The sequence below is a fragment of the Gluconobacter oxydans genome (assembly GCF_006539685.1).
In the GTDB taxonomy this organism is placed as follows: domain Bacteria; phylum Pseudomonadota; class Alphaproteobacteria; order Acetobacterales; family Acetobacteraceae; genus Gluconobacter; species Gluconobacter oxydans.
Window position 1 is genome coordinate 1 of the sequence record NZ_BJNM01000015.1, and the last position, 57196, is coordinate 57196.

Consider the following 57196-nt stretch of genomic DNA (forward strand, 5'->3'; position numbering starts at 1 on the left):
CGCGTCATCCGTGGAAAGGGCGCCAGGAGCCAGATCTTCGTCCGTCGGACAGACATTGAAGTCCCCGATGAACGCAAAGGGCTTTTCCGCATCCAGCAGAACCCGCGCCCGGGCGGCCAGCGCATCGAAGAAGGCGAGCTTGGTCGCGTAACCGTCTTCGCCGCCGGAATTGCCATTGGGCAGATAGAGATTGCCGATCGTGATGCCGTCGAGTTCCGCCTCGATATAGCGGGCAGACGGGTGATCGAAAGCGGGCAAGGTGTGATGCGTGACGGCAAAAGGTCGCCGCCCGATCAGGGCCACGCCGTTATAGGCCTTCTGCCCCGAGATCGCGACATCCAGCCCGGCTTCCGCGAACACGGCCGGGAACTGGCTGTCCTCGCATTTGATTTCCTGAAGGCACAGCAGGTCACATTCCGGATGACGCTCCAGCCAGTCCTGAACGTGATGGGCGCGGGCGCGGATGGAATTGATGTTCCAGCTTGCGAAAGTGAAGGGCGTAGGACTCATCGGATCAGGCCAGCGAGAAGCTGGTGCCGCAGCCACAGGATGAGGCCGCATTGGGGTTCGTGACCGTGAAATGCGCGCCCATCAGCTTGTCCACGAATTCCAGTTCGGCATTTTCCAGCAGGTCGAGGCTGGTCGTATCAACGAATACTTTTGCCCCATCGCGCTCGATGACGACATCATCCGCAGCCTGATCCCGCTCCAGCCGGAACTGGTACTGAAACCCGTTGCAACCACCCGCCAGAACCGCAATGCGCAGCGCAAGGCCTTCCGGCTCGGGTTGGGCTGCGATGATCTCGTTGATACGGGCGGCGGCGCTGGCGGAGATGCTGAAAGGCACGGTGTCGGACATGGGCGTGTGTTCCCGAAATCTGGAAAGGCGGCTGGACCCTGCTGGACCCAGCAAGACGGCTGCGGTCCTGATTATATGGTCAGAGCGGTGTTAAGGGCAAAGGCCGTGTGGTTGCACGCACGCAGGGCTGGCGTAGAATGAAACTGTGACCCGGCCGGAAACGGCGCTCTACCGGCCAATGAGGCTTCGGGGCAGGGTTCACAGCCAGACGGCTCACACACAGGACATGTCTTGATGGTAGCGATCTACGCGGTACAGGACTCCGGCTCCCGGGGACGGCTCTATCCCGAAGTGGAAAGCCCCGTCCGCTCCCCCTGGCAGCGGGACCGCGACCGCGTGCTCCATTCCGCCGGGTTCCGCACCCTGCAATACAAGACGCAGGTCTTCATCAACCATGAAGGCGATTTTTTCCGCACGCGCCTGACGCATTCGCTCGAAGTCGCGCAGATCGCGCGCTCTATTGCTCGCAGTCTGGATCTGAACGAGGACCTGACGGAAACCGTCTCGCTCGCCCATGATCTCGGCCATACGCCGTTCGGCCATGCCGGTGAGGACGCACTCGCGCTGGCCATGAAGGACTGGGGCGGCTTCGATCACAACACCCAGTCCCTGCGTCTCGTGACCGCGCTTGAAGCCCGCTACCACGCGTTCGACGGGCTGAACCTGACCTGGGAAGCGCTTGAAGGGCTGGCCAAACATAACGGCCCGGTCAAACGCCCCACACCCTATTTTGTGGAATACGACGCAAAGCACCATCTGGACCTGCAAAGCCATGCCTCGGCCGAAGCGCAGGTTGCGGCCATGTCGGACGATATCGCCTATCACGGCCACGATCTCGATGATGGTCTGCGCGCCGGGCTGCTGTCTTTCGAGGACATCGAAGACCTGCCACTGGTCGGCGAAGCCCTGCGCCGCTCCCGCGACATGGAGCGTCAGATCGGGCGTGAGGCGTCCGATCAGGCCCAGCGCGTGCGTCACGAAACCATCCGCGTCGTCATCAACCAGCTCGCCACCGACCTGACGGAGCAGACGCGCCGGAACCTTGAAGCGCTCAACCCGCAATCGGCTGACGACATCCGCAATGCAGGCTATCCCGTGGTGGCGTTCAGCCCGGAAATGCGCGAGGCCAACAAGGCCATCCGCAAGTTCCTCTATGCCCGCATGTACCGGCACTGGCGCGTCAACCGCATGGCGCGGAAGGCCAAGATCGCGGTCCGGGAAATCTTCGACATTCTCTCCGCAGATCCCGGCCTTCTGCCCGATCCGCTGGGCGGGCGTGCCAAAGCCGCCGATGACGTGCAGCGCAGGCGTCTGGTAGCCGATTATATTGCCGGAATGACCGATCGTTTCGCGATGGAAGAACATCGACGGTTGACGGACCTCTCCGTGCTGGGCTGATAGAGCCTCTGATCTGAAGACGCGTTACAGGAATCGAGCTGAAATGGCCGCTGACACCACGACCCTTACGACTGACTGTCTCTTTGCCCGCACCCGGGTCCAGGTGTGCGACGCTCTGCGATCGGTCGTCCCCGGCCTGCCGGAAGAGGTGGTGCAGCGCGTCGATCTGACCCCCACGCGGGACCCGTCCCACGGTGACATGGCGACGAATGCTGCGATGCTCGCCGCCAAGCCTGCGCGCCGTAAACCCGCTGAAATCGCCGCCGAACTGGTCGATAAGCTCTTCGCTCTGCCGGAAGTCGCCAAGGCCGAAGCGGCAGGCCCGGGCTTCGTGAACCTGACGCTCAAGCCTGAAGTCCTGCAGGGCGTGGCTGTCTCGATCCTCAAGGCTGGCGATCAGTACGGTCGTTCCACGATGGGGCAGGGGACGCGCGTGAACGTGGAATACGTCTCCGCCAACCCGACCGGCCCGATGCATGTCGGTCACTGCCGTGGCGCGGTAGTCGGCGATGCGCTGGCCAACCTGCTCGAAGCAGCCGGCAACACCGTCACGCGCGAATACTACATCAACGATGCCGGAACGCAGGTCGTCGCCCTGACCTGGGCCACATACTGGCGCTATCTTCAGGTCATCGGCACGGAGATTTCCGCAGACGATTTCAGCCCGCTGACCCCGAACGGCCTGCAATATCAGGGTGAGTACCTGATCCCCGTCGCCCAGAGCATCGCTGACAAGCACGGTCGCGCGCTCGCCAACGCTGACGGTGGCCCGGCTGATCCGTCCGTCTGGTTCGAGACGGTCCGTCGTGAAGCCCTGACGCAGATGATGGCGGCCATCCGCGAAGATCTGGAAGCGCTCGGCATTTCGCATGAAGTCTTCGCCAGCGAAGCTGAAACGCTGGCTAGCGGCCGCGTGGATGCCGCGATCGCAAAGCTCGACAGCAAGGGCCTGCTTTATGAAGGCGTGCTCGAGCCGCCCAAGGGCAAGATGCCGGAAGACTGGGAAGCCCGCCCGCAGACGCTCTTCCGCTCGACCGAGTTCGGCGACGATCAGGACCGTGCGCTCCGCAAGTCTGACGGCACCAACACCTATTTCGCCAATGACATCGGTTATCACGCCCAGAAGGCCGAAAATGCCGATGTTCTGATCGACGTCCTCGGCGCCGATCATGGCGGCTACGTCTCCCGTATGCGGGCTGCGATTTCTGCCCTGACGGATGGCAAGACCGGTTTTGAAGTCGTGATGTGCCAGATCGGGCGCGTCGTGAAGAACGGCGAGCCCGTCCGCATGTCCAAGCGTGCCGGCACGTTCGTCACCCTGCGCGACCTGCTGGACGAAGTCGGCCGTGACGCTGTGCGCTTCACGATGCTGACCCGCAAGGCCGATGCGCAGATGGAGTTTGATCTGGACGCTGTCGTGGCCCAGACACGCGACAACCCGGTGTTCTATGTCCAGTACGCCCATGCCCGCTGCCGCTCGGTCCTGCGTTCGGCCGAGACGATGTTCGGCGCGGACACCGTAACGCCGGAAGCCCTGTGCAGCGCCGATCTGTCCAACCTGTCCTCGGACGTCGAACTGGCCGTCCTGCGCCGTCTGGCCGCGTTCCCGCGCAGTGTCGAAGCCGCCGCTACGGCCCGTGAGCCGCACCGGATCGCGACCTATTGCATTGATCTGGCGTCCGACTTCCATGCCCTGTGGAACCGGGGCCGCGAAGACACTACCCTGCGTTTTCTGCACGAAAACGACCGCGCAACCAGCCTCGCCAAGCTGGCGCTGGTTTCGGCCATTGCAGGAACGCTGCGCTGTGCCCTCACCATTCTCGGCGTCGTGCCGGTAGAGGAAATGCGATGACCCCGGAAAACGATCAGGACCGCAACCGCCCCGATCCCGGCGATTACGCCCGTACCCCGAAACAGCCTGCGGGTCCGGCTCCGGGAGCGCGTCCGCAGGCGCGTTTCGATCGCGAGCGCCTGAGTAACGATTATGACGACGAACCCCCGCCGCGCCGTCGTCCGGCTGCCGCCGGCGGTGCGTCCGGGGCAGGACGTCTGACGTCCGTGCTGGGCAACGATCCTGCAACGCGCAAGCTGGTTGGTGGTGCAGTTGGTATCGGTGTCGTGCTTCTGCTGGCGGTCGGCGGCTGGTCGCTCATGGGCAGCCATCATGGTGGCATTCCCATCATTGGTCCGCCGCCGGGCCCCGTGAAGGACCGTCCGGCCGATCCGGGCGGGATGCAGATTATGGGCGGCGATGACGGCGATACCGACATGACCGGCAACGGCGAGGCACATCTCGCCCCGGGGCCGGAGCAGCCCGACACGAAGGCACTGGCCCGTCAGTATGGCGTCCCGCCGGGAACGCCTGCGCCGGAAGCGCCAAAGGCCGATGTTCCCAAGGCAGATGGTGCGGCACCGGATAATGCTCCGGCAGCCCAGACGCCTGCCATCCCGCCTGAAGCCGCCGCGCCAGCCGACACGGGACAGATGTCTCCGGGCACCGCGCTTCCTGCCACGGTTCCGGAGAAGCCGCAGGATCAGGCCGCCGCACCTGCCGAGGCACCGAAGGCTGCACCGCCCAAGGAAGCGCCGAAGAAGGAAGAAGTGCCCGTCCATCATGCAGCGCGACCGGTCGAGAAGCCGCTTCCCGCGCCGGTTCCGGACCCTGAGAATGTCGGACCGCCGAAAGCCGCCGCTCCGGCTGCGGATAAGGCGGAAACATCGGGCGGAACGCATGAAGTCCAGCTCGGCGCGCTTGACAGCGAGGCCGCAGCTCGCAAGGAATGGGACAGCCTGCGCCATCAGGCTCCGGCCCTGTTCGCAGGCCATACGCCGCTGTTCGAAAAGACCACGCGTGGCGACCATACCTTCGTGCGTTTGCGGATCGGTGGCTTTGCGGATCTCAAATCTGCGCGCGCCTATTGCGTGAAGCTGCACGCGCAGTCCGTCGCCTGTACGCCGGCCCAGTTCTGAGAGCTGGCGTTTGAGCGAGACACTTCATCTGACGCTTGACGGGTTCGAGGGGCCGCTGGACCTGCTCCTCGATCTGGCCCGCAAGCAGAAGGTGGATCTGGCGAAAATCTCCATCCTGCAACTGGTGGAGCAGTATCTGGCCGTCGTGGAAAAGGCCCGTGCGGAAGCGCGGAGCCTGCGGCTGGAACTGGCGGCGGACTGGCTGGTCATGGCCGCCTGGCTCGCCTGGCTGAAATCCAAGCTGCTCCTGCCTGCAGAGAACGAAGACCCGGACGCCGAAGACGCGATCGAACTGCTTCAGGAACGCCTGATCGAACTGGAACGCATGCGTGCCGCCGCTCAATGGTTGTCAGAACAGCCCCGTCTGGGGCTGGACGTGTTCCGGCGCGGACAGGGGGAAGATCATACCGAAATCGACCGCTCCGGTTTGCGCGTGGACATGCCCGCGCTGATCACGGCCTATCTTTCCGCCCGACGCAGGACCGGGCGCAGGCGTGTCTATGCGCCTCGTGCCCGCCGTTACTGGAGCGTGCAGGATGCGCTGTCCCGCCTCAAGCGCCTGCTGGGGACTGATACTGTGATCGGCTGGCAGACCCTGACTTCCCTTCTGCCGGATCCGAATGAACTGGACGGCGAAGAGGGACCTTACGGGCGCAATGCCGCTCTCGCAGGCACGCTTCTGGCGGGGCTGGAACTGGCCAAGGGCGGGGCGCTTGAACTGCGTCAGCCCGAGGCGTTCGGGGAAATCGAATGGCGGGCGGCCACGCCCTCATGACGGATCCCGCAATGCTCGACCGGGCCTGCCTTCTTGTGGAGGCACTCGTTTTCGCCAGCCCTGAGCCCGTAAAGCCCGCGGCCATTGCCGAGCTTCTGACTACACAATCCATCCCCGTGCCCGTCGAAGAGGCTCTTGAGGCTGTGCGGAGCCGCTACGCCGATCATGCGGTGGAAATGGTGCTGGTCGCAGGAGGATGGCAGTTCCGCACCCGGCCGGAATTTGCGTCCGCCCTGACCAAAGTCGTGGAAAAGCCCCGTCGCCTGAGTCGCGGCGCGATGGAAACGCTGGCCATCATCGCCTACCACCAGCCCTGCACCCGCGCAGAAATCGAGGCCATCCGGGGCGTCTCGCTCGGGCAGGCGGTTCTCGACGCCCTTCTGGAAGACAGTCTGATTGCCCCCAAAGGCCGTAAGGAAGTTCCAGGACGTCCGGTTCTGTGGGGCACCACGGCCAGTTTTCTGGAAAGTTTCGGTCTGCCGGATCTGCGGGGGCTGCCCCGCCGGGAAGACTTCCTGCTGGACCGCGCGCCCACGGAAGCAGAAGACGATGCTTCTGCCGTAGGCGGAACGGAGCAGACAGGCTAGGAAGGATGCATGTTTGACTTCAGTTTCTCGGAAATCGCGCTGTTCGTGATGGTGGCGATGGTCTTCATCCGCCCGAAGGACCTGCCGGTTGCCATCCGCACCCTGTCGAACGGGCTAAAGGCGATGCGGCGCATGGCGGCTGAATTCCAATCCCATGTGGACGAGATGGTCCGTGAAGCCGATCTCTCCGAAGCGCGCGACCAGTTCCGGGACCTGAAAAACTTCAACCTGCGCGACCGTGTCACGAAGGCCATCGACGGCGACAATTCCATCCGCCGCAGTCTGGAACTCGACACGCCTGTAAAGGCGTCCGCTGCTGATCTTCCGAAAATTCCGCCGGCACCACCGCTTCCCCCGCCGCCCCTGACCGATCTGGAAACGGTGCCCTATAATGCCCGTCCGCAGTTCCAGCCGGCCGCAGACATCCCCGTCGAACCGGAACCCGAGCCCAACGACGATGTCGTGGACGCTCCGTCCATTCTGCCACCCAGCACGGCAAGACGGCTCCTGCATGAGCGCTCCCGCTGGCGGGCGCCTGACATCCTGCCGCCCGTCCGTGCCATCCATGCCGGCCGGCGCGTGACCATTGCGAGCGGAAAGGACGGCGAATGACCGACACCGACAGCATCAATGACACGCCGATGCCGCTCCTCGAGCACCTCGTGGAACTGCGCAAGCGGCTGATCTGGTCCATCGTGACCTTCGTGATCGCATTCGCCATCTGTTACCATTATTCGGGTGAGATCTACCGGTTCCTTGCGGCCCCGCTGGGCAACATCATGCGCAAGAACGGGGAGCAGCCGCACCTGATCTATACCGCGCTCTATGAGGCCTTCTTCACCTATATCCGCGTGGCCGTTTTCGGGGCGACCTGCCTGTCGTTTCCCATGATCGCCATTCAGGCCTGGATATTCATCGCCCCCGGTCTGTATCGCAGCGAGAAACGTGCCTTTGCCCCGTTCCTGATCGCCACCCCGATCATGTTCCTGATCGGCGCGGCGCTCGCCTATTACGTAGTCTTTCCCTACGCGTGGCAGTTCTTCCTGTCGTTCCAGACACCGCAGAGCACCAATGGCGGCATGCAGATCGAACTTCAGGCCAAGGTCTCGGAATATCTGACGCTGGTGACGAAAATGATCCTGGCGTTCGGAGTCTGTTTTGAGCTGCCCGTCGTGCTGACCCTGCTGGTGCGTGTCGGCCTGCTGAGCGTGGCTCAGCTCAAGCGTTTCCGCCGTTATGCCGTCGTTGCGTCCTTCGCTGTGGCCGCCGTGATCGCCCCTCCCGATGCGATTACGATGCTGAGCCTCGCCATTCCTCTCGTCGCCCTGTACGAGGTATCCATCCTCACGGCCCGGTTCGTCGAACCGAAACCCATGGCCGCTGATGAAGACTGATGACCAGACCTGCCGGAGCCCTGAACCATGCATGACCTGAAAGCCCTGCGCGCCGACCCGGCCGCTTTTGACGCTGCTCTCGCACGTCGGGGCCTGTCACCCGTGGGACAGCAGCTTGTCAGTGACGATGAAGGACGCCGCGCCGCACTCGCTGCGCTTCAGGAAGCGCAGGGCGCACGCAAGGCACTGGCCAAGGAAATCGGCCTGCTCAAGCGCCAGAAGCTCGACACCGCCGAGATCGAAGCAAAGGCCGTGGCCCTGCGTGATCAGATCGCCGGTCTGGAAGAGCGCGCCAACACGATCCAGACCCGCATCGACGATGTGCTGAAATCCCTGCCGAACTGCCTTGATGCGTCTGTGCCGGATGGAAAGGGCGAAGACGAGAACGTCGTCGTCCATGTCCGTGGCGAGAAACGCGAATTTGCCTTCGAGGCAAAGCAGCATTTTGAACTCGGTGAAGCGCTGGGTCTGATGGATTTCCCGACCGCCGCCAAGCTGTCGGGCACGCGCTTCGTCGTCCTGCGCGGCGCACTTGCCCGTCTGGAGCGCGCCCTGGGCCAGTTCATGCTCGACACCCACACGACCGAGTTCGGCTACAGCGAAACCAGCGTGCCGCTGCTGGTCAATGACGACGCCATGTATGGCACGGACAAGCTGCCCAAGTTTGCCGAGGATTCGTTCCGCACCGAAGACGGCCGCTGGCTGATCCCGACCGCCGAAGTCCCGCTGACGGCCTCTGTCATGGGCGAAATCCTTCCGGCCGATGCCCTGCCGATCCGCATGACCGCGCTGTCCCAGTGCTTCCGGTCTGAGGCCGGTTCGGCCGGACGTGACGTCCGCGGTATGCTGCGTCAGCACCAGTTCACGAAATGCGAGCTGGTCTCCGTCGTGAAGCCCGAAGACAGCGACGCCGAGCATGAGCGCATGACGCAGGCCGCCGAGACGGTTCTGGAGCGTCTGGGCATCACCTTTCGCCGGATGCTGCTCTGCGCAGGCGATACAGGCTTTGGTGCGGCCAAGACGTTCGATCTGGAAGCCTGGCTTCCGGGGCAGAAGGCCTGGCGCGAAATTTCTTCGTGCTCGAATACGCGCGATTTTCAGGCACGCCGCATGAATGCGCGCTATCGTGCCGAGAATGGACCGGCCTTCGTCAACACGCTTAACGGGTCCGGTCTTGCTGTCGGTCGGACGATGATCGCTGTTATGGAGACATATCAGAACGAAGATGGCAGCATCGATATTCCAGAGGTTCTGCGTCCTTACATGGGCGGGCTGAACCGCATCGGCTGAGGACTTTCAGGCATGATCACGATCCGTCGTTTCGCGTTGGCTCTTCTGGCCGCAGGCTCCGTTCTCGCCTCATGCCCCGCCGAGGCGGACAGCATGCGCACCCTGCACGGTGAGGCGCTGTACCGTGAGCGCATGGCCCTGCCGCCGGGTGCTGTTCTGAGCGTCTGGATCGAGGATACAGGGGCCACGCATGGCGCCCCCCTGGTCATGGCCGAGCAGCGCGAAGAGATCCATCGTGGCGTGCCCATCCCCTATACACTGACCTACCCGGCTCTGCCTTCGGGCGGACATTACATGCTGAATGCCGAAATCACGGTCGAGGGACGCAGGCTCTTTGCCACGCCGGACGGTGGTACGCCTCTGGATCATCCCCGGCTCCTGCTGCGGCATGTGGCGGGCACGGCCATCCGCGCACCTTACGGGGCATGGCGGATCCAGAGCGTCGGCAGTCTTCATTTCGACAATACCGCCGAAGCGCCTGGCCTGACCCTGCAACAGGACGGCACGGTTTACGGCACGGATGGCTGCAACCGTCTGATGGGGCATTTTACCCTCTCGGGACAGGCGCTTCATTTCCTGCCGCTCGCCATGACCCGCAAGGCCTGCCTGCCGGCCCTGATGGCGCAGGAGCAGCAGATCGGGGCTTTCCTGCCGAGCGTGACTTCATGGTCGCGTGACAGTGACAGTCATCTTGTGTTGCATGGAAGCGGTTCCGTTGGCACGATGGTCCTTGTCCCGCAGGATGCCCAGTAGGTCTCCCTAACAGCCAGTCCAGGCCTGATTTCAAAAAAACTTTTGATCCTTCACGATTTTTTGGAAGGGCAGGGGGGTATCGCGCCTCTTCCTCTGAAAACGGAAACGGGACTAATGTCACCCGGCTTTCTCCATACTTCAGATGGGGAGAGCAGAAAGATCTGCTCCCGTGTCATTGCGGGAGTCCTCTGACCGGCAGAGGTTTTTTGTCGCATGGCGTGACGCGCTATTGCTATCAGGCCGGAGGCTTGGGAATGAAAACAACGATCCAGCTTGGGCTGGGACAGAAATGGACGGCATCGGCCACTGCAGAGCAGGGTGCAGGTGAGGTCAGGGAGATCATGACTCTGGGGGCCGGCCGGGTGGGTTTCCGGGTGGAAAACCAGTCGCTGGCTCTGACGCAGGTTTCCGAGGCGGCGTACAGGGCATGGATCAGAGAGACGGAGGCCGTATTGACCAGAGACGCCATCCCAGCGGCGCAGCTTTCTCCGGGGCTGGAACTCGGGCGTCGTATCCGGCTTCTTCGGGAGATGGCGGGACTGAGCCAGCAGCAGCTAGCAGACAAAGTCGGGATCTCGCGCTCGGCCGTGGCATTCTGGGAAACGGGCCGCTCGGGGCATGTCGGCAAGCATCTGGGCAGTCTCGCGCAGGTGCTGGGAGTCGAACCTGAAGTGCTGCTGACAGGAATGGCCTATAAGGCCATCCAGGCGACTCTCACCCCTGACGAAAACACGATGCTCACGCTCTACCGGCAGCTTGATCCCCTCATCAAGCTTCAGGCCCAGAAATGGATCGAGCGTCGCGTGCGCAACAAAACAGGCGAAGAACAGGACGCAAAGCCTGTCACTCAGCCTAAAAGAGCCTGATCTCCCGGCCTGACAGATGTCAGGCCGGTCTGCGTTTTAGGACGGCCGCTTGCGCGGTCCCCCCGGCCGTCGGTTTCCTTTCGCGGGGAAACTGCGGCCACCCGGCTTTTTGGGGCCGGAAAAACCCGCCCTGTTGCCGGGTCTGTCATTATGGCCGCCGCGGCCGGGACGACCCCCGATGCGCTGCTGCTTCTGGCTCTCGCGCATCCGGCTCTGCGTCCGCAGGACCTGTTCAATCCAGTCATTGAGAATGGACGTGTTGATTTCCGCGTCCTGACGTGCCGGATAGGCGTCCGGGAACCGCAGGGCCAGCCAGCGCCAGGCCACCAGCCGCTTGTGCCGTTTCTCGGCCCGTTCCAGCTCCTCGCGCCCCGCCTGTTCCGGATGCGGCAGACGCCCCGTACCCGGCGGCGGCACAGAGCGTCCGGCCGCATGATCGGCCGCCCACTGGATAAGCCGCTGAATACCATTGTCCCGCTCGTCAATCGGGCACATGGCGTAGGTCCATCGCGTCGACAGATCGAGATTTTCCACGCCTTCGAGAGCCGCCGCGATTTCCAGCGCCTGCTCCATATCGGCCAGACGGTAATTTGGATCATCCGCCCGCAGAACGGCGTGTTTGATGCGCGTCAGGACACCATAGAGACTGTCGCTGTCGATCTCTTCGGCCACAGCCCGGACAATGTCCGAATCCGGCTGTACGAGAGGGCGGAGTTCCTTGATCTCTTCGGGCGGAGCGCTCAGCATTTTCCTGACAAAGGTCGGGCTGCCAGCGCCGGCCAGCACGCAGACCAGTCCGCTTTCATGCTTGCCGTAACGTCCGGCACGACCGCCGATCTGCTTGACTTCCTGTGAGACCAGATCGCGCGTCTGGCGGCCGTCGAACTTGCGTAGCGCACTGAACACGACCCGGCGGATGGAGAGGTTCAGCCCCATGCCGATCGCGTCCGTTGCGATCAGGATATCGGCCTCGCCACTATTGAAGCGGGCGGCTTCGGCACGGCGGACTTCCGGGCTCAGGGCTCCGTAAACCACGGCCACACGACGCCCACGCGCCATAAGCTCGGCGCGTAAATCCAGCACTTCGCGGCGCGAGAAGGCGATGACGGCATCGCTGGGCTTGAGCTCATCGAGATGCAATGTCTCGCCAGCTTTGAGCGGGCTTTTGCGTTCGAGATGGATCTCGTCCACCGGATCATCGCAGAGCTCGGCAATGCGTTTAACCAGCGGAATGCAGTCCGGTGCGCCAAGGATGAACACATGTCGGGCCGGGACACCCATGATCGCGGCCGTCCAGGCGGCACCACGATCCGGATCGGCCAGCATCTGCGCTTCGTCGATGATCGCGACATCCACCGGATTGTGGAACGGGCACATCTCGACCGTCGCCGCCAGATGGCGTGCGCCCGGCATTTCAATCCGCTCTTCACCCGTAGACAACGATGCCGGAACGCCGCGTGAGAGCAGGGACTCGCGGAATTCATGGGCCAGAAGCCGCAGCGGAGCGAGCGCCAGACCGCTCTCGGCATTCGCCAGCGCATTGAGCGCCGTATAGGACTTTCCAGAGTTCGTCGGTCCGGTCACCAGCGTGATGCGGCGTTTCAGGGCACGCGCCGTACGGAAATGCCCGGCAAACCGGTCCAGCGCGGCCACGCGGGCGATGGCGGCATTACCGGCCTTGTTGCCCAGATCCAGAACTTCCGGCCGGTCCTTGGTTCCGCTGCGCCATTGCGGCAGGAAGGTCCGGAGCCGCTTGAGTTCTGACGGGTCGAAGAAGAACAGTTCGATCCCGTCCGGCCGCGTCTCGCGGCGGGCAATGGGAATCCGGTTTTCGGCAATCCAGCGCAGGGCTTCACGGCGCGAGCAGTGCAGGACATTTGGCAGCTCGTCGAAGCTGACCAGCCCTTCTTCCCACTGACGCAGTCGCTCAAGCTCACGCGCCCTGCGTTCTTCCGCACGGGCCTGAATATCGGCCTGCTCACGGGCACGGCGTTCTTCGGCAATCCGCAGATCATCCTCGAAGCCGAGATCGACGCTGCCGAAGGCAGACGCGATGCTTTGGGACAGTTTTTCAAGCTGGCCGCTCGACAGGATCACGCCGGTATCGGCGAGATCGGCGCGGACGTCTTCCAGCACGGCACGCGGGGAGTCGCCCATTTCCTGCCAGCGCGCCATCAGGACATCGTCGAGCGTCCGGCGCAGGGCTGGCATGTCGGCACGCGGATCATGGATGCGGGCTGCGGCTTCCTGCGTATCCGGCTTGCCGACCCAGACCTCGCCAGCCCTGCGGCACACATTCATGAGCTGGGAGGCCCAGGTCTTGCGGCGTACGACGCACAGCGCCTCGATCAGCCCATCATGGGAAAGGGTCGCCTCCGGCCCTTCAAGCCTGCGCGCAACCTGCCGCAGCAGGGCAGGGCGCTCGCGCGGCGTGATGTCGAGCGGGGTCCCGAATTCGGCCTCGGCCCGCTGAAGGGCGCGTTCGGCCGGGGAAAAAGAGTCGGAAAGAGTGGCGTCCGGCATGGAGTCGTCTGTCATAAGAGTCTTGTGCGTCATTCCGGCATGCGCTTCAACGCGCATGGGTTTCCCGAGCGGCAACGATTGGGCTAAAAGACCCGACCATTATCAGGTCCGTGACCTGTTATCCGTTCCGAACCGGAGACAGAACCAGACATGTCCACCCCGACTTTTGCCGCCCCGACTCCGACCATCGACGAGCCCCTGACCGGCCTGGTGCCGTTCGAAGGCCATCCGAATCAGTACCGCCTGGCTGAACCCAGCAAGGAATACGCCCACCTGTATCCGGCAAAGGTGCTGACGGTCCATCACTGGACGGACCGCCTGTTCAGCTTCACCACGACGCGCGATCCCGGCCTGCGTTTCGAGAACGGCCAGTTCGCGATGATCGGCATCGAAGTCGAAGGCAAGCCGCTCCTGCGCGCCTATTCGATCGCGTCCGCCAACTATGAAGACCACATGGAGTTCCTCTCCATCGCGGTTCCCGATGGCCCGCTGACCTCGCGTCTGCGCCATGTGAAGGTGGGCGATACGGTCCTGATCGGCCGCAAGCCGGTTGGCACGCTGCTGCTCGACAACCTCAAGCCCGGTCGCAACCTGTACTTCCTGTCCACAGGGACGGGTCTGGCGCCGTTCATGAGCCTCATCAAGGATCCCGAGGCTTACGAGCGCTATGAGAACGTGATCCTCAGCCACACCGTCCGCATCTCGGGCGAACTGGCCTATGAGAACCATATCCGCCACGAACTGCCGGAGCACGAGTTCCTGGGCGAGTTCGTCAAGGACAAGCTGCGCTACTATCCGGCCGTGACCCGCGAAGACTATGCCGTGACCGATCGCATCACCAAGCTGATCGAGACGGGCAAGATCTTTGAGGATCTGGGTATCGACAAGCTCGATCCCGAGCATGACCGCGTCATGATCTGTGGTTCGCCGGAAATGCTTGCCGACACCGAAGCCCTTCTCGAGCGTATGGGTTTCGTGGAAGGCAATATGAGCCATCAGGGTTCGTATGTCGTTGAAAAGGCCTTTGCCGAGCGCTGAGGTCTCAAAGGCACGAAAGGCCGGGATGATGCAGGATTTTGATCTGTTCGTTATTGGTGCCGGTTCGGGTGGCGTGCGCTGTGCGCGCATTGCCGCCCAGAACGGAGCGCGCGTCGCGATTGCGGAGCGCCGTCACTGGGGCGGAACCTGCGTCAATCTCGGCTGCGTGCCCAAGAAGCTGATGGTCTATGCGGCCGAGTATGGCCGCGAGATCGCCGATGCCCCGTCCTATGGCTGGGATGTCAAACCGGTTGCACATGACTGGTCCACGCTGATCAGCGCCAAGGACCGCGAGATCGAGCGCCTGAACCGCATCTATGTCTCGATGCTGGAAAAGGCCGGGGTCACGCTGTTTACGGGCGATGCCAGCTTCGTGGACGCCCATACGGTCGAAATCGGCCCGTCCGAACTGGCGCCGGATGCGTCCGTCCAGCGTGTCCGGGCGAAGAACATCGTCATCGCCACGGGCTCCACGCCTACGCGCCTGAACATTCCCGGCGCCGAACATGCGATCGTCTCGGATGATGCCTTCCATCTGGCTGACCGTCCCGAGCGCGTTGCCGTGATCGGCAGCGGCTATATCGGTATCGAATTCGCCGGGATTTTTGCGGGACTGGGTTCGAAGGTCGATCTGGTCTTCCGCCAGCAGCTTCCCCTGCGCGGCTTCGATCATGAAATGCGCGCCCATCTGTCCGAACTGCTGCCGCTGAACGGCATCAAGGCGCATCCCGGCCGCTCCCCGGAGCGGATCGAAAAGGTTGCGGACGGCTATCGTCTGCATCTTGAAGGCGGGGACGTCATCGAGACGGACTGCGTGTTTATGGCGACGGGCCGTCACCCCAATCTGGCGCCACTGAAGCTCGGCAATGCAGGCGTTGCCACATGGGATGGCCGCATTCCGGCCAAGCCCGATGATGCGACGACCAACGTGGCGGGCATCTATGCCATCGGGGACGTGACGGACACCTATAACCTTACGCCCACGGCCATTGCTGAAGGCCACATTCTGGCCGAGCGCCTGTTTGGCGAACCGGGCCGCGAATGGTCCTTTGCCACGACGCCCAAGGCCGTGTTCTTCTCCCAGCCACTCGCCACGGTCGGCCTGAGCGAAGAAGAGGCCGTGCAGAGTCACGACGTGGACATCTACACGTCCAGCTTCACGCCGATGCGCCAGACGCTCTCGGGCCGCAAGGGCAAGACCCTGATGAAGCTGGTTGTCGATGCAAAGAGCAAGATCGTGCTCGGCGCGCACATGATTGGTCCCGATGCGCCCGAGATCATTCAGGGCCTCGCCATTGCGATCACGGCAAAGCTGACCAAGCGGGATTTCGATCGCACGATCGGCCTGCACCCCACCAGTGCGGAGGAGTTCGTGACCATGCGGAGCCTCACACGTCACGTCCCCCGAAAAGCAGGCTGAACCATCATGGCGGCGCGTAACGGTCTTACGGAGGCCCCGCAGTCGGGTCGTCACAAATTTTCTGAAGGGCAGCACCGGGCATGAAGTTTGGCTGGCTGTTTGCCCCGTCCATCACGTCCGTCATGTTCGCCCTCCGCACCACGATCGCAGCGCTTCTGGCGCTGGCGATTGCGCTGTGGATGGAGCTCGGTGAGCCGCAATGGGCCGCCATGACTGTCTGGATCGTCGCCCAGAACTCCCGCGGCGAGAGTATTTCCAAGGGCCGCTGGCGTCTCGTTGGCACCGTGATCGGGATGGTGATGGCCATCGTGCTCATGGCGGCCTTCCCGCAATATCCCTGGCTGTTTCTGCCAGCACTCGCGCTCTGGGTCGGGCTGTGTGCCGGTCTTGCGACGCTGACGCATAACTTCCGCGGCTATGCCCTCGTGCTGGCTGGCTATACCTGCGCCATCATTGCGCTCGGTGCGGTCAAGGAGCCAGATCACGTCTTCAACGTTGCGATGGCGCGCGGCACCTATATTTTCCTTGGCGTGATCTGCGAGACGGCGATGGGTATGATTGCTCTGCCCAATGTCGCGGGCAGGGCACGCGAGGAACTGCGCAAGCGTCTTCAGGGTATTCTGACCCGGGCCATTCCTGCCCTGACGGCTGTGTTGCGCCAGAAGCCGGGCGCTACGGACGACCTGTCCACCCTGCTGGGATCGCTTCAGGCTTCCAGCGACCAGATCGAATTCAGCCGCATCGAGATCCGCAGCGAGGGCAACGAAGTCGAGCACGCCTATGTCACGCTCGGGCTGGTTGCGCGTGTCCTGTCGCGCGGGCTGGGTCTGCGGACCCGCATGACGTCTGTCACGCATCAGCCCGAAGCCCTGCGGCCTTTCCTGGAAGACATGGCCACTGCTCTGGATGGCCTGCCGGAGCGGCTTCTCACGGATCGTCGCGGCATTGCGGCCCTCGTCCAGACCGAAGCCCTTCTTGCCGAATGCCGGGGCCGCATGCAGACGATCCTGCCCCGCGATGATGAGGATTCCCTGAACGAAGGGATCATTCTCACCGGCGTGGAAGTCATGCTGTCGGATCTGTGCGAGACGCTGCGTTCCTACCGGGCCAGCGTGGATGGTGCTCCGGTGTCCGAACGCCATCGCCTGACACGCAATCCGGACTGGCGTGCCTCGATGCGCAATGGCGTGCGCACGACCGTGGCCCTGCTGCTCGGCGCCTATGTCTGGGAAGTCACGGCCTGGGCACAGGGCGGCGTGTTCCTGACCTTCATCGCCGTGGTCTGCGCGCGTTTTGCCACCTTTGAGAATTCCGTCCTGCTGAGTGCGGCCTTCTTCTACGGTGCGGTTTTCGCTGCCCTGGCGAGCGTCATTCCGGTGTTCATCGTCATGCCGGTGACGGCCAATTATCCGTTCTTCTGCCTTGTGGCAGGCTTCTTCATGATGCTGGGTGGCCTGGCGTCCCGCAATCCGTCCACCGCCGTCATGGCGGCGTCCTATGGCACGTTCTTCCCGTTCCTGCTGGGCATGGACAACCAGGGACGCATTAACGAACTCGGCTGGTTCAACACCACCATCGCCCTCCTGCTGGGCCTTGGTGCCGGTGTGGTGATTTTCCGCGCCGTACTGCCCTTCACCCCGGCACGGGCGGGTGAGGTCCTGCGCTACCAGCTCAAGCGGAGCCTGCGACGGCTGGCGCTGCCCGGCGTGGTGATGGACGAATATGTCTGGATCAACGAAGGCACGCAGAGCATGGAGCGTGCCGTGCGATTTGCCGGCTCCCTGTCCAGTGACCGGGCGGAAGCCATGCTGCGCGGAACGCTGTCCGTTCTGACGGTCGGGCGGAACGTGCTGATGCTGCGCAAGCTCGCCGAGCATGGAAGCCTGCCGGATACGGCGGTGACGGCGGTGGATGGGTTGGTCCGCAACCTGCTGCGTCGCAAGCTGCCCCTGACCCATACGACCGCCACGATTGATCCCACCCTGGATGAACTCTACGCGCTGGAGCGTCAGTCACAGGATCCGTCGATCCGGCATGATCTGATTCTGGCCATCGGCTCCCTGCTGATCGTACGCACCGAAATGCCGGTCAGCAGGGCCTTTCTCAAGGGCGCGTTCTGACGCCCGTCACGGGGTAGCGAGGAACCGCAGCAGGTCCTCGTTCACGCGCTCGGCGTGCGTCATGAACAGCCCATGCGGGGCGCCGTCATAGGAAATCCAGGTTGATCCCGGGATGGCGGCCGCAGCCTTCTCGCCCGCAATCCCCGCCGGGACGGCTGAGTCGGCCGTGCCATGGATCACCAGCGTCGGGATGGTAAAGGCCTGCAGGTCGGGGCGGAAATCCGTCGTTCCCCACGCATCCACGCAGTCCAGCGTCGCCATCGGGCTCGCCATGGATGCCAGCAGAAACGACCAGTCCAGCACGCCCTGGCTGACCGGATGATGCATCAGGCTGACACCGTAGAAATCGGGAATGAAATCCTTCAGGAAGCCGAAGCGGTCCTGACGGATCTTCTGCTTGATCCCGTCGAAGACGGAAATGTCCACGCCCTTGGGATTGTCGGAGGTTTTGAGCAGGAAGGGGACGACCGAAGACAGCAGCACCGTCTTGGAAATGCGTGAGCGGCCATGGCGGCTCAGATAGCGTGCGACTTCACCGCCGCCCATGGAGAACCCGACCAGCGTCGCATCCCACAGATCAAGCTGTTCAAGGATGACGGCCAGATCGTCCGCCAGCGTATCGTAGTCGTAGCAGTTGATCGGATGGCCGGACTGGCCGAACCCGCGGCGGTCATAGGTGATGACGCGGTAACCCGCTTCGACCAGGGCCAGCGTCTGTTTTTCCCACATGTCCCCGGTGAGGGGCCATCCATGGATCAGGACGACGGGCTTGCCGGCCCCCATGTCCTTGACGTGAAGGCTCGTTCCATCAGTAGCGGTGATATACGGCATGATTCTGATCCTCGAAGGCATTCATACGAGGACCAGAACTTGCTGCCGGGAGTTTGGTTGCGTCTTACCAGCCGTTTCCGCGCGGGGCTGTCCAGCCATTGCCCGATGCATCACCAAGCTGTCCGGACTGCGTGTTGTTGCTGCCCTGATAGGACGAACCGAACTTGGACAGGTTCGCACCCGTCACGGAATCGCGCTCCACACCGGCTTCGTGGTCCGGATCGGGGCCATGCTCGAAATCGGTGGACGGCGTGTCGGAATAACCCGGCGGCGGCTTGCGATGGCCGCGGGCACGGAAATGCTCACCGCCAGTCGTGGTCTGGGACTGGGCATCGCTCTGACCTGGCTGCGTCGGAAGCGTCGTACCAGCCGCGTAGGGCTGACCGAAGGATGCGGTCTGGGCCTGTGCCGCCCCTCCCAGCAGAGCGGTCGCCAGCAGGGCGTGGCAGAAGAAACGGGAAGAGGACAACATGTGATCCGGTCCTTGGCCGATCATGACAACAAGGCTGCCTTCCGGAGGAAACGCGACGTCAGGCTCTGACATCCCCGGCAAGGCGGCATATCAGTCTATAATCGGCCCGCTTTCCCCCGTGTTCAAGACTTCTTTTCCTCTGGAACCGTTTCAGAGCCGCCCCATATCAGAAGACATGACGATATCAGTACGGGTTTTTCCGGTTCGGGGCGGTGACTGATGGATGATCTTCTGACGTCCATCCGTCCGCGAACCGTCCTGGCCGAGGGGGCCGTATGGCTGCCCGGCTTTGCCCTGTCCGAAGCACCAGCGCTCCATCAGGCCATTGTGGAGGTCTCTGCACAGGCGCCTTTCCGCCATTTCCGCACCCGGATGGGCCCGATGTCGGCTGCGATGACATCCTGCGGGGCCTGTGGATGGATCGCCGATCCGTCCGGCTACCGCTATTCCCGAACCGATCCGCAGAGTGGCCAGCCCTGGCCTGCCATGCCAGACGCACTTCGTCACCTTGCCGTCCGCGCGGCAGCCGAAGCGGGGTATGCGAGCTTTGACCCTGCGTCCTGCCTCATCAACCGCTACGGGCCCGGAGCGAAAATGGGCCTGCATCAGGACAGGGACGAGGGGATGCCAGAGGCCCCGGTCGTGTCGGTTTCCCTTGGCGTACCCGCCCGTTTTTCGTTCGGTGGTTTGCGCCGGACTGACCCGAAACGCATCATCGAACTGCTCGATGGCGATGTGGTGGTGTGGGGTGGGGTATCGCGCTTTGCGTGGCATGGGGTTTCGCCCATCCGCGAAACATTCCATCAGCAGACAGGTGCCATGCGATACAATCTGACGTTTCGCGCTATCAACGCCGCGCTTTTTCGGCCATAACCAGCGCCCCGCAACTTCTGCATTCACACTCATCCGGAGGGCATTTGATGCACCCCTCGAGCCAGACCCCGACGTCCACCAACACGATGTCCTGGTCTCCTGCAAGCTGGCGTTCCCGTCCCATCGTCCAGGCTCCATCCTATGCGGATGAAGCGGCGCTTGCTGCTGTCGAAGCTCGTCTGCATCGATACCCCCCGCTGGTTTTTGCGGGTGAAGCCCGCCGTCTCAAGACGCGCCTGGCCGCCGCATCGCGCGGAGAAGCCTTCGTCCTGCAGGGCGGTGCCTGTGCCGAGAGCTTCGACGAATTCACCGCCGATATCGTGCGTGACACGTTCCGCGTTCTGCTCCAGATGGCCGTGGTCCTGACCTTTGCCGCCAAGGTGCCGGTCGTGAAGATCGGCCGTATGGCCGGCCAGTACGCCAAGCCGCGCTCGTCCAATACCGAGACGGTCGATGGCGTGACGCTGCCCTGCTACCGTGGTGACATCATCAACGGTCCCGAGTTCACGCCCGAGGCCCGTATCCCCGATCCCGCCCGCATGGAAACCGGATATTTCCAGTCCGCCGGCGTGATGAACCTGCTCCGCGCCTTTGCGCATGGCGGTTATGCGAATCTGCATCAGGTCCATCGCTGGAACCTCGGATTCGTCGAGCGCTCCCCGCTGGCCGCCCGTTATCAGGATCTGGCTCATCGCATTGACGAGACGCTCTCGTTCCTGCGCGCCTGCGGTTTTGACGGTTCGGCTTCGCAGATCGACGAGACGGAGTTCTACACGTCCCACGAAGCCCTGCTGCTGCCTTATGAGCAGGCCCTGACCCGCGTGGACAGCACGAGCGGCGACTACTACGACTGCTCGGCCCATTTCCTGTGGATTGGTGACCGTACCCGCCAGCCGGACGGTGCGCATGTCGAATTCCTGCGCGGTGTGCAGAATCCGATCGGCATCAAGGTCGGCCCGACAACCACAGTCGCTGACCTCGAAAAGCTGCTCGAAATCCTGAACCCGAAGGACGAGGCCGGCCGCATTACGCTGATTTCGCGCATGGGCAAGGACAAGGTCCGCGATCATCTGCCGCCGCTGCTTGATGCCGTGAACCGCACCGGCCGCACCGTGACCTGGCTGTGCGATCCCATGCACGGCAACACCACGACCACGGCCAGCAAGATCAAGACCCGCTCCTTCGACAACATCCTGGGCGAGGTTCTCGGCTTCTTCGACGTGTTCGAGGCCATTGGCCGCCGTCCGGGCGGCATCCATCTGGAAATGACGGGGCAGGACGTCACGGAATGCATCGGCGGTGCGCAGTGCCTGACCGAGGCCGATCTGGGCGGCCGCTATGAAACATTCTGTGATCCGCGCCTTAATGCGGAACAGTCACTTGAAATGGCCTTCCTTCTTGCTCAGGAATTGACGGGACGAGCAGGAAAGAAAGAATGACCGCTTCCGATCCCCAGAATTCTCCTCAGGCCGCGCTCCGGCGTGCGCTTGGAACACTCGGTCCGCTGGACGAGAAAACCATCGAAGCGCGGACGGATGCCTATTTCGGGCGAACGCGGCACATCGTGGAGCATTTCGGGGATTCCCGCGTCACCTATGCGGTGTTCATCCGCCGCCCGGTGATCGCGGCCTGCGGGCTGGTTGTCCAGTGGCTGAAGAACGTGGCGAAGGCCCAGGGCTTCGCGCTGGACTGCCGGGAAATGTATGCCGAGGGCGAATGGGTCGGCGCGGGCGAGCCGCTGCTGTACCTGACGGGCAGCTTTATCCGTCTGGCCCCGCTGGAAACGCTGGTGCTCCAGCGGATCGGCTCCACCTGCGTGGCCGCCCATAACGCCTATCAGATGGCCATGGCCCTGCCGACCATCCCGTTTCTTGCCATGGATGCCCGGCACTGCGCGGGTTTCGAAATGCAGGAACAGATGGCCTATGCCGCAGGTGTTGGCTCCCGCGCAGCGCAAAAAGAAGGGGCCCGTGGCTTCATTGGCAACGCCAATGACGCCACGGCCGGTTTCTTCGGCCTCGATGCCGGTCTGGGCACGATGCCTCATGCCCTGATCGGCTATGCCGGCTCCACGCTGCGCGCGGCGGAGATGTATGACGAGGTCTATCCGCATGATCCGCTGACGGTTCTGGTGGATTACTTCGGGCAGGAAATCACGGACGCGCTTGCCGTCTGCCGCCGCTTCCCCGAGCGTGCTGCAAAGGGCCATCTGAGCGTCCGTCTCGATACGCATGGCGGTCGCTTCCTTGAAGGACTGGACCCCCAGACCTCATATGGTGTGCTTGAGCGTCATACACCCGGCACCATCCGCCGCTACCGTTCCGATCAGGAACTGCGCGACCTGGTGGGAACGGGTGTGTCGGCCGCAGCCATCTGGCGGATGCGCGAAGCTCTGGATCATGCCGGTTTCCACCATGTGAAAATCGTCGCATCCTCCGGCTTCAACGTCGCCAAATGCTCGACGATGCGGGACGCTCATGCCCCGATCGACGTGATCGGCAGCGGGTCTTTCATTCCCGACCGCTGGTCCGAAACCTATGCAACGGCTGACATCGTGGCCTATGACGGGCAGCCCCGCGTCAAACTCGGACGCGAGTTCCTGCTCCAGAAGGCCCGGGACAGCCAGGAGACATCATGACCGACGATACGATTGACCCTGTCGAAGGCGCACCCGAGACCGGCACACAGCCGGGTTCGTGGAGCGTCCGCATCATCGACCTGTCCGGCGCGTCGGAAGACGAGGACGACACGGTCGAGGTCGTGAAAGACTTCATCGACCTGATGCACGCTAACGCCTATGCCCGTGCCTATGTACGCGACAGCATCGAGCGCTGCCGCACGCCGGGCGCGAGCAGCAAGGAAGTGCTCGAAAACTGGTTCGCCTTTGGTGAGAACGCCGAAGTCGTGGATGCCGGCGAAGATGGCTGGAAGTCCTCCACGGAACTTGAAGACTTCGCGGCCACGCCCGCCACGCCGATGGAGCGTGACTGGCGCGCCATTGATCCGCGTCGCCTTGTCGATGACGAGGAAATCGCCGGTCCGCCGGATGATGACGACGACGAGGACGACGAAAACCGTCACGAAGTGATCCGTCACTGAACACCCGGTGCAGGGAAGGGGCATGCTCCCCTTCTTTTGCGCGGCGCTTCATAAAAACCCGCTCTGGCAACGCGGCGCATCATGCGGCATTAAGGCGTCATGAAACTGCGCTTCGCTCCGTCCCCGACCGGTTACCTGCATGTTGGCAATGCGCGCCTTGCCGTCGCCAACTTCCTTTTCGCGCGCCATAACGGCGCCAAGTTCCTGCTGCGGATCGACGATACCGATACCACCCGCGGCAAGCCCGAATATGAAGAAGCCATCGGCAAGGACCTGTCATGGCTGGGGCTGAAATGGGACGAGTATGTGCGCCAGTCCGAGCGCCTCGATCGCTATGCCGAAGTCATCGAAAAGCTGAAGGCATCCGGCCGTCTCTATCCGTGCTTCGAGACGGAATATGAGTTGAACGCCAAGCGCGAAGCCCGTATCCGCGCCGGTAAGGCGCCGATCTATGATCGTGCCATGCTCAAGCTTACGGCCGACCAGCGCGCCCGCGCCGAAGCCAACGGTAAGACGCCGCACTGGCGCTTCCGCCTCAGCGATGGCAGCCGCAAGTGGCAGGATCTCGTCATGGATGAGTGCTCGGTCAAGCTGACGGCTATTTCCGATCCGGTTCTGGTGCGTGGGGATGGGACGATCCTCTACACCCTGGCCTCCGTCATCGACGATCTGGACATGGGCATCACCCATATCGTCCGCGGCGAAGACCATGTGACCAATACCGGCGTGCAGATCGACATCGCCGAAGCCCTTGGCGCCAAGCCCGACCATTTCACCTTCGCGCATCTGCCGCTTCTGCTGGATTCCGATGGGGGGAAGCTGTCCAAGCGGTTTGACTCGCTGGCGCTGAAATCCCTGCGTCAGGACGGGCTGGAGCCGATGTCGATCGTCTCCTATCTCGCCCGCGTGGGCTCCTCGGATGATCCGCAGGTCATGACGATGGACGAGGCGATTGCGGCCTATGACATCTCGCATGTCTCCAAATCGGCTGCCCGTTTCGACATGACGCAGCTTCTCGCCCTGAACCGGCGTGCACTGCACAACCTGCCGTTCGAGGACGCCAAGATCCATCTTCCGCCCGAAGCAGACGAAACGTTCTGGCATGCCGTGCGTGGCAATGTGGATCTTTCGGCTGAAATTCCGCACTGGTGGGACGTGGTGCACGGCACGATCATTCCGCCGTCACAGCCGGAAGACCGTGCATTCCTTCAGCACGCTCTCGACACCCTCCCGGCCGAACCGTGGGGCGAGGAGACGTGGAAGGACTGGACCAACGCGCTCAAGGAACAGTCCGGCCGTAAGGGCCGCAGCCTGTTCATGCCGCTGCGTCTCGCCCTGACGGGTGAGGACGCAGGGCCGGAACTGCATGTCCTGCTCGGCCTGATGGGCCGTGAGCGGACGGTGGCCCGCCTGCGGGACGCCATTCAGGCCTGAGCCTGCTGCCCGTCGCGCTACTCAAAAGCGCGACGGGCTTTTTTCAGATTGCCCTGACGGACCAGAATGCCGTCCAGCTCTCACCCGGTTTCAGATGCAGCAGCCCGGGCTTGCATGAAAAATCATCTGCAAATCCCACAGGTGTCGCATATCCATACCAGGGTTCGATGCACAGGAATTCTGCGCCCGGCTTTGTCCACAGACCAAGTTCCCGGAAGCCGCCCCAGACGAACCGGATACCATGCCCGTCCGGATCAACCATATCCACCGACCGGCTTTCCGGCTTCTCCAGGATGAGGGCGTCCTTTGCGAACAGCGCATCCGTCAGGGGAAGAATATTGTCCCTGACCGGGGTGTGGAACTTCTCCGGCAGCATCAGCCCATCGGCACCGATCCGACGGACCGGCAGGGGCTCGTCATATTCGAAGACCAGCCTGTAGCTCTCTTTCGCCACACCGTCCTTCAGCGGCCAGCGGAACGCCGGGTGCGCGCCGAGTGAGGCATGGAGTGTCTGGGCGCTGTCCGGGTTGTGCAGGTGGTATGAGACCCGCAGCGTGGCGTTCTCGATCAGATAGACCACCCGCAGGCGGAACGCGGCAGGAAAGAGGGCGCGGCTTTCCGCATCGTCCACGAGTTCCAGCGTGCAGCCTTCAGCCGTCCGCGTGATCCATCGGAACACCCGGTCCCGCGCCAGTCCGTGCTGTCTGAGATGCACCGGCTGTCCATTGAGCGTGGCCCTGTCATCAGGGAGTTTCCCGATGATCGGGAACAGGATGGGTGAATGTTTCGGCCATGCCGGCCCCGCGTTCCAGAGCAGGTCTTCCGATCCGCTGCGCAGGGCAACCAGTTCGGCGCCATGACGTCTGACCGAGGCCTTCAGCAGGCCGGTGCCGAAATCATGTCTGTCGTCCGTCACGAAATCCGTCATGGGATGTCTCCTGTCGGGGGGTAGGATCAGGTGCCTTGGGCGTATCACCCGGTTCAGTCGTATGGAAGCGACGGAAATCGACCTCCATCCGGCCATCCGGACGATTTTCGATCATATCCGAAAAACGGTATCCGTGTTTCACCTGTCCGATCTCATAGGCGTGACGGGCAAAAACGGTCTGGGAGGAAATCTCGTCCGTACCATCCATCGTGATGATGATTTCCGCGTTCTGGCCGATCAGCGTCTCCGCAGTGAGGCCGTAAAGCGGGCTGTGATCGTCGATCAGATGTGTCGCGTTCAGGCTGATCCGGAAAATCGGCATGTGGGACTGCACCAGCGTCAGCCGGTCGAACCGGCGCACCAGACGTCCGCGCTCATCGGGCATCAGCCGTGTCAGGGTCATTTCGATATTGGCCGAGAGGATCAGCGTGCGGCGCTGGTTGGCCAGGCGGATCGTCAGTGTCGGGATCACGTCGTCATAGGAGACGACCGCCACATGGCTGAACAGTACCCGTGCGCGGGGCCGGGAGAAACGGGCAAAAAACAGCCCCGTCGCCAGGGCATTGAGCATCATGCCGGCCAGAACTTCGAAAGAGACGATCGTGTTCGTCAGCCGCCCGACGGGGGCCATGGTGCCGTAACCGACAGTCGAAATGGTTTGCACGCTAAAGAAAACATCATCGAGGAAATCCCCGTGCGGCACGCCGCTCACACTGTGCGGGATGACGTAATACATCAGCGCAAAGGCGACATTGATGACCAGATACAGACCCATGGATGCCCAGAAGAAGGCAAACCAGCTCATGGTCATCAGGGTATGGTAGAGGTCGCCGAAAACCCCGGCATCCAGACCGGTCCGGATGATGTCGCTCCGGCCGTTCTCTTCGAGAACATGGGCGCGGATCTTGTTGGCGGTCTCGACGACCGCTGCATGCGTTTCAGAGTGGACTGGCACTCCAGGATCAGGTCGGGGTTCCATCCGTTTCCTGTGGCGCCAGTGGATCATGGGATCAGCTCCTATTCCTGCGGGCGTTGCTCAGTTCACTGACCACGCCGTGAAGGGTGCGAAGCTCCTGTTCCGTCACTTCGCCTCGGGTGAAGAAATGACGCAGGTTCCGCACCATGCCAGGGCGTTTCTGCTCATTTCGAAGGAAATTCGTCTCGTCCAGATCGCGGATGAGGTGGGACATGAAATTGTCCATCTCGCCCTTCGTCGCCACATGCGTCTCATTGGTCATGAGCTCGCGCGGCGGCGTCATGTCTTCGGTCAGGAACCACTCATAGGCCATGATCAGCACGGCCTGTGCGAGGTTCAGGGACATGAATTTCGGGTTGAGCGGATAGCGGACCAGCGTATCGGCGCGGGCCATGTCCTCGTTGTCCAGTCCGGCGCGCTCGGGGCCGAACAGGATGCCGGTGCGCAGGCCACGATTGGACGCAACACGCAGTTCCGCCGCGGCACCGCGCGCGGTCATGACCGGCTTGATGACATGGCGAGGGCGCGGGCAGGTCGCGAAAATACGGTGCAGGTCCGCAACCGCATCGTCCACGGTCTCAAACACCTGGGCCGCATCCAGAATCCGGTCCGCGCCCGAAGACGCATACCAGGCGCGTTCCTGCGGCCAGCCGTCACGCGGGGCCACGATGCGCAGATGGAACAGACCGCCATTCGCCATGGCGCGTGCGGTCGTGCCGATATTTTCGGCAAGCTGCGGGCGCACCAGGATCACGACCGGATCAAAATCACCGATAGGGCCGATATTCGCCCCGCCGTCACGTCCGGTCATGGTTACGCCTTCCGCCATGTTGTGCCACCAGGGCCGTCTTCAAGGGTGATGCCATCGGCTGCAAGCTGCGCACGGATGGCATCGGCACGGGCGAAATCGCGGGATTTGCGGGCTGCAAGACGTTCTTCGATCAGCTTTTCAATGGCACTAGCGTCCACACCGGACTGGAACCACTCGGCAGGCGTGACATTGAACAGGCCTAGAAGCTTTCCGGCTGCCAGCAGGCTGGAGGCTGCGTCCTGATCGCCCTGCATGGCGGCATCCGCCAGCGGGTGGAGCGCGGCAATGGCCAGCGGTGTGTTCAGATCATCGCACAGCGCATCCATGACCGCAGCGGGCAGGGCGGTGCCGGGCTGTGCGTTCCCGCGTTCCAGCGCCCGGTACAGCCGGTCCAGAACCCGGCGCGCTTCCTCAAGCTTCTCCCAGCTGAAATCCAGCGTGGAGCGGTAATGCGCGCCCAGATAGAGCAGACGCAGCGGCTCGGCCGGCGAGCGGTCCAGCACTTCGCGGATCGTGAAGAAATTGCCGAGCGATTTCGACATCTTCTCGCCGTTCGACAGCAGCATCCCGTTATGGACCCAGTGCGTGGCGAACTTGCCATGCGGATAGCAGCACATGGACTGCGCGCGCTCGTTCTCATGATGCGGGAACAGCAGATCATCGCCGCCGCCATGGATGTCGAAGCTCTCGCCCAGATAACGGTGCGACATGGCCGAGCATTCGATATGCCAGCCCGGACGCCCACGCCCGTATGGGCTGTCCCAGCCCGGCAGATCCGGCTCGGACGGCTTCCACAGCACGAAATCGCCCGGATCACGTTTGTAAGGCGCGACTTCAACACGCGCACCCGCAATCATGTCATCCAGCGAACGGCCTGAAAGCTCCCCATAGGACGGGAAATTGCGCACCGCGAACAGGACATGCCCTTCGGCCACATAAGCATGGCCGTTCTCGACCAGACGCCCGATCATTTCCAGCATGTCGTCGATATGATGGGTCGCGCGCGGCTCGATATCGGGCGGCAGAATGAAGAGTGACGCGAGATCTTCATGAAAGGCCTGCGTCGTGCGCTCCGTCAGGGCGGAAATGTCCTCCCCGTTTTCCTTTGCGCGTGCGTTGATCTTGTCGTCCACGTCCGTCACGTTGCGGACATAGGTCACGCGCGGATACATCGTGCGCAGCAGGCGAATGAGGATATCCGCGCACATCATTGCGCGCAGATTGCCTAAATGCGCGCGGTCATAGACGGTCGGTCCACAGAAATAGACGCGCACATTCTCAGGATCGAGGGGCGTGAACGGTCGCTTGTCGCGAAGATGGGTATCGTGCAGGCGGAGCACGTTTGAAGCAGGATCGGCCATACGCCGATCAATGCGCCAGCCTTGGTTCAGGTGCAACAGGCTTTGTTACTCTTGTCGGAAGGTTTGGCCCCTGTAATAGGGGGCGCATGAGCAGTGCCCTTTCCAGTCCGCCGACCGATCCGACAACCCCGCGCAGTCATGCGCTGGCCCTGCTGCGCGTTGCCCTGCCGCTGGCCCTGTCGCAGCTTTCCGAAATGGCCATGGGTGTCACGGATACGATCCTGCTGGGTGGCCTCGGTGTAACAGAGGTTGCCATTGGTGGCCTGTCGAGCACGTTCTTCTTCACGACGATGGTGACCTTCCAGGCCATTCTGGGCGGGGCAGGGGTGCTTCTGTCGCATGGCCGCGGGGCGGAAGAACATGGCCGGACGTCCCATGATGGTCGCAGCGTCATGAGTGCGACACTGATGCTGGCCATTGCGGTCTTCATCCCCTGCGCGCTGCTGCTGGCCTTTTCGAAAACGATTTTCGGTGCGATCGGCGAGCCTGCCGAGGTCGTCACTCATGGCAGCCGTTTCATCGACATCCTACTGCTGTCGCTGCTGCCCGATCTGGCAGTCATCGGCGTCCTGCGTGTAGCGCTGCCAGCACTTGGAGCGGAGACGCTGCTGCTCTGGATCATGCCGGCCATGGCGGTCTGCAATGGTCTGACCAATGCGGCGCTCATTCATGGCTGGGCCGGGCTGCCGGCCATGGGGCTGTACGGTTCTGCAACCGCCACGACACTGACCGGCTGGGTCGTCAGTTTTGCGCTGTTCGGATTGTGCCTGACCCATCCGCGCGTCCGGGCGGTGCTGAAGCCCGCCGCCGTGCAGTGGCCTGTCGTGAAGGAACTGCTGAAGCTTGGCGGACCGATGATGATGGGAGCGGCCGCCGAAATCCTGATGTTCCAGATTACCAGTCTGCGTGCTGGAGAACTCGGAACCCACAGTCTGGCCGCGCATCAGGTGGCGCTGAATGTCAGTTCGCTGCTGTTCATGGTGTGTCTGGCGATCGGGCAGGCGACCAATGTTCGCGTGGCATACTGGCGCGGTGCCGGCCGTATGGAGCAGAGCCGTCGCGCGGCCCTGACCGGGACGGGCATCGTCCTGATGTGGAGCCTTGCCACATCCTCGCTGCTGCTGATCTGGCCGGAGAAGATCCTGCCGCTGTACTTTTCGAATCGTGCGCCCGACCCCGAGACGACGGCGCTCGTCGTCATCCTGCTGCGGACTGCCGGGCTGTATCAGATCGTGGATGGGCTGCAATGCGTGTTCAGCGGCGCCCTGCGCGGTTGCGGCGACGCCGTGACGCCCATGCTGATCGCCGTAGCGAGTTACGGTCTGATCGGTCTGGTTTTCGGGGGATGGCTGGCCTTCCACCAGCATGTCGGTGTGGAAGGCCTGTGGATCGGCATGGCGCTGGCGCTGGCCACGACCTGCGTGGCCTTCGGGATCAGGCTGCTGCGTGTGATGCGCAAGCCCGTCCCTGCCAGATCGTGATGAAATAGATCAGCAGACCCAGAGCCGAGAACACGGCTCCACCCCAGCCAACCGATCCCAGTCCAAACCCGGAGCTGACCAGTACGGCGCCCAGCCAGGCGCCAAAGGCGTTGGCCAGATTGAAGGCTGAATGATTCAGTGAGGCCGCCAGCGTCTGCGCGTCTCCGGCAACTTCCATCAGGCGCGTCTGAAGGGCTGGGGAGAGCATAATGATCCCGGCCGGGACAAGGAACGTGAGCGGCAGCATGGCGTAGGGCGAGGGCAGCAGAAGCCAGAACCCCAGCATGAAGACGATGCTTGCCGTCAGTGAGACGATCACCGTCCGGTCAATGCTGCGATCCGCCATGGTGCCGCCGAGCGCATTGCCCGCCACCATGCCAAGTCCCCACACGACCTGATAGACCGCGACAAGCCAGCCCGGCAGATGCGTCACCTGCGTCAGGCCGGTCGTCAGGAAGGTGTAGATCCCGAACAGACCACCAAACCCGACTGCACTGGTCAGCAGCGTCAGCAGAACCTGTGGTCGCTTGAATGCGCCGAGTTCGGACAGTGCGCTTGCGCCCGGATGTGGCCTGTCACGTGGCGCGAAGAACCAGATCCCTGCAAAACACAGCACGCCCAGTGCGGCGATGCTGCCGTAAGCCACGCGCCAGCCCACATGGTTGGCGGCATAGGTCGACAGCGGTGAGCCGATCACCGTCGAGATCATGATGCCCGACAGCACCTGCCCGACGGCCCGCCCACGCCGGGCCCGTTCGACCATCGACGCGCCAATCAGCGCCGAAACGCCAAAGAAGGCCCCGTGAGGCAGGCCCGTGATGAAGCGCATGAGTTCGATACCGGCAAAGCCCGGCATGAGAATGCTGCCGATATTGCCCGCGATGAACAGGCACAGCAGGCAGAGCAGAAGCGTGCGGCGGGGCAGGCGTGCACCGATGATCGCAATCAGCGGAGCGCCGATGACAACGCCCATTGCATAGGCCGAGATCGCCCAGCTTGCCTGCGAAATGGTGATGTTCAGGGAATGGGAGAATTCAGGCAGCAGTCCCATCATGGCGAATTCGCCGGTTCCGATGGTGAAAGTTGCCAGCATGAGGGACAGCATGGCCGGTCCGACACCGTGGGGTGGGCGCACCCGCTCGACGTCGAGAGGTTCGATGGAGTCCATAAGAAGTAAGTCCGGGAATGGAGGTCAGGACCGCCCTGCCATTGCCGGATGCTGAAAAGCGGTAACGGCTCCCCGAGAGGGAGGAGCCGTTACGGGCAGATCAGTTCTCGGTTGGCAGACGGATGGTCTGACCCGGATAAATGTCATCCTTGGATGTGACAAGCGGTTGATTTGCATCAAGGAGCTCATCACCCGTGACATCCTGCGGCAGCTTGTCGGCAACCTCGTCCAGTGTCTTGCTGGTCTTGATCTCCAGGAACTCCGGATCGGGCGTGCCGGGCGGCACGGCAATCTCGGCTTCGACCGCGGAGACGCCTGCGACGTTGCCGGCCGCCAGGATCATCTGGTCGCGTTCCTTGGCGCTTTCCGCGTTGCCGCGCAGATAGATGGTGCGGTCATCGATCACCAGATGGGACATGTGCATCTGGGCGAGGCCAAATCTCTTGAAGGCACGCTTGATGACGCTCTCCCCGGGCTTGGGGGGCAGCGGCGCGTCAAGGGACTGGACCAGTCCTTCGAGGGAGCCTTCGCCGACACGGCCGGCCTTGGGATTGAAGCGATAGATTTTCATACAGGAAACTCGAAAAAGCGTGTTGCTCCCCCAGAGCGCGCTTCTTCAGAAGCACAGGGGGAGTCCCGGACCGTTAGCGCAGCCGGACATAAAGTGGTTGCGCATTTTCCGAACCCCCACTGCAAGAAAATCACAGGGCTCGCAGGCAGGTTTTGATTGACCCCGACCGGGGACTCCTGTAGGCGCGACGGCACAGCCGGAAACGTGGACGTACCGGCCGGACCATCAGTGCGGGATTCTGCATCCCGCCGGCCCGGCATCTGGGTGCGCGCCCGTCCTTTCCAATCCGGGGAAGGGCCTACCGGCACAACAAAACGGACCGCCATGCAGCATGGGGCGGTTCTGATGAGTACAGGGGTCAACCCATGTCAAAGCGTCTTGAGAGCAAGTACAAGATCAATCGCCGCCTCGGCGTCAACCTGTGGGGCCGTGCCAAGTCCCCGGTCAACCGTCGCGAATACGGCCCCGGCCAGCACGGTCAGCGCCGCAAGCAGAAGCCGTCCGACTTCTCCATCCAGCTGATGGCCAAGCAGAAGCTCAAGGGCTACTACGGCAACATCAGCGAGAAGCAGTTCCGCAAGTATTATGACGAAGCCGTCCGTCGCAAGGGCGATACGTCCGAGAACCTGATCGGTCTGCTCGAGCGTCGTCTGGACGCCGTTGTGTACCGTCTGAAGTTCGCGATCACGCCGTTCGCTTCGCGTCAGTTCATCAGCCACGGCCACGTCACGGTCAATGGCAAGAAGGTGAACATCCCGTCCTACCTCGTGAAGGAAGGCGACGTCATCGAGGTTCGTGACTCCTCCAAGCAGCTCGCCATCGTGCTCGACGCTGTACAGACGGGTGAGCGCGACACGCCGGAATACGTCGAAGTCGATCACCGCCAGATGAAGGGCACGTTCCTGCGTACCCCGGTTCTCTCCGATGTGCCGTACCCGGTGCAGATGGAACCGAACCTGGTCGTCGAGTTCTACTCCCGCTAATCCGATCCCGGGCCCACCGGCCCGGATCAGAAAGCGACCGGAAAGCGCCGGGCGGGTCTCCCGTCCGGCGCTTCCTGTTTTCAGGCCCACCGCCCGGATGCGCGGCCAGTGCCGGTTTGCGGCGTTCTGGCATAGTTCCGGGCGTCCCGTTCCCATCGGAGTTCCCATGTCCGAAGCCCCCAGCGCGGAAATCAGCCGCGAGATCGCCCGTCGGCGCACCTTTGCCATCATCTCTCATCCGGATGCCGGTAAGACGACCCTGACCGAGCGTATCCTGCGTGCCGGTGGTGCCATCCAGATGGCAGGCAATGTCCGCGCCAAGGGCGAGCGCCGCCGTACCAAGTCCGACTGGATGGGCATCGAGCGCGATCGTGGCATTTCCGTCGTGACCTCGGTCATGACCTTCGAATATGGCGACTGCGTCTTCAACCTGCTCGACACGCCAGGCCATGAAGACTTCTCCGAAGATACCTACCGTACCCTGACGGCCGTGGACTGCGCAGTCATGGTCATCGACGCCGCCAAAGGCATCGAGGACCGGACCCGCAAACTGTTCGAGATCTGCCGTCTGCGCGACATTCCCATCGTTACCTTCATCAACAAGATGGACCGCGAGGCGCAGGATTGCTTCGCGCTGCTCGATGAAATCGCCAGCACGCTGGCCCTTGATACGTCCCCGGCGACCTGGCCGATCGGACGGGCCGCCAAGTTCATCGGCACCTACGACCTGCGTACGAAGGAAGTGCACACCAAGGAGCCCATCGGCGAGGATGATCCCCGCATCATCCAGATGCGCGAGGAAGTCGAGCTTGCCGAAGCGGCACTCCCCGAGTTCGACCGTGAATCCTTCGATGCCGGTCATCTGTCCCCGGTGTTCTTCGGTTCTGCCATGAAGGAAATTGGCGTCACGGATCTGCTCGACGCGCTCGTCGCCTATGGCCCGGCTCCGCGTGCCCAGCAGACCGAGACCCGGGAAGTGAAGGCCAGCGAAGATCAGGTCACGGCTCTGGTGTTCAAAATCCAGGCCAACATGGACCCCAATCACCGCGACCGCATGGCGTTCGCCCGTGTCTGCTCCGGCCGTCTGACCCGTGGGATGCGTCTCAAGCATGTCCGGACCGGCAAGCAGTTCGCCCTGCACACGCCGCAGTTTTTCTTCGCCCGTGACCGCCAGCTTGCCGAAGAAGCGTTCGGTGGCGACGTCGTCGGTATTCCGAACCACGGCACATTGCGCATCGGCGATACGCTGAGCGAGAGCGAAGACCTGCGTTTCACCGGCGTGCCCCACTTCGCGCCTGAAATTCTGCGCCGCGTCCGCCTTGATGATGCGATGAAGGCCAAGAAGCTGCGTCAGGCTCTTGTGGAACTGGCCGAGGAAGGCGTTGTACAGCTCTTCCGCCCGCAGGATGGTCTGTCGCCGATCGTGGGCGTGGTCGGAACGCTGCAGCTCGACGTGCTCCAGTCCCGGCTTCAGGGTGAGTACGGCGTGGCCATCGGTTTCGAGAGCACGCCCTATTCTCTGGCCCGCTGGATCACCGGCGACCGCGCCAAGATCGAGGCGTTTCAGGATCTGAACCGATCCGCCATGGCTGACGATCTGGACGGCGATCCGGTTTTCCTCGCAACATCATCCTTCATGATGCGCCGAACCATCGAGATGAACCCCGATCTGGAGTTCCACGACATCAAGCAGATCGGCATGGCCTCGGTCTGAAACGGAAAAACCCCGCTCTGCAAGGAGCGGGGTTTTTTCTTACAGCCCCATCAGGGAAAGAACGCTGTCGAAGGATCGGAGCGATACGCTTTCGACAATCAGCGTCCGGCCGATCTGAAGCGCCTTCTGCCGTGCGAGCAGACGCTCCTGTTCCGTGGTGCAGAGACCATAATCCGCCACCTGCGCGAACCCGACGGTCCGGCGGATCATTTCCAGACCGCAGAACCCGGCCGTATCGCGCAGGATCTCGCTCAGGAAGGTTTCGATGAGGGCTGGTCGGGTAGCGGGGCCGGACAGCGCCCACATATCTCCACAGCCTGCCCGAAGGCCGGTTCGCAGTTCTTCGGAAAACTTCTGCCAGAAGGCCAGCATCTCTGTCCGGATTGCGTCCGCCTTGTGCGGAGCCGCGCAAAGATGCAGCGCGAGATTGCCCAGATAGAGGCCGCAGTCAAAGCCGATGGGCCCCATCGTTGCGAACTCACCGTCAATGACCCGCACATCCGCGCCATCCAGCATGATGGAGCCCGTATGCAGGTCCCCGTGCAGCAGGGCCTGCCGGGCCGTCAGGAACCGGTCCTGAAGCCGTCCGACGGCCTGATGCAGAACCTGATCGGTCTGAAGTGCCTTCACATCCGCTCGCAGACCTTCTTCCGGCTCCGGATTGCGGTCGCAGACTCGATACGGGTCCGTCAGGATCAGATCGACCGTGATGCGGGTGAGGGCGGTATTGCCGGAAAACTGTTCCAACAGATGCGCGCCGGTTTCAAAGGGCTGACTGACCCAGCCCGTCGCCTGGACGGTGCGGGCGACATACGATCCGATCACGGCGGAAAACCCCGGAGCGGCCTGATCTGCGATCAGGGCTGAGCGCAGCACTTCATGCTCCGTCAGGCATTCCATGACGAGCAGGAACAGGTCCGGATCATAAGCGAAAAGTTCGGGCATCAGCCCCGTAACGGCCGGGGCGACGGCCTGCATGTAGCGCGACTCATACAGGGCGCGTTCCAGAGGCATCGGCCAGTCCGGCGCTACGCGCACATGGGGGAGAGCCTGCTTGCAGCACAATGCTCCCGCCGGACCATTCACCAGGAACACCGTATTGAGATTGCCGTCACTGACTTCGCGAATGTCCCAGTCGGCAGCCGCGCCGCCCAGACGCCCTGAGAGGTCATGTCGCTGAGCCAGCCACTCCCGCAGGGCCTGGGCATCGAGAATGCGGTAGGTCATCGGGTTTGCTCCAGCATGGCAGACAGGGTGGGGACGAGCCGTCCGGGCAGTTCCGTATCAGGCTGAATAAGTTTCAGCGCCTGATATTCCGCATTGCCAAGACGGCGGCAACGCTCCTTCAGCGCCTCGAAATCCAGTGTAGTGGTAAGATCCATTCCGATATCCACGATATGCGTCCGGGGATGTTCGCAGGCCAGAAGGCAGCCCCCGACCTGACAGTCGGCTTCCGTCAGACCTAGTTCCTCGTGACATTCCGCCAGAAGCTGGGCCGCCAGATCGATCTCCGCCTCGCCCTCGCGGCTTTCCACATTGCCCGCCGGAGCGCCCTGCCAGTAGCCGGGAAGATAGATGGAGTGTTCCGACCGCTGACCGATTACGATCCCGTCCGCGGCCCGCAGCAGCCCCACAACTGCCAGCGGGCGTAGCATTTGCGGGTCATAAAGATCCGGCTGGCGCATCTGGGCGAGAACCCGGCGGTATTCGGACCAGTGACCGCTGATGACGTCCGGCCCGATTACATCCGCACAGAAAACGCGGCCGTTATACAGGCTGGGATGCTTTGCAAGTGCGGCCTCCCAGTGCGATGCCACGCAGGCTTCGATTTCCGAAGACAGCACCGGCATGGAGCGTCCGACCCGCACGACGACATCGGGTTCCAGAGGCGTCACAGGCCATTCTGACGGGGAAGAGGACATCTGACGCTCCGGACGAGACAGCGAAAAGAGGGGGCTCTTTCATGGACCGGAATATCCGGCCCCGCAACGTGCCGTCAGGGCATTTCAAGCCGGACCGAAACCGGACAGTGGTCTGATAGTCCGGCAGGCACCGTATCATTTTTATAGGTCATGACCCGCAGGCTGTCGGGTACGAGCCAGTCCCGCGCTGCATTACCCAGCAGGATGTGATCGATGAAATATTCCCCACCCCAGCACGGACTGGCCTTGCCCGCCGTCGTGAGCGTAACGGGCGTTTCGGCCTCGATCTGCTGCATCAGCGGATCGTGCAGTGTCAGCCGCCGGTTGAAGTCCCCCAGAACCGCATAGACCTCGCCCTCATCCTGCCGCTCCAGCATCCAGTCCTGCATGATGCGGACTTGCTGGTACAGGGTCGGGCAGGAGTGCTGGCGCTGGTTCAGCGGCTGGTCCCAGCATCCGGTCTTGAGATGCACCACCAGAAGACGCAGGCTCGCATGACCGTCGCTGATGGTCACATCCAGCCCACCCCGTAACTGGTGCGGCGCGCCCGGCCCTGCGACGTTCAGGGCTGAGAGCTCATCATTGACCGTCACGTGCAGATCGCGACGCACGGCCACGCCCACCCGCTGGACCACAGGGTCGGGCGTCAGAATGATCTGATAGGTTGTGGAACTGAAAACACGGGATGCGGCGAGGGGGCCGTCCGTTTCTTCAAAAGCCACGACATCCGAGTCCAGATGCCGGACATAAGCCGCGAGTTTTGCGAAATCGCGGTGCTCGCCCCCTGGAACATCTTTCGGCAGGGCCGGATCTCCGGACGGGCGCAGCGTCAGCCAGTCCATGTTCCAGGTTGAGAGTTTGATCGTATGGGCCGAAACGGGCCCCATGCTGCCGGCCAGAAAAAGACCGACCAGCATGGAAGCCGCATCCTGCTTCAGGCTGCCTGTCCTTCGGTCGCGTGGATTTCCTCAAGCACGTTCTCGACCGTGCGCGTCTTGCGCGTGCCCTCGTCGAGAATGAGGATCTCGCCCTTGGGGATGTCGTAGAACCAGCCCTGAAGCTTCAGCGCACCCTGTGCCAGCGCCCGGACGACGGTGGGATGGGTGCGCAGATGCACGAGCTGGAGCAGCACGTTGTATTCGGCAAGCGAACGGATGTCTTCCGGCCCGGCATCCTCGGCCTTCAGATCGCCCAGGGCCGCGCGTGCGGCTTCGCCATGGCGCATCCAGCTCTTGACCGTCGGCAGGCTGTCCAGCTTCGGCGAGTTCAGATCCATCAGCGCGCCCATGGCGCCACAGTTGGAGTGACCGCAGATGATGACGTTCTTCACCTTGAGCGCGCCAACCGCGTATTCAATGGCGGACGACACCCCACCCAGCATCTCGCCATAGGCTGGCACGATGTTGCCGACATTGCGCACGATAAAGAGTTCGCCCGGTTCCGTCTGGGTAATGAGACTGGGGCTGATCCGGCTGTCGGCGCAGGTAATGAACAGGGTGGACGGAGACTGGCTGGAAGCCAGGCTCTCGAACAGTTCCGCATTCTCCGGATAGACGTCCGTCTCGAACTTGCGGACACCGCCCAGCAGTTTCGCCAGAGTATCACGACCACACGCCATGGTGTTCTCCTTAATCTTGCACTGCCGGGCAGTTAGAAGGCTTTATCAGGACAGGTAAAGCATGATTCCGGTCAACCCATGCTTTGTTACTGCCCTGACATACCATGACGCGTTTCTTATGCGGCTTCCAGTGTCTTGCGCAGCATTGCAAATACTGCGTCCGAGTCTGCGTTTGGACCACCGGCCTGCGCCATGTCGGGGCGGCCACCGCCGCCCTTGCCACCCATCAGCGCCGAAGCCTCGCGCACAAGCTTGACCGCATCCAGACGATCCGTCAGGTCCTTGGTCACGGCGATCACGATGCTGCCGCGGCCATCCGCACTGGACATCAGCGCCACGACACCGGACGCGATCTGCTTGGAGATGCTCTCCGCAAGGCCCTTGAGTTCCTTGGGGCTGACATCGCCCAGATCACGCGCAGAGAGCGTAATGCCGTTGATGCTTTCCGTGGCACTGGTGCCTTCGCCGGTCGCGAGCTTGCGCTGAAGATCGGAAACCTGCGCCGTCAGGGACTTGCGCTCTTCCAGAAGTGCCGCCACGCGGGAGGCGGCATCGGCAACCGGAACCTTGAGCAGGTCCGCAATCTGCTTCAGACGGCTCTCGGTCTCCAGCGCCAGTGCTTCAGCGGCGAGACCACAGACGGCCTCGATCCGGCGCACGCCTGCCGAGACGCCGCTTTCCGAGACGATCCGGAACGGCCCGATCTCACCAACGCGTCCCACATGCGTGCCACCGCAGAGCTCGATGGAATAGGCCGGACGATCATCGTCGCCCTTGCCCATCGAGACCACGCGGACTTCATCGCCGTACTTCTCGCCGAACAGCGCCATGGCGCCTTCCGCCACGGCTTCTTCCTGCGTCATCAGGCGCGTCTCGACCGGTGCGTTCTCGCGGATGCGGGCATTGACCTCGGCCTCGACCGCCGCCAGTTCCTCATCCGTCAGCGGACGCGGCTGGCTGATATCGAAGCGCAGACGCTCCGGCGCATTCAGGCTGCCCTTCTGCGTGACATGCGTGCCGATCTGCCGACGCAGGGCCTCATGCAGCAGGTGGGTTGCGGAGTGATGGCCACGCACCGCCGTGCGACGCGCGTGATCGATTTCGGCATGAACCGCCATGCCCGGCTTCAGCGTCCCTTCGACGACCTTGCCGTAATGCACGATCAGATCGCCGTTGCGCTTCTGCGTATCGGTGATCTCGACGCGCACGCCCGGAGCTGTCAGCGTTCCGTGATCGCCAACCTGACCACCGCTTTCGCCATAGAACGGCGTCTGGTTCAGCAGGATTGCGACCGTGTCGTCACCAGCAGGAGCCGAGGCCAGTTCGTCATTGCCGCGGAAGATCCCCTGGACTTCGGCATCGGCCTTTTCGGACACATAACCGAGGAACTCGCTCGGACCATGCTTGTCACGTGCGTCGAACCACACGGTCTCGGCTGCGGCATCTCCCGAGCCCACCCAGGCTGCACGAGCACGCTTGCGCTGTTCGGCCATGGCGGTTTCGAAACCAGCCTCATCAACCGTACGGCCCTTTTCACGCAGCGCATCCTGCGTCAGATCCAGCGGGAAACCGAACGTGTCATAGAGCTTGAAGGCCACATCGCCGGGAAGGGCTTCCTTGTCACCCAGACGATCCAGCTCATCAGACAGCAGCGTGAGGCCGCGTTCCAGCAGGGCCGTGAAGCGTTCTTCCTCACCCTTCATCGTCTGTGCAATCAGGGCTTGATGCTGGACGAGTTCCGGATAAGCCGCGCCCATCTGCTGGATCAGCGCCGGGAGCAGGCGATAGAATACCGGCTCCTTCGCGCCCATGATGTGCAGATGACGCATGGCGCGGCGCATGATGCGACGTAGCACATAACCGCGACCTTCCTTGGACGGCAGCACACCATCGGCGATCAGGAACGCGGTGGAGCGCAGATGATCGGCCACAACGCGATGGCTGGCCTTGAACGGGCCGTCGGCGTCCTGGTGCATGATTTCAGCCGAGGCTTCGATCAGTGCGCGCATTGTGTCGGTATCGTAGTTGTCGCGCTTGCCCTGCATGATCGCGGCAAAACGCTCCAGTCCCATGCCCGTGTCAATCGACGGACGGGGCAGGGCGTCGCGCGAGCCATCCGGCTGGTCGAGGAACTGCATGAACACGAGGTTCCAGATCTCGACGAAGCGGTCGCCGTCCTCGTCCGGGCTGCCCGGAGGGCCACCGAACACGCTGTCGCCGTGATCATAGAAGATCTCGGAGCACGGACCACACGGCCCCGTATCACCCATGCGCCAGAAATTGTCGGACGTTCCGATGCGGATGATCCGGTCGTCGGACAGACCGGCAATCTTCTTCCACAGATCGGCCGCGTCCTCGTCTTCCGCATAGACCGTAGCGAGCAATTTGTCCTTCGGAAGACCGAAATCGCGCGTCAGCAGCGTCCAGGCGAATTCGATGGCTTCAGGTTTGAAGTAATCCCCGAAGCTGAAATTGCCCATCATTTCGAAGAACGTGTGATGGCGTGCCGTGTACCCGACATTGTCGAGATCGTTATGCTTGCCACCTGCACGCACGACCTTCTGTGCCGTGGTGGCACGGGAGTAGGGGCGTGTTTCCTGGCCGGTGAAGACGTTCTTGAACGGCACCATGCCAGCATTGGTGAACAGCAGTGTCGGGTCATTCTGCGGCACCAGGGATGCCGAAGGAACGATGCGGTGGCCCTGCGAACCAAAGTATTCGAGAAAGGCCGATCTGATATCGTTGGTGCTGGTCATGATGAGGGAGCGTCAGTTCCGGGAAGACAGGGAAATAATCTGCCTGTCCTTAGACTATTGTGGCCGCCTTGGAAATGCAGCCCTCAGTCATTGCGGCCATGCGGTCTGATGCCGTTGTCGGGAAGGGCAGACAGATCCGGTTCAGGTTCGGATGCCGTCAGACCCGCCGCAGGGATCTCCACAGCCATCTGAACCAGTTCAAGCGGTGTTTCGGGTGTCTGCGCCCGGAAGACAAGACGACGAGAAAGATTGAAGTTCGCCACCATTCCACACAGGGCGCCTGCCGCCAGCGCAAGCTCAGGATAGTGCTCTGTCAGTGGAACCGTCGCGTAAAGCAGGAACACCATGCCGCGATTGAGCAGAAAACCGAATGAATTGGCCAGCAGGAACCTCAGCCATTGCAGAACCATGTGCTGGTTTTCCGCCGCGGACAGCCGGAATGTCCAGATGCGGTTAAGGCACCAGTTCCCTGTTGCCGCCACGAAATAGGCAATCAATGTGGCTGCGATCAGACCCGCAGGAACGCGCAGCAGGGAAACCGTTCCCCAATCCACCAGGAAACCGAAGGCGCCGACGGTTCCAAAGCGCAGGAACTGATCGATGATTTCCGGTCGGCTGCGCGGATAGAAAATACGGCTGCGTCGCAAGGAACATGTCTCCGGAATATCGGGATGTGCTGGCTCTAGCGTGCCGGGAAAGGCAATCGCAAGCAGAGTTTCGTCCTGAACGTCGCATTCGCACAAAGAAAAAGGCGCCCCGAAGGACGCCTTTCTCAAAACCGAAGTCGAAGACTCGGCGTCAGATCATGTCTGAATTACTTCAGGATGATCTCGACACGACGGTTCTGCGGCTCGCGGGTGTTCGGTCCGGTCGGAACCAGCGGCTTGGACTCGCCGTAGCCGTGGATGTCGATGGCAGCAGCCGGGACACCGTCACGGATCAGCTCAGCCTTCACGCTGGAAGCGCGACGGTTGGACAGACCCAGGTTGTACTTCTCGCCGCGGGGACCCGGGTGAGCAGCAGAGTTATCCGTGTAGCCGTTGACTTCGATGCGCGTCGTCTGGACGTGCGTGGAAGCCTGGGCTGCCTGGGCAACGATCTCACGGGCGCGGCCCGTCAGGTCAGACTTGTCCCAGTCGAAGAACACGAGATAGGTGCGGGCCGGGGTCGGAGCCGGCGGAACAACAACCGGAGCCGGCGGCGGCGGCGGCGGAGCCGTGTCGAAGGCATAGCGCAGGCCCAGGATGAACTGGTGCGAGAAGCGCTGGTCGAAGTTCACGTTGCCCTTGTGAACGCCGGAAGCGTTGTAGGCCGTGGAACGATACGGACCGTTGACGAAGTCCTGACCGATGAAGCGGTATTCCGTCGTGACGGCCAGACCCGGAACGTTCGGGATGTCGTAGGCTGCACCGACGATGCCCTGGTACGCGAAGCTGCCCTGCGTGCCGCCCATGCGGTCAACAGCGCCGTTCACGTAGTTGGTCGTGGTCGGGTTGTAGTGCTGCCACAGATAGCCAGCGCCGACACCGACGAACGGCGTGACGGGGACGTTCAGGCCGAAGTTGGCGAGATCGATGTCATACAGCACGTTGACGAGGCCGCCGTAAGCCTGATCGGAGCCGTGGGTCGAACCATTAACCGGCGTCGGACGACGGTGGTTGATCTGGGAGTAGTTGTACAGACCCTCGACTTCAACGCGCAGGCCGTTACCGAAGCCCCAGCCGAATGCACCGAAACCGGTGAAGCCGTCGTGGTGGCGGTAGCGGGAGCTCGAAGCAGCGTTGCTGCTCGTGCCGTCAGCCTGCGTCGTCGGCGAGAAGGAGCCGTGCTGCTGCTGAACCAGGTTGTAACCACCGCCGATGTTGACATAGGGGCCGGTGATCGTGCTGGCCATGGCAAGCGACGGTGCGGCGACCATCGACGTCATGGCAAGGAGTGCCGTGCGGAGACGCATGTTTTCGTCCTCTTAGTGACTAACGTTCGAGCCGTTGGAAAATGCTTTCACCAACGGACCCAGCGCGATGCATAAGCGCATATAGAGCGCAGAGTTCCCCGGGACAAAGCCAGTCAGGGTCTTCAGGCTCTACTCGGGGTAGAGGAGTGACATAAAAGCCACAGTCCATTTCGCCCGCTTCACGATCTACGCCTCGCGTCTACGTTGCCTTAGCTCATGGTTCCAGCAGAAGCCAGAGGCGGCAGAAGAAATCAGCTATGCAAAAATGGAAGCAAAACAGGCATTTAGCTGCCATGTGACGAAATTTTAACATTCCTCACGGACGGCAGCCTTCGCGGATGAGCAGATTACGCACTGTTTCTGAAGAAATATCACGGGTCGTGAAGGCCTTCCCGATCCCGCGCAGCAGAACGAAGGCAACCTTCCCGTCCTGCATTTTCTTGTCCCGAGTCATGTGGTGCAGAAGTGTGCCGGCAGAGAACGACTCCCGGAACCAGTCAAAACTTACCGGCATGTCGAGACTGCGCAGATGACGGTCCAGTCGATGCAGGTCTTCGACTGGCGCGTATCCAAGTTCCACGGACAGGGCCATGGCGAGGTGAATCCCGATCGAGACCCCTTCGCCGTGGAGCAGGCGTCCGTCATATCCCAGTTCCGCTTCCAGGGCGTGTCCGAACGTATGCCCCAGATTCAGCAGCGCCCGGCCGCCGACAGAAGCCTGTTCCTTTTCATCAGCCGCCACGACCGCCGCCTTGAAGGCGCAGGCCCGACGGACGGCTTCTGCCAGGGCAGCGGGGTCGCCGTCCAGCACCGCGTGTCCATGCGCTTCGCACCAGGCGAAAAGCTCCGGATCTGCAATAAGCCCGGATTTGACGATCTCGGCATATCCCGCAACGCGCTGGCGACGGGGCAGGGTCGCCAGAGCGGAACTGTCGGTGAGAACCGCGATGGGCTGATGGAACGCCCCGATCAGGTTCTTGCCCGCTGCGGCATTGATGCCTGTTTTGCCGCCGACGCTGCTGTCCACCTGTGAAAGCAGTGTGGTCGGGATCTGTACGAAGGGAAGTCCGCGCAGGGCCGTAGCCGCGACAAATCCGGCCAGGTCGCCCACGACTCCGCCCCCCAGGGCGACAATGGTTGTCTTGCGCTCGATGCCCGTGGACAGAAGCTGATTCATGACATCGCCGTAGCAGGCGAGGGATTTGCTTTCCTCGCCGCCGGGAACCGAAATCACATCCGCGCGGATGCCGGTGTCCTCGAACGACGCGAGAAGCCGAGGCAGATGCAGTTCAGCCACGGTTGCATCCGTAATGACGACGACACGCTTCTGTGGCAGATGCGGGGCCAGCCGGGCGCCGGCACGCGAAATGAGATCCGGCCCGATCAGCACATCATAATTGTGATGGCTGAGCGAGACATTTACTGTCTCCGGCCTGCGATATTCTTCCAGGACTTCCCGTACGCGCTGCACGCCCTGTTCCACCGTGTCATCTCCACAATCGATAATGATGTCCGCCTCGGCGTAGACGGGGTAACGCAGCCCGACCAGCCGCTCCAGCACCTCATCCGGGCGTCCCTGCGCCAGAAGCGGACGTCCCGCACGTCCGGCAACCCGCTTGACGAGGACATGCACCGGTGCGCGCAGCCAGACCGAAACCGCATGGCGGCGGACCAGATGGCGCGTCTGGGCATCCATCCAGGCCCCACCGCCTGTGGCGAGGATGCAGGGTGGGCCGTCGAGGAGTCGCTGGATGACGCGGCGTTCGCCGTCCCGGAACGATGCCTCGCCATGGCGGGCGAAGATTTCGGGAATCGAACAGCCGGCCGCTCTTTCGATCTCGATATCGGCATCCACGAACGGCAGCCCGCAGATCTGTGCAAGGCGCCGTCCGATGGTGGTTTTGCCAGCCCCCATCATTCCAACGAGCACAACCGTGCGTGACGGTATGCCATCGGGCGAGAAAAAGGGTTCCGGCTTGGCTGAAAGGGGGAAAGGCAGGCGTGACATGCCCTGCTACCTATCATAGGAGAAGGAACACGTCCTGCCCTCACTTCGAGACCTTTTTCAATGGCAAATCTTGATCGTTCCCTTTTCCGCCTGCCGATGATCGGCGGGGCTGTTGCCGTCCTTCTTGTTCTGGGCGCCGGCGGAGCGTTTCTGCGTCTGGGCATGACGGCCACTCCGCCGGCCCAGACCATGGTTCACAAGGATCTGTCCGGAGGCGCGTTCGCCGCTTCCGCCACCCCGCAGGCTGCGCTCCCGGCCACGCCGCCCGTGCCGGCAGCCGGACCGATGCCTGCCGCCCAGCCGGCTCCGGCACCTGCCATGGTTTCGGCTTCCGCTCCCGCCGCGGCTGCTCCGGTTGCCCCTGCCGCCGCACCGCTGACGCCTTCCACACCGCTGCCGACGATGCCGGCTCCCAGGGCAGCGCCGGCCCAGCCCATGCCTACTGCTCCGGTCGCACCGGCTCCCGCACACTGATCCGTTTTTCATGGCGCGCGACAGTGACGTCCAGGGGGACAGCAGGCATGTCGAGGCTTTTCTGGAGATGCTGGCCGCCGAGCGCGGCGCGGCACTGAAAACCCGTCAGGCCTACGCCTCGGACCTCGCCGATTTCGCAACGCACTGCGCGCCGCTCTCCCTTTCCGAAGCGCGGGGAGAGGAGGTCCGGTCCTATCTTGCGGAACTCTCCCGTGCGGGATTGGCGGCGCGGACAGCGGCCCGGCGTCTGTCCTGCCTGCGCCAGTTCTATCGCTTCCTGATGCTCGAGTCGGTACGTGAGGACGATCCAACCGAGCGCCAGCAGGCCCCCCGAATAACGTCCTCTCTTCCCAGGCCGCTGGATGAAGACGAAATCCGCCTCCTGCTGGAAACCGGCACGCGCGGCCATGAAAACGAACGCCGGGACATCGTCTCCCGTGCCGCGCTGGAGCTGCTCTACACGACCGGCCTGCGCATTTCCGAACTGCTGGCCCTGCCGGCAACCTGTGTGCATGTCCGGGGGCCGATGCTGCTGGTGCGCGGGAAAGGTGGTCGCGAACGGCTGGTGCCTTTGTCCCAGAGTGCGCGGGACGCGGCGGATCAACTCGTGCATTTCGATCGCGATCTTGGCAGCCCCTGGCTTTTTCCCGGCCGTGATCCGCAGAAACATCTGACGCGGCAGGGATTCGACAAGATCCTGCTCGCCTGCGCTCTGAAAGCCGGGCTGGATCCGGACCGCGTCAGCCCTCACGTCCTGCGCCATTCGTTCGCCAGCCATCTTCTGGCGCACGGAGCTGATCTGAGGGCGCTCCAGATGCTTCTGGGTCATGCCGATATCGCCACCACCCAAATCTATACGCAGGTCATGTCCGAGCGCCTGCGACAGGCCGTGGCGGCGCATCATCCGCTGGCACGGAAGGCCGGGGCCCCGGTCGATGCGGACTGAACCGATCATTCCGCATATCGCAGGGACTGTTTCCGGACGCGCAGGCGTGCTATCGGGCTGGCCATGCGCCAATTCCTAGATTTCGAGAAGTCGGTCGCCGAACTCGAGACCAAGATCGACGAACTCCGCCAGATGGGCAGCCAGGGCAAGGACTCCGGCACCAGCGGCATCAATATCGATGACGAGATTGCCCGTCTGTCCGAGAAGGCCGACAAGCAGCTCCGCTCGACCTATGCCAAGCTGACGCCGCTGCAGAAAGTGCAGGTGGCCCGTCATGCCCAGCGCCCCAAGGCGCTGGACTACGTGCGTCTGCTGACCACGGACTACACGCCGCTGGCCGGTGACCGCGCCTTCGGTGATGATGACGCCATGATCGGTGGTCTGGCCCGTTTCCGTGGGGAACCGGTTATTGTCGTCGGAACCGAGCGTGGCCACGACACCGAAACGCGCCTGAAGCACAATTTCGGCATGGCCCGTCCCGAGGGCTACCGCAAGGCGCAGCGCCTGATCGAAATGGCCGGACGTTTCGGCCTGCCGGTCCTCAGCTTCATCGACACCGCTGGCGCCTGGCCCGGAATCGACGCCGAAGCGCGCGGACAGGCCCAGGCGATTGCGAAGTCGATCGATGTCTGCCTCAAGGCTCCCGTGCCGCTGGTTGTGACCGTGATCGGCGAGGGCGGTTCTGGCGGTGCCATCGCCATCGGTGCGGGGGACCGCATCCTGATGCTCGAGCACTCGATCTACTCCGTGATTTCGCCGGAAGCGGCAGCGTCCATTCTGTGGCGCGATCCGAAGCTGGCTCCGGCAGCAGCCGAGGCGCTCAAGCTGACCGCACAGGATCTTCAGTCCCTCGGCGTGATCGACCGTATCATTCCAGAGCCCCTCGGTGGCGCCCAGCGCGCTCCGGAAGAAGCCGTCAAGGCGGTCGGGAATGCGATTGCCGAAGAGCTTGTTTCCCTTCAGGGCCTTACCGGACCGGCACTGATCCAGAAACGCCGGGACAAATTCCTTTCCATGACCCGCGCCCCTCTGCACTGAGGGAGCCTTCAAAAGCCGCTGCTTCCCCGCAGCGGCTTTTGTTTTTTCAGGCTGGCTGCTTGTGCGCGGCTTCCCCAGCCAGCGGCTCGCGTCCATGCGCCATGATGAGATCATGCAGCGCCAAGGCCGCTTTCCCAACCAGATCCCCGTCATAGCCCTTGGCGACCAGCGCCACACCGCTTGCGCCATCCGGCAGGTGGTAGGGATAGGACCCGAGATCGACCGTCGGGAATGTTTTCTGCAGCGTCGCCAGATCGGCGGCGAAATCGCCTTCCTTCAGGCCTGCGGCATGCCAGCTGGCGGAAACGAGCGGCGCGCCCTTTTCCAGTTGCGGCACCAGCCACGCGACCATCGAGGCAAAGATCGACGGTACGCCGGCCATGACATGGACATTGCCGATGCTGAAGCCGGGCGCCACGGATACCGTGTTGAGGATCGGCGTGGAGCCTTCCGGCAGATAGGCCATGCGCTGGCGGGCCGCGTTGAACCGGTCCGCACCCAGCGCGGCTTCCAGCAGGCGGAAGCTTTCCTCATGCCGGAGCAGCGGCGCTCCCATTGCGGTGGCGACGCATTCGGCCGTGATGTCGTCATGCGTCGGTCCGATGCCGCCGGACGTGAAAACGAGGTCGAATGCCGCGCTGCATTCGCGAACCGTCCGTACGATCCGGTCTTCGATGTCGGGAATGACCCGGACTTCCATGAGCCGGATGCCCTGCGCATTGAGCGCCTGGGCCAGAACCTGCGTATTGGCGTCCTGCGTGCGCCCCGAGAGGATCTCGTTGCCGATGACGAGAAAACAGGCAGTTTTTTGAAGCATCTGTCCGCTCCTGATAGTCTTCGCCACAGAACGTAACGGCTCGCCTCGCGTTGTCGAGGACAAACCCGCTCCGGACTTTCGTTTTCATCAGGAGGAACCATGACCAGCATCCCGCTTCACCTGCCCGAATGCATTCTCGATCTGCGCGCGACGCTGGGGGAGGGGCCTGTCTGGATTGAGGGTGAAAAAAGCCTGTATTTCGTGGATATCCCCGAAGCGAAAATCCATCGCTTCACACCTGTCAGCGGTGGCCATCAGACATGGTCCGCCCCGGACCGCGTGGCGTTCCTGCTTCCTGTCGCGGACGGGACATTTCTGGCCGGGATGCCGGACGGCCTGCGCCGTTTTGATCCACGCAACGGCAGCTTCTCCGAGCATACGATCGTGGAAGCCGCGAAGCCCCGCAACCGGCTCAATGATGGCTGTGTCGATCCGCAGGGACGCGTCTGGTTCGGCACCATGGACGATGGCGAGGAGAACCCCTCCGGTTCGATCTATCGCGTCGTTCACGACGGCAAGGGGCTGAACATCACCCGTCACGACGAAGGCTATACCGTCTCTAACGGCCCCGCCGTCTCTCCGTGCGGCAAGGTGCTGTATGTCTGCGACAGCCCGGAACAGACGATCTACGCTTTTGACATCAAAGCAGATGGCGATCTCGCAAACGAGCGTGTCTTCGCCCGGCTGGAGCACGGCTATCCCGACGGGATCGTGACCGACAGCGAAGGGACCATCTGGTGTGGAACCTGGGGTGGTGGCCGCGTGGCGCGTTTCAAACCCGATGGTAAGGAACTGCCGCCGATTCCCATGCCCGTCACGAATGTCACGAAAGTCGCTTTCGGGGGCGATGATCTGAAAACGGTTTTCGTGACGACCGCGCGCAAGGGACTGGACGCAGAGACGATGGCGAAAGAGCCGCAGGCCGGCTCCCTGTTCGCCTTCCGCACGGATGTCGCGGGCGTTCCGCAGCAGGTGTTCCGCCTGAACGGCTGACCTAGCCCAGAAGCTCCTGCAGAAGCGGGATCAGGGGAAGGTCAGGATCGGGCATGGCATAGCGGCCGAGATCGGCGGCCGCGACCCATTCCAGCGTCTGGCCTTCGCGCGGGGTGGGAACGCCCCGCCAGCGCCGCACCACGTAAAGCGGCATCAGCAGATGGAACGGCCCGGCGTTCTCGCTGACGAAGGTGAAGGGCGCCAGACAGGCCCCCGTCAGATCCAGCCCCAGTTCCTCGCGCATTTCCCGGATCAGCGCCTGCTCAGGCGTTTCGTCGCGCTCGACCTTGCCGCCGGGGAATTCCCAAAGTCCCGCAAGACGCTTTCCTTCCGGACGCTTGGCGAGAAGGATGCGCCCCTTCGCGTCGAGCAGGGCGGCCGCCACGACCAGCAATGTCCGGGGTTTGGGCGGCTCCGCGACGACCGGGGTGACCTCAGCCGGGGGCGGAGCGGAGACCTCGACTGGCTCCTGCGTTTTCGCAAGGAATGTTGCGCGCGACAGTTCGAACAGATCGATCGGGCAGTCCTGTCCGCGCGAGACGAAACGGCGGCTGGAGGTTCCCGTCTTCACAAATCCGAGCTTTCCCAGAACCGCCGCTGACGCGACATTGTCCTGTGCGGCGTCGGCCGTGATCTTTTCCAGTCGCAGAACCGTCAGCCCCCATTCCACAACGCGCTGACCCGCCTGCGTGGTCAGGCCCTGGCCCCATTCCGTGGGGGCCAGCCAGTATCCGAGCGAGCCGGAACGCCGGTCATCGGAGAGCACGAGCGCGATCGCGCCCAGAAGCGCTCCGTCGCGGGTAATGGCAAAATGATGCGCGCTGCCCTGTGCACTATCACGGCGGGTGGAGTCGATCCACTGTTCCGCCAGTTCGCGGGGATAGGGGAAGGGCAGGCGACTGAGCATCCGGACGACGCTCCAGTCATTGATGAGACGATGGATTGCCGGGGCGTCACCCGGCTGCAGGGAGCGCAGAACGAGTCTCCCTGCCTTGAGTTCTGGTGTCATGTCAGGACGAAGACACCTGATCGCCCGCCGGCTTATCGGCCGGAACGCCACACCGGGCCAGAAGCCTGCGCAGCATGTTGATGACCGGGAAGACTTCCTGGTTGTGGTCGCCGCCCAGTTCGTTCCAGGCTGCTTGTTCCAGCTCCACGATGTCCCGGTCTTCCTTGAAGATCCGCTCCGTGAACGCGACGAGGAACGGCCAGGCAATGTCCAGAACCAGCTTCGCTTTCGGGCGGCGGATCGACAGCAGCCCGAACACTCGGCAGGTTTTCTCTTCAGCGTCCTGCGGCACGTACACGATCCACAGATCCATGACCGGCGGCTCGTCACCGGTTGCGATGCGCAGCGTCTGGTACGGATATTCCGTCCGGATCGTCATGACGTCCTTGTGGGCGTATTTCTCGCTCGCGTCGCGACGCTCCCCGAAGATGAACGTCTCGCCCCAGGGCTGCTTGCCGCCGGTGCGGGCGAAGCTGTAGCGCGCCTCGACCAGCGTGGGCTCGTCCCTGCCGCCGAGGAAACGCGGCTTCATCTGGCCCATCTGCTTCATGTGCATGAACTGATGGTTCATATCCATCAGGTTCTCATGCATGAAACTGTAATGGCAGGCGACCGTCTCACCGAAACGGCGGGTCTTGTATTCGGGGTTGCCCACCGAGCCCAGCTGCGGAAACGGCGTGCTCTCGGCTTTTGCCGGATCGCCCGGGAAGATGAAGATCAGCCCGCCTTCCTCACGGCACGGATAGGTCCGCACACCGTTCGGAAGCTTGCCCTTGCCCAGATACGGCACGTCAATGCAGCGGCCCGAACGGCCATAGGCCCATCCGTGGTAGCAGCACTGGACCGCTTCACCACTGACCTTGCCAAGGCTGAGCGGAACCTGCCGGTGCGCGCAGCGGTCTTCCAGTGCGAATACGCTGCCGTCCATGGGGCGTACGAGCGCGATCGGCTGCCCGGCATAGCGCGTGCCGATGGTCTTGCCGCGCTTGAGTTCACGCGACCAGGCGACCGGATACCAGTAGTCGGGATTGGACAGAACGCGCCGGAGATCCCCGGTCTTGCGGACCACATCTTCCACGGGAGAATATTCACCGATATCCGGGGCGATGACCCGATCCGTGTCCGGAGATGTGCTTTCGGCAGCAGCAGAAGAGGCAGAAATAGTCTGCGACATGAGTATCCTGATCCGTGATGAAACCGCGACGTCGTCTTGTTGGACATCAGCCTAACAGGCAAAGCCCCACCACAGGAAGAGATCATTCTTCACGGACGCAGCGCGTCTTTCCCGCAACATGCGGCACAAAAACCATCTTTTTCGTGTCATTGAAACATCATCTGGCAATGCTGGCGCTTTTCGGGCGATGCAGGCACGTTTAGGAGACCGCTTCCCAAAGTTTATAAATCACAGATTCCGGAGTTTCGGCCACGGTGCGAACCAGATCCCTGCTTCTTTCCTCCATCGCACTGTTTGCAGTCCGTCAGTCAGCCCTGGCTGCGGGTCACCAGCCTCTTCCGGCAGCCGACGATGCGGCGCCGGTCACGGCACATGCCCGCACCCATGCGGCATCGCGCCATGCCACAAACGTCACTCCGACTGCGGGAGCCAAAAACACGCAGACCCGGAACACGCCGGCCCGCCATAAGGCCGAGGCGCTGGAATCCCGTGCAACGGAAAGCGTCGCTGTTACCGGACGTCAACTGACGGGGCGCGATGCCGAGCAGGCCGTCTCCAAGGCCATCATGCGCCAGTATGTCCCGGGAACCAGCGCTTACAAGATGCTTGACCGCACGCCGGGCGTGAGCTTCACCTCTACCGATCCATTCGGAATCGACAGCTTCGGTGCCAATCTCTACGTCCGCGGGTTCTTCATGAACCAGATGGGCGTCACGGTGGATGGCGTCCCCCTGAACGACCAGACCTATCAGTCCGTCAGCGGCATGAGCCTTGCCTCCGCCATCATCCCCGACGACATCCAGTCCATGCGCATGTCGCAGGGCGCGGGTTCAGTCGAGCTGCCCTCAACCAACACGCTGGGCGGGACGATCCAGATCGGCTCCTCGGACCCGGAGGACAAGCGCGGCGGTAAGGTCAGCCAGTCTTTCGGCAGCTATGGCTCGTATCGCACCTATGTCCGTCTGGACTCTGGAAAGCTGAACCCGACCGGCACGAAGTTCTACACCTCCTATGCCCGTACCGATGAAGGCATGTGGATGGGAAGCGGCGACCAGTTCATGCAGCAGGTCGACGCCAAGCTCGTCCAGTCGATCAACGAACGCAGTCGCATGTCGGCCTTCTTCAACTGGTCCAGCCTGGCCCAGTGGAACTATCCGGACACGTCTATCGGGATCCTGAAGAACCTCGGCTGGCGCACGCCGCATCTCTATCCGAATTACGGGCTGGCCTACGGGATCGCCAACGGGACGAGCGCGCTGCCAGCCGGGTACGGGAACGTGCCGGGTATCGATGGCTCCAACATCGCCATGTATGACGGTGGCCAGGCCGAAACCAACTATATGGGCGGTCTGCACTTTGACCTCGCCCTGACCGATCACCTGACCTGGAACACCACGGTCTATGGTCACAGCCAGACCGGTTATTACAGCTATACGGACTCGGACGATCCCTCGCCGAACCGGGCGCCATTCTCTGAAGAAGTCTGGCAGAACCGTCAGGAGCGTTACGGCCTCGACACCAGCCTGCGCTACAAATGGGGCCGCCACACTTTCGAAGGCGGCGTCTGGTACGAGAACAACAACCAGCAGGCAGGGCTGTTTAATTACCAGCAGCCGCTTCTGGGGCAGGGCGCGCCGCTCAAGGCCGTGGGCCCCTATGACGTTTATGGTCCGGCGTTCCTCGAAGGCTACAATTTCCAGTGGACCACGAACGTCATGCAGTTCCACCTGCAGGATAGCATCCAGCTTGCCCAGGGCCTGACGCTGCATGCCGGCTTCAAGTCCATGACCGCCACGACATCCGGCGGTGCACAGTATAACAATGCTGACTGGACAGGCGCCGACGCCCTGCCGAACGGCTCCCTGACGGCCTCACAGGCCTTCCTGCCGCACGTCAATCTGGACTGGCACATCAACCGCCACCACGAGATCTATGTGGACGTGGCCGAGAACATGCGCGCCTATGAAGTCTCGGCCTATGGCGTGGCGAACTCGGTCTATTCCGTGCAGGATCAGGCTACGTTCCAGGCCCAGAAGAAGTCCCTCGAACCGTCCAAGGCCTGGGTCTATCTCGGCGGCTATCGTTACACGTCGAAGTACCTTCAGGCGAACGCCACCGTCTATCACGCCAGCCTGATCCATCCGATCCTGGCAGCCGCTGTCGGTTCCCTGACCAATCCGGTTTCGCAGGTCATCGATTTCGGCCACATCTCCATGACGGGTGCGAACGGTGACATCACAGTCACCCCGATCGACGGCCTGAGCATCAGCAACAACCTGAGCTACAACAAGGGCACGTACGACCGAAATGTCGACACGGTTGGCGGCTATTATGCTCTGGCGGGCAAGAACATCGTCAACTACCCGGCTTGGATGTACAAGGCCGCCATTGCCTATAGCTGGAAGGGCATGACCGCGCATTTCGATGCGAATTACTACAGCCGCCGTTATTACAGCTTCATGAACGACACCTCGATCGGCGGATACTGGCTGGCCAATGCGGGGGCACAGTACCGTTTCGGCAAGCTGAGCGTTCTCAAGGACGTCACGGCAAGCTTCAACGTCTATAACCTGTTCAACACCAAATACATCTCCATGATGGGCGAGAACGACAACCCTGCCGTCGGCGACTATCAGTCGATGGAACGCGGTGCCGTCCGCGAATTCTTCGGCACCATCAGCGCGTCATTCTGACCTGCGGAAGAGGCAGGCGGCTTCGGCCGCCTGCCTTCATTGTCTGGAGAAAGCTAGCAAAGCTGCCGGGTCAGGGTCATCGGCGTTTCGTCCCGTCAGACATGCGCGCGCCTTACTCACAACACGTCTGCCCCGGCTCACAGTGCGTCGGAACAACTGCCGCAGAACGAGGATATTTTTCCCTGCTCCCGTCAGCAGCATCGCGAACGCAAGGCTGGACGCCGCTTCGACGAAGGACATCCCTTCAAAACTGGTAGCGAAACCAAGAACATCCGGAGCTATCTGTAGGCTTGCAGCAAAACCATCATGGCCCAGTAGCCACGTGGCACAACCCACAAGCAGAAGAGTTCCCAGCGCAAGAATGCCGGCAGTGTAGGGGAAACTCTCTCACCCATTTGCCGGGGCGCGTCATAAGCCGATCACGACAGATTCTGCCGATAGATGTATCTGGAGCCGCATAAGCCAGAAAAAATGCGGCGATTATCATCAGGATGATCATATTGCTACTCTCGTGCGTTCAACGTCTTGTGCGAGCACAAACAGCCGTAAAATTCAGGCATCCTGTTCGGGTGTTATACCCAGTTCGGCACTCAGATCGCTGATGAACTGCGAGGCCACGCGACCCGAGCGGCTGCCGCGCGCCATGGCCCATTGCAGGGCTTTCCGGCGGAGTTCATCGCGCGGAACCGGCAGCTTGTAATAAGCCGCATAGGCTTCGACGATCGCCAGATAATCGTCCTGCGTCGCACCATACAGCCCGATCCACAGGCCGAACCGGTCCGAAAGCGAGACCTTTTCCTCAATGGCTTCGGATGGATTGATCGCACTGCCCGTTTCATTCTCGATCATGTCGCGCGGCATCAGGTGGCGCCGGTTCGACGTCGCATAAATCAGGACATTTTCCGGCCGGCCACCGATCCCGCCATCGAGAACGGATTTGAGCGACTTGTAGTCCGCATCCTGACTCTCGAACGACAGGTCATCACAAAACAGGATGCAGCGGCGCTTCGTGGTGCGCAGGACGGCCAGCAGCTTCGGCAGCGAAGACAACTCGTCCCGCTGGATTTCGATCAGTGCGAGTGTGTCACCGCCCTTCGCCCGCTGCTCCCCGTTCACGGCCGCAACGGACGCCTTCACCAGCGAGGACTTGCCCATCCCGCGCGCGCCCCAGAGCATGACATTATTGGCGCTGAAGCCTTCCGCGAAATGCCGGGTATTGGTCATGACCTGATCCATCTGCCGCTTCACGCCCTGAAGCAGCGACAGCGGCACTCCCGAAACCTTCTCCACCGGGGTCAGAACGCCCAGAGCGGCCTGCCACAGAAAGGCGTCATGCTTGTGCAGGATGTCCGCACTCGGCGGGGGCGGGCTCATCCGCTCCAGACTGTCGGCAATACGTTCGAGAACACTAAGTAAAGCATGGTCGGTCATGGAAAACGGTCCCGGAACGAAAGGGGTTGAGATCAAAAGACATCGGCGCCGTGCTTGACGGGCAGCCCCCGGACGATATGGTCCCCGCCAGCTTCACTCAAGACTGGACCCTTACATCCATGAGCAGTCTGTTCATTTCTTCCGCCCAGGCCGCCGATGGTGGTGGCCTGCTGTCCAATCCGCAGGTGCTTCAGTTCGCCCCGATGATTTTCATCTTCGTGGTGTTCTATTTCCTGCTCATCCGCCCCCAGCAGCAGCGCGCCCGCAAGCTGCGTGACGAGCAGGGCTCCCTGCGTCGCGGTGACCGGATCGTAACGGCAGGCGGTATCGTCGGCGTCGTGCAGGCGACCCGTGATGACAGCGACGAAGTGGATGTCGAGATCGCCCAGGGCGTGCGTGTGAAGATCGTCCGCAGCACGATCACGAACATCATGCCGCGCGACAAGCCCGCCAACGATTCCTGATCCGGTCTTCCAAAAGGCCCGTTCATGAAAAACGCCCCGCCGGGAAAACCGGACGGGGCGTTTTTTTATTCTGATGAACCCGGAAGGGATCAGGCAGACTTCAGTTCGGCTTCCGCGAACTCGTAGTTGGCGAGCTTGTCCAGATAGTTCGTGATGTAGTCCGGACGACGGTTGCGGAAATCGAGGTAATAGGCGTGCTCCCACACGTCGAGGCCCAGCAGCGCCTTGCCCTGACCTTCGGCCAGCGGGTTGGAGCCGTTTGCCGTCTTCGTGACAGCCAGCTTGCCGGACTTGTCCAGCACCAGCCAGGCCCAGCCGGAGCCGAACTGCGTCGTGGCAGCCTGCTTGAAGAGCTTCTTGAATTCTTCGACGGAACCGAAGTCTTCAGCGATCTTCTTTTCCAGACCGGTCGGGATCTGACCGCCCTTGGGGGACAGGTTCTTCCAGAACAGGATGTGGTTCCAGTGTTGGCCTGCATTGTTGAAGACCGGAGCGATCTCTGGCTTGCCGTAGGAGAACGCGATGATCTCCTCAAGCGTCTTGCCAGCCAGTTCCGGCTTGCTTTCCACGAAACCGTTCAGCGCCGTGACATAGGCCTGATGGTGCTTGTCGTGGTGCAGTTCCAGCGTTTCCTGGCACATGCCGGCACCGGCGAGGGCGTTTTCTGCGTAGGGCAGGGGGGGAAGTTCGAAAGCCATGATGTCACTCCTTGGCAGAATAAGACGAGGTGACCGCCCTCAGGGGCGGCCGCTCCCGCATATCGTTCTCATTTATGGGGAAGATTGGCAACGCTGTGTTCCATCGCACCGATGAGGGCCGAGTAGTCCTCATTCGCATGCAGACGGTTCGAAAGGGCCAGCGCCTGATCGGCAACCGCCATGCCGGGCATGAACGCGCCAACCTTGCGCCCGGCATCCAGCAGAAGCCCCATATCCTTGGACATGAGCCGGGTCGGGAACTGGGACGGGAATTCGCGGTTCTGCCCCATCTTCAGCTTGCGCTTGTGGTGCGGACTGACAACAGCTACCTGCTGAAGCGTGTCGAACACGACATCCCGGTCCAGTCCTGCGGCTAGTCCGTAAGAGACGCCTTCCGCGATGACGTTGAGCGTCGCACCCATCACACCATTCACAACCAGCTTCAGCCGTGCAGCCGAACCGGCAGGCCCGGCGTGGATCGTTAGCTTGCCGATGACGTCCAGCAC

At 62.4% G+C, this 57196-nt stretch carries 52 protein-coding genes (1 of these 52 cut by a window edge); 27 read left to right on the forward strand and 25 right to left on the reverse strand.

All coding sequences use genetic code 11. The features are described 5' to 3' along the window. Together GOX01_RS07685 and GOX01_RS07690 are read right to left on the reverse strand one after the other, a co-directional pair. On the reverse strand, positions 1-510 hold a 510-nt coding region (locus GOX01_RS07685), incomplete at its 3' end, for an exodeoxyribonuclease III (protein ID WP_174787477.1). A 4-nt stretch (positions 511-514) separates the two neighbouring features. Beyond that, complete coding sequence (locus tag GOX01_RS07690; RefSeq protein ID WP_062269849.1) at positions 515-859, reverse strand: HesB/IscA family protein; 345 nt, start codon at positions 857-859, stop codon at positions 515-517. Between the two features lie 234 nt (positions 860-1093). On the opposite strand from GOX01_RS07690, the gene GOX01_RS07695 reads away from it, so the two are divergent. From GOX01_RS07695 to GOX01_RS07740, 10 genes are all read left to right on the forward strand, one after another. Beyond that, entirely contained in the window at positions 1094-2257 is a 1164-nt protein-coding gene (locus tag GOX01_RS07695; protein WP_011253272.1) for a deoxyguanosinetriphosphate triphosphohydrolase, read from the forward strand. A gap of 43 nt (positions 2258-2300) precedes the next feature. Further along, on the forward strand, positions 2301-4109 hold the full coding sequence (argS, locus tag GOX01_RS07700) for an arginine--tRNA ligase (protein WP_131973788.1): 1809 nt from the start codon (positions 2301-2303) through the stop codon (positions 4107-4109). Continuing rightward, a complete protein-coding gene (locus tag GOX01_RS07705; protein WP_062269851.1) occupies positions 4106-5227 on the forward strand; it encodes an SPOR domain-containing protein in 1122 nt (373 codons plus the stop codon). The genes argS and GOX01_RS07705 overlap by 4 nt, the downstream gene beginning before the upstream one ends. Positions 5228-5237: 10 nt before the next feature. Then, on the forward strand, positions 5238-6002 hold the full coding sequence (locus GOX01_RS07710; RefSeq protein WP_011253275.1) for a segregation and condensation protein A: 765 nt from the start codon (positions 5238-5240) through the stop codon (positions 6000-6002). Then, a complete protein-coding gene (gene scpB / locus GOX01_RS07715; RefSeq protein WP_024716820.1) occupies positions 5978-6589 on the forward strand; it encodes an SMC-Scp complex subunit ScpB in 612 nt (203 codons plus the stop codon). The genes GOX01_RS07710 and scpB overlap by 25 nt, the downstream gene beginning before the upstream one ends. A gap of 9 nt (positions 6590-6598) precedes the next feature. Next, on the forward strand, positions 6599-7201 hold the full coding sequence (locus GOX01_RS07720; protein WP_011253277.1) for a preprotein translocase subunit TatB: 603 nt from the start codon (positions 6599-6601) through the stop codon (positions 7199-7201). Continuing rightward, complete coding sequence (gene tatC / locus GOX01_RS07725; protein WP_011253278.1) at positions 7198-7983, forward strand: twin-arginine translocase subunit TatC; 786 nt, start codon at positions 7198-7200, stop codon at positions 7981-7983. The genes GOX01_RS07720 and tatC overlap by 4 nt, the downstream gene beginning before the upstream one ends. Positions 7984-8010: 27 nt before the next feature. Then, positions 8011-9273: a serine--tRNA ligase gene (gene serS, locus GOX01_RS07730; RefSeq protein ID WP_011253279.1), complete on the forward strand. Its 1263-nt coding sequence runs from the start codon at positions 8011-8013 to the stop codon at positions 9271-9273. A gap of 12 nt (positions 9274-9285) precedes the next feature. Then, the gene (locus GOX01_RS07735) at positions 9286-10026 is read left to right on the forward strand and encodes an META domain-containing protein (protein WP_011253280.1); all 741 of its coding nucleotides are present in this window, start codon (positions 9286-9288) and stop codon (positions 10024-10026) included. A 254-nt stretch (positions 10027-10280) separates the two neighbouring features. After that, entirely contained in the window at positions 10281-10892 is a 612-nt protein-coding gene (locus GOX01_RS07740; RefSeq protein WP_011253281.1) for a helix-turn-helix domain-containing protein, read from the forward strand. A gap of 36 nt (positions 10893-10928) precedes the next feature. Here GOX01_RS07740 and GOX01_RS07745 read toward each other — a convergent pair whose 3' ends face one another. Next, positions 10929-13430 carry a helicase-related protein gene (locus GOX01_RS07745; protein ID WP_011253282.1) on the reverse strand — a complete coding sequence of 834 codons (2502 nt, stop codon included), beginning with the start codon at positions 13428-13430 and terminating at the stop codon, positions 10929-10931. Between the two features lie 135 nt (positions 13431-13565). Here GOX01_RS07745 and GOX01_RS07750 point away from each other — a divergent pair, with 135 nt between their 5' ends. From GOX01_RS07750 to GOX01_RS07760, 3 genes are all read left to right on the forward strand, one after another. Beyond that, positions 13566-14453: a ferredoxin--NADP reductase gene (locus tag GOX01_RS07750; RefSeq protein ID WP_011253283.1), complete on the forward strand. Its 888-nt coding sequence runs from the start codon at positions 13566-13568 to the stop codon at positions 14451-14453. A 25-nt stretch (positions 14454-14478) separates the two neighbouring features. Then, positions 14479-15873, forward strand: coding sequence for a glutathione-disulfide reductase (gorA, locus tag GOX01_RS07755; protein WP_024716821.1), 1395 nt, complete (start codon positions 14479-14481; stop codon positions 15871-15873). Positions 15874-15953: 80 nt separating this feature from the next. Continuing rightward, a complete protein-coding gene (locus GOX01_RS07760; protein ID WP_024716822.1) occupies positions 15954-17993 on the forward strand; it encodes an FUSC family protein in 2040 nt (679 codons plus the stop codon). Positions 17994-17999: 6 nt separating this feature from the next. On the opposite strand, the gene GOX01_RS07765 is transcribed toward GOX01_RS07760, so the two are convergent. After that, positions 18000-18824 (reverse strand): alpha/beta fold hydrolase, encoded by an 825-nt coding sequence (locus tag GOX01_RS07765; RefSeq protein WP_011253286.1) that lies wholly within the window; start codon positions 18822-18824, stop codon positions 18000-18002. A gap of 64 nt (positions 18825-18888) precedes the next feature. Further along, on the reverse strand, positions 18889-19296 hold the full coding sequence (locus GOX01_RS07770; protein ID WP_024716823.1) for a hypothetical protein: 408 nt from the start codon (positions 19294-19296) through the stop codon (positions 18889-18891). 219 nt (positions 19297-19515) lie between these two features. Here GOX01_RS07770 and alkB point away from each other — a divergent pair, with 219 nt between their 5' ends. The 5 genes from alkB to gltX all read left to right on the forward strand — a co-directional run bounded on the left by alkB (position 19516) and on the right by gltX (position 24702). After that, positions 19516-20169, forward strand: coding sequence for a DNA oxidative demethylase AlkB (alkB, locus tag GOX01_RS07775; RefSeq protein ID WP_011253288.1), 654 nt, complete (start codon positions 19516-19518; stop codon positions 20167-20169). Between the two features lie 47 nt (positions 20170-20216). Then, positions 20217-21608, forward strand: a complete 1392-nt coding sequence (locus GOX01_RS07780; protein WP_011253289.1) for a class II 3-deoxy-7-phosphoheptulonate synthase — start codon at positions 20217-20219, stop codon at positions 21606-21608. Continuing rightward, positions 21605-22807, forward strand: coding sequence for a nicotinate phosphoribosyltransferase (locus tag GOX01_RS07785; RefSeq protein ID WP_011253290.1), 1203 nt, complete (start codon positions 21605-21607; stop codon positions 22805-22807). Before GOX01_RS07780 ends, GOX01_RS07785 begins: the two co-directional genes overlap by 4 nt. Next, on the forward strand, positions 22804-23268 hold the full coding sequence (locus GOX01_RS07790) for a hypothetical protein (RefSeq protein ID WP_011253291.1): 465 nt from the start codon (positions 22804-22806) through the stop codon (positions 23266-23268). The genes GOX01_RS07785 and GOX01_RS07790 overlap by 4 nt, the downstream gene beginning before the upstream one ends. A 99-nt stretch (positions 23269-23367) precedes the next feature. Then, entirely contained in the window at positions 23368-24702 is a 1335-nt protein-coding gene (gltX, locus tag GOX01_RS07795) for a glutamate--tRNA ligase (RefSeq protein WP_011253292.1), read from the forward strand. A gap of 43 nt (positions 24703-24745) precedes the next feature. On the opposite strand, the gene GOX01_RS07800 is transcribed toward gltX, so the two are convergent. From GOX01_RS07800 to cysS, 4 genes are read right to left on the reverse strand one after another with little or no spacing between them, the layout of a single operon-like run. Then, positions 24746-25630: an aldose 1-epimerase family protein gene (locus GOX01_RS07800; RefSeq protein ID WP_011253293.1), complete on the reverse strand. Its 885-nt coding sequence runs from the start codon at positions 25628-25630 to the stop codon at positions 24746-24748. Beyond that, entirely contained in the window at positions 25599-26636 is a 1038-nt protein-coding gene (locus GOX01_RS07805; protein WP_011253294.1) for an ion channel, read from the reverse strand. The genes GOX01_RS07800 and GOX01_RS07805 overlap by 32 nt, the downstream gene beginning before the upstream one ends. 4 nt (positions 26637-26640) lie before the next feature. Next, on the reverse strand, positions 26641-27417 hold the full coding sequence (locus tag GOX01_RS07810; protein ID WP_024716825.1) for an RNA methyltransferase: 777 nt from the start codon (positions 27415-27417) through the stop codon (positions 26641-26643). 2 nt (positions 27418-27419) lie between these two features. Beyond that, the gene (cysS, locus tag GOX01_RS07815; protein ID WP_011253296.1) at positions 27420-28778 is read right to left on the reverse strand and encodes a cysteine--tRNA ligase; all 1359 of its coding nucleotides are present in this window, start codon (positions 28776-28778) and stop codon (positions 27420-27422) included. Positions 28779-28864: 86 nt separating this feature from the next. Here cysS and GOX01_RS07820 point away from each other — a divergent pair, with 86 nt between their 5' ends. Then, positions 28865-30259 (forward strand): MATE family efflux transporter, encoded by a 1395-nt coding sequence (locus GOX01_RS07820; RefSeq protein ID WP_011253297.1) that lies wholly within the window; start codon positions 28865-28867, stop codon positions 30257-30259. Here GOX01_RS07820 and GOX01_RS07825 read toward each other — a convergent pair. Further along, entirely contained in the window at positions 30213-31427 is a 1215-nt protein-coding gene (locus GOX01_RS07825; RefSeq protein ID WP_011253298.1) for an MFS transporter, read from the reverse strand. The two genes, GOX01_RS07820 and GOX01_RS07825, sit on opposite strands and share 47 nt — an antisense overlap. Before the next feature lie 100 nt (positions 31428-31527). After that, entirely contained in the window at positions 31528-31998 is a 471-nt protein-coding gene (locus tag GOX01_RS07830; RefSeq protein WP_062269853.1) for a BON domain-containing protein, read from the reverse strand. Between the two features lie 365 nt (positions 31999-32363). Here GOX01_RS07830 and rpsD point away from each other — a divergent pair, with 365 nt between their 5' ends. Beyond that, entirely contained in the window at positions 32364-32981 is a 618-nt protein-coding gene (gene rpsD / locus GOX01_RS07835) for a 30S ribosomal protein S4 (protein ID WP_011253300.1), read from the forward strand. Positions 32982-33147: 166 nt separating this feature from the next. Further along, positions 33148-34695: a peptide chain release factor 3 gene (gene prfC / locus GOX01_RS07840; RefSeq protein ID WP_011253301.1), complete on the forward strand. Its 1548-nt coding sequence runs from the start codon at positions 33148-33150 to the stop codon at positions 34693-34695. A 39-nt stretch (positions 34696-34734) separates the two neighbouring features. Here prfC and mtnK read toward each other — a convergent pair whose 3' ends face one another. The 8 genes from mtnK to aroB all read right to left on the reverse strand — a co-directional run bounded on the left by mtnK (position 34735) and on the right by aroB (position 44953). Next, entirely contained in the window at positions 34735-35922 is a 1188-nt protein-coding gene (gene mtnK / locus GOX01_RS07845; protein WP_011253302.1) for an S-methyl-5-thioribose kinase, read from the reverse strand. After that, positions 35919-36617 (reverse strand): NUDIX hydrolase, encoded by a 699-nt coding sequence (locus tag GOX01_RS07850; RefSeq protein WP_062269855.1) that lies wholly within the window; start codon positions 36615-36617, stop codon positions 35919-35921. Before GOX01_RS07850 ends, mtnK begins: the two co-directional genes overlap by 4 nt. Before the next feature lie 74 nt (positions 36618-36691). Beyond that, on the reverse strand, positions 36692-37534 hold the full coding sequence (locus GOX01_RS07855; protein WP_011253304.1) for an endonuclease/exonuclease/phosphatase family protein: 843 nt from the start codon (positions 37532-37534) through the stop codon (positions 36692-36694). 17 nt (positions 37535-37551) lie between these two features. Further along, positions 37552-38235, reverse strand: coding sequence for a carbonic anhydrase (locus GOX01_RS07860; RefSeq protein WP_062269857.1), 684 nt, complete (start codon positions 38233-38235; stop codon positions 37552-37554). A gap of 116 nt (positions 38236-38351) precedes the next feature. Continuing rightward, positions 38352-40991 (reverse strand): alanine--tRNA ligase, encoded by a 2640-nt coding sequence (gene alaS / locus GOX01_RS07865; protein ID WP_011253306.1) that lies wholly within the window; start codon positions 40989-40991, stop codon positions 38352-38354. An 83-nt stretch (positions 40992-41074) separates the two neighbouring features. Next, a complete protein-coding gene (locus GOX01_RS07870) occupies positions 41075-41638 on the reverse strand; it encodes a GtrA family protein (RefSeq protein ID WP_024716827.1) in 564 nt (187 codons plus the stop codon). A 167-nt stretch (positions 41639-41805) separates the two neighbouring features. Beyond that, a complete protein-coding gene (locus tag GOX01_RS07875; RefSeq protein ID WP_011253307.1) occupies positions 41806-42945 on the reverse strand; it encodes an OmpA family protein in 1140 nt (379 codons plus the stop codon). 316 nt (positions 42946-43261) lie between these two features. Then, positions 43262-44953, reverse strand: coding sequence for a 3-dehydroquinate synthase (gene aroB / locus GOX01_RS07880; protein ID WP_081107070.1), 1692 nt, complete (start codon positions 44951-44953; stop codon positions 43262-43264). Positions 44954-45013: 60 nt separating this feature from the next. Here aroB and GOX01_RS07885 point away from each other — a divergent pair, with 60 nt between their 5' ends. The 3 genes from GOX01_RS07885 (at position 45014) to GOX01_RS07895 (ending at position 47411) form a co-directional block, all read left to right on the forward strand. Next, the gene (locus GOX01_RS07885) at positions 45014-45427 is read left to right on the forward strand and encodes a hypothetical protein (RefSeq protein WP_011253309.1); all 414 of its coding nucleotides are present in this window, start codon (positions 45014-45016) and stop codon (positions 45425-45427) included. A gap of 10 nt (positions 45428-45437) precedes the next feature. Next, the gene (locus tag GOX01_RS07890; RefSeq protein ID WP_011253310.1) at positions 45438-46373 is read left to right on the forward strand and encodes a tyrosine recombinase; all 936 of its coding nucleotides are present in this window, start codon (positions 45438-45440) and stop codon (positions 46371-46373) included. Between the two features lie 63 nt (positions 46374-46436). Continuing rightward, a complete protein-coding gene (locus GOX01_RS07895; RefSeq protein ID WP_062269859.1) occupies positions 46437-47411 on the forward strand; it encodes an acetyl-CoA carboxylase carboxyltransferase subunit alpha in 975 nt (324 codons plus the stop codon). Positions 47412-47457: 46 nt separating this feature from the next. Here the strand turns inward: GOX01_RS07895 and GOX01_RS07900 are convergent, their stop codons facing one another. Further along, positions 47458-48228 carry a competence/damage-inducible protein A gene (locus GOX01_RS07900; RefSeq protein WP_062269860.1) on the reverse strand — a complete coding sequence of 257 codons (771 nt, stop codon included), beginning with the start codon at positions 48226-48228 and terminating at the stop codon, positions 47458-47460. A gap of 99 nt (positions 48229-48327) precedes the next feature. On the opposite strand from GOX01_RS07900, the gene GOX01_RS07905 reads away from it, so the two are divergent. After that, positions 48328-49221 carry an SMP-30/gluconolactonase/LRE family protein gene (locus GOX01_RS07905; RefSeq protein ID WP_011253313.1) on the forward strand — a complete coding sequence of 298 codons (894 nt, stop codon included), beginning with the start codon at positions 48328-48330 and terminating at the stop codon, positions 49219-49221. Between the two features lies 1 nt (position 49222). Here the strand turns inward: GOX01_RS07905 and GOX01_RS07910 are convergent, their stop codons facing one another. Continuing rightward, the gene (locus GOX01_RS07910) at positions 49223-50230 is read right to left on the reverse strand and encodes a bifunctional GNAT family N-acetyltransferase/(deoxy)nucleoside triphosphate pyrophosphohydrolase (RefSeq protein WP_062269863.1); all 1008 of its coding nucleotides are present in this window, start codon (positions 50228-50230) and stop codon (positions 49223-49225) included. A gap of 1 nt (position 50231) precedes the next feature. Continuing rightward, positions 50232-51404 carry an aromatic ring-hydroxylating oxygenase subunit alpha gene (locus tag GOX01_RS07915; protein ID WP_081107071.1) on the reverse strand — a complete coding sequence of 391 codons (1173 nt, stop codon included), beginning with the start codon at positions 51402-51404 and terminating at the stop codon, positions 50232-50234. 479 nt (positions 51405-51883) lie between these two features. Here GOX01_RS07915 and GOX01_RS07920 point away from each other — a divergent pair, with 479 nt between their 5' ends. Next, the gene (locus tag GOX01_RS07920) at positions 51884-54097 is read left to right on the forward strand and encodes a TonB-dependent receptor (protein WP_371858529.1); all 2214 of its coding nucleotides are present in this window, start codon (positions 51884-51886) and stop codon (positions 54095-54097) included. A gap of 552 nt (positions 54098-54649) precedes the next feature. Here GOX01_RS07920 and GOX01_RS07925 read toward each other — a convergent pair. Beyond that, a complete protein-coding gene (locus GOX01_RS07925; protein ID WP_011253318.1) occupies positions 54650-55528 on the reverse strand; it encodes an ATP-binding protein in 879 nt (292 codons plus the stop codon). A gap of 119 nt (positions 55529-55647) precedes the next feature. Here GOX01_RS07925 and yajC point away from each other — a divergent pair, with 119 nt between their 5' ends. Continuing rightward, positions 55648-55992: a preprotein translocase subunit YajC gene (gene yajC / locus GOX01_RS07930; RefSeq protein ID WP_024716829.1), complete on the forward strand. Its 345-nt coding sequence runs from the start codon at positions 55648-55650 to the stop codon at positions 55990-55992. Between the two features lie 89 nt (positions 55993-56081). Here the strand turns inward: yajC and GOX01_RS07935 are convergent, their stop codons facing one another. After that, positions 56082-56690, reverse strand: a complete 609-nt coding sequence (locus GOX01_RS07935) for a superoxide dismutase (protein ID WP_011253320.1) — start codon at positions 56688-56690, stop codon at positions 56082-56084. A gap of 68 nt (positions 56691-56758) precedes the next feature. Next, positions 56759-57196, reverse strand: partial view of an NAD(P)-dependent oxidoreductase gene (locus GOX01_RS07940; RefSeq protein ID WP_011253321.1) — the 3' portion only. It continues 435 nt past the right edge of the window; only the last 438 of its 873 coding nucleotides appear in the window; its start codon lies off the right edge, out of view; it ends in the stop codon at positions 56759-56761.

Excerpts from the sequence above, each read along its gene's own strand:
- GOX01_RS07765 (WP_011253286.1), bottom strand. The coding sequence starts at position 18,824 with ATGCCGTATATCACCGCTACTGATGGAACGAGCCTTCACGTCAAGGAC.
- aroB (WP_081107070.1), bottom strand. The coding sequence starts at position 44,953 with ATGTCACGCCTGCCTTTCCCCCTTTCAGCCAAGCCGGAACCCTTTTTC.
- scpB (WP_024716820.1), top strand. The coding sequence starts at position 5,978 with ATGGCGGGCGGCCACGCCCTCATGACGGATCCCGCAATGCTCGACCGG.
- serS (WP_011253279.1), top strand. The coding sequence starts at position 8,011 with ATGCATGACCTGAAAGCCCTGCGCGCCGACCCGGCCGCTTTTGACGCT.
- GOX01_RS07915 (WP_081107071.1), bottom strand. The coding sequence starts at position 51,404 with ATGTCGCAGACTATTTCTGCCTCTTCTGCTGCTGCCGAAAGCACATCT.
- GOX01_RS07885 (WP_011253309.1), top strand. The coding sequence starts at position 45,014 with ATGGCAAATCTTGATCGTTCCCTTTTCCGCCTGCCGATGATCGGCGGG.
- GOX01_RS07910 (WP_062269863.1), bottom strand. The coding sequence starts at position 50,230 with ATGACACCAGAACTCAAGGCAGGGAGACTCGTTCTGCGCTCCCTGCAG.
- GOX01_RS07935 (WP_011253320.1), bottom strand. The coding sequence starts at position 56,690 with ATGGCTTTCGAACTTCCCCCCCTGCCCTACGCAGAAAACGCCCTCGCC.
- GOX01_RS07855 (WP_011253304.1), bottom strand. The coding sequence starts at position 37,534 with ATGCTGGTCGGTCTTTTTCTGGCCGGCAGCATGGGGCCCGTTTCGGCC.
- alaS (WP_011253306.1), bottom strand. The coding sequence starts at position 40,991 with ATGACCAGCACCAACGATATCAGATCGGCCTTTCTCGAATACTTTGGT.
- mtnK (WP_011253302.1), bottom strand. The coding sequence starts at position 35,922 with ATGACCTACCGCATTCTCGATGCCCAGGCCCTGCGGGAGTGGCTGGCT.
- GOX01_RS07925 (WP_011253318.1), bottom strand. The coding sequence starts at position 55,528 with ATGACCGACCATGCTTTACTTAGTGTTCTCGAACGTATTGCCGACAGT.
- GOX01_RS07770 (WP_024716823.1), bottom strand. The coding sequence starts at position 19,296 with ATGTTGTCCTCTTCCCGTTTCTTCTGCCACGCCCTGCTGGCGACCGCT.
- GOX01_RS07735 (WP_011253280.1), top strand. The coding sequence starts at position 9,286 with ATGATCACGATCCGTCGTTTCGCGTTGGCTCTTCTGGCCGCAGGCTCC.
- GOX01_RS07895 (WP_062269859.1), top strand. The coding sequence starts at position 46,437 with ATGCGCCAATTCCTAGATTTCGAGAAGTCGGTCGCCGAACTCGAGACC.
- gltX (WP_011253292.1), top strand. The coding sequence starts at position 23,368 with ATGAAACTGCGCTTCGCTCCGTCCCCGACCGGTTACCTGCATGTTGGC.
- GOX01_RS07800 (WP_011253293.1), bottom strand. The coding sequence starts at position 25,630 with ATGACGGATTTCGTGACGGACGACAGACATGATTTCGGCACCGGCCTG.
- GOX01_RS07695 (WP_011253272.1), top strand. The coding sequence starts at position 1,094 with ATGGTAGCGATCTACGCGGTACAGGACTCCGGCTCCCGGGGACGGCTC.
- alkB (WP_011253288.1), top strand. The coding sequence starts at position 19,516 with ATGGATGATCTTCTGACGTCCATCCGTCCGCGAACCGTCCTGGCCGAG.
- GOX01_RS07875 (WP_011253307.1), bottom strand. The coding sequence starts at position 42,945 with ATGCGTCTCCGCACGGCACTCCTTGCCATGACGTCGATGGTCGCCGCA.
- GOX01_RS07780 (WP_011253289.1), top strand. The coding sequence starts at position 20,217 with ATGCACCCCTCGAGCCAGACCCCGACGTCCACCAACACGATGTCCTGG.
- yajC (WP_024716829.1), top strand. The coding sequence starts at position 55,648 with ATGAGCAGTCTGTTCATTTCTTCCGCCCAGGCCGCCGATGGTGGTGGC.
- GOX01_RS07905 (WP_011253313.1), top strand. The coding sequence starts at position 48,328 with ATGACCAGCATCCCGCTTCACCTGCCCGAATGCATTCTCGATCTGCGC.
- GOX01_RS07850 (WP_062269855.1), bottom strand. The coding sequence starts at position 36,617 with ATGTCCTCTTCCCCGTCAGAATGGCCTGTGACGCCTCTGGAACCCGAT.
- GOX01_RS07760 (WP_024716822.1), top strand. The coding sequence starts at position 15,954 with ATGAAGTTTGGCTGGCTGTTTGCCCCGTCCATCACGTCCGTCATGTTC.
- GOX01_RS07900 (WP_062269860.1), bottom strand. The coding sequence starts at position 48,228 with ATGCTTCAAAAAACTGCCTGTTTTCTCGTCATCGGCAACGAGATCCTC.
- gorA (WP_024716821.1), top strand. The coding sequence starts at position 14,479 with ATGATGCAGGATTTTGATCTGTTCGTTATTGGTGCCGGTTCGGGTGGC.
- rpsD (WP_011253300.1), top strand. The coding sequence starts at position 32,364 with ATGTCAAAGCGTCTTGAGAGCAAGTACAAGATCAATCGCCGCCTCGGC.
- GOX01_RS07860 (WP_062269857.1), bottom strand. The coding sequence starts at position 38,235 with ATGGCGTGTGGTCGTGATACTCTGGCGAAACTGCTGGGCGGTGTCCGC.
- GOX01_RS07810 (WP_024716825.1), bottom strand. The coding sequence starts at position 27,417 with ATGACCGGACGTGACGGCGGGGCGAATATCGGCCCTATCGGTGATTTT.
- GOX01_RS07705 (WP_062269851.1), top strand. The coding sequence starts at position 4,106 with ATGACCCCGGAAAACGATCAGGACCGCAACCGCCCCGATCCCGGCGAT.
- GOX01_RS07745 (WP_011253282.1), bottom strand. The coding sequence starts at position 13,430 with ATGACAGACGACTCCATGCCGGACGCCACTCTTTCCGACTCTTTTTCC.
- GOX01_RS07825 (WP_011253298.1), bottom strand. The coding sequence starts at position 31,427 with ATGGACTCCATCGAACCTCTCGACGTCGAGCGGGTGCGCCCACCCCAC.
- GOX01_RS07890 (WP_011253310.1), top strand. The coding sequence starts at position 45,438 with ATGGCGCGCGACAGTGACGTCCAGGGGGACAGCAGGCATGTCGAGGCT.
- argS (WP_131973788.1), top strand. The coding sequence starts at position 2,301 with ATGGCCGCTGACACCACGACCCTTACGACTGACTGTCTCTTTGCCCGC.
- prfC (WP_011253301.1), top strand. The coding sequence starts at position 33,148 with ATGTCCGAAGCCCCCAGCGCGGAAATCAGCCGCGAGATCGCCCGTCGG.
- cysS (WP_011253296.1), bottom strand. The coding sequence starts at position 28,778 with ATGGCCGATCCTGCTTCAAACGTGCTCCGCCTGCACGATACCCATCTT.
- tatC (WP_011253278.1), top strand. The coding sequence starts at position 7,198 with ATGACCGACACCGACAGCATCAATGACACGCCGATGCCGCTCCTCGAG.
- GOX01_RS07790 (WP_011253291.1), top strand. The coding sequence starts at position 22,804 with ATGACCGACGATACGATTGACCCTGTCGAAGGCGCACCCGAGACCGGC.
- GOX01_RS07820 (WP_011253297.1), top strand. The coding sequence starts at position 28,865 with ATGAGCAGTGCCCTTTCCAGTCCGCCGACCGATCCGACAACCCCGCGC.
- GOX01_RS07785 (WP_011253290.1), top strand. The coding sequence starts at position 21,605 with ATGACCGCTTCCGATCCCCAGAATTCTCCTCAGGCCGCGCTCCGGCGT.
- GOX01_RS07805 (WP_011253294.1), bottom strand. The coding sequence starts at position 26,636 with ATGATCCACTGGCGCCACAGGAAACGGATGGAACCCCGACCTGATCCT.
- GOX01_RS07720 (WP_011253277.1), top strand. The coding sequence starts at position 6,599 with ATGTTTGACTTCAGTTTCTCGGAAATCGCGCTGTTCGTGATGGTGGCG.
- GOX01_RS07740 (WP_011253281.1), top strand. The coding sequence starts at position 10,281 with ATGAAAACAACGATCCAGCTTGGGCTGGGACAGAAATGGACGGCATCG.
- GOX01_RS07750 (WP_011253283.1), top strand. The coding sequence starts at position 13,566 with ATGTCCACCCCGACTTTTGCCGCCCCGACTCCGACCATCGACGAGCCC.
- GOX01_RS07690 (WP_062269849.1), bottom strand. The coding sequence starts at position 859 with ATGTCCGACACCGTGCCTTTCAGCATCTCCGCCAGCGCCGCCGCCCGT.
- GOX01_RS07830 (WP_062269853.1), bottom strand. The coding sequence starts at position 31,998 with ATGAAAATCTATCGCTTCAATCCCAAGGCCGGCCGTGTCGGCGAAGGC.